This is a genomic window from Enterovibrio litoreus, assembly GCF_045679545.1.
Taxonomy (GTDB): Bacteria; Pseudomonadota; Gammaproteobacteria; order Enterobacterales; family Vibrionaceae; genus Enterovibrio.
The window spans coordinates 2,767,431-2,825,101 of the sequence record NZ_CP166194.1; the positions used below are offsets into that span (position 1 = coordinate 2,767,431).

At 47.4% G+C, this 57,671-nt stretch carries 49 protein-coding genes and 2 rRNA genes (2 of these 51 cut by a window edge); 27 read left to right on the top strand and 24 right to left on the bottom strand.

From position 1 onward, the window contains the following. The 4 genes from frr to rpsB form a co-directional block, all read right to left on the bottom strand. Nucleotides 1-202, bottom strand: the start of a protein-coding gene (frr, locus tag AB8599_RS12225; protein ID WP_407331191.1) for a ribosome recycling factor. The gene continues 356 nt to the left of window position 1, outside the view; only the first 202 of its 558 coding nucleotides appear in the window; its start codon is at nt 200-202; the stop codon falls past the left edge of the window. A 56-nt stretch (nt 203-258) separates the two neighbouring features. Continuing rightward, on the bottom strand, nt 259-987 hold the full coding sequence (pyrH, locus tag AB8599_RS12230) for a UMP kinase (RefSeq protein WP_407331192.1): 729 nt from the start codon (nt 985-987) through the stop codon (nt 259-261). A gap of 87 nt (nt 988-1,074) precedes the next feature. Further along, complete coding sequence (gene tsf, locus AB8599_RS12235) at nt 1,075-1,920, bottom strand: translation elongation factor Ts (RefSeq protein WP_407331193.1); 846 nt, start codon at nt 1,918-1,920, stop codon at nt 1,075-1,077. Nucleotides 1,921-2,050: 130 nt separating this feature from the next. Further along, nucleotides 2,051-2,779: a 30S ribosomal protein S2 gene (gene rpsB / locus AB8599_RS12240; protein ID WP_407331194.1), complete on the bottom strand. Its 729-nt coding sequence runs from the start codon at nt 2,777-2,779 to the stop codon at nt 2,051-2,053. 318 nt (nt 2,780-3,097) lie between these two features. Between rpsB and map the strand changes: the two genes are divergently transcribed. The 3 genes from map to AB8599_RS12255 all read left to right on the top strand — a co-directional run bounded on the left by map (nt 3,098) and on the right by AB8599_RS12255 (nt 7,122). Further along, a complete protein-coding gene (map, locus tag AB8599_RS12245) occupies nt 3,098-3,895 on the top strand; it encodes a type I methionyl aminopeptidase (RefSeq protein WP_407331195.1) in 798 nt (265 codons plus the stop codon). A gap of 60 nt (nt 3,896-3,955) precedes the next feature. Next, nucleotides 3,956-6,577 (top strand): bifunctional uridylyltransferase/uridylyl-removing protein GlnD, encoded by a 2,622-nt coding sequence (gene glnD / locus AB8599_RS12250; RefSeq protein WP_407331196.1) that lies wholly within the window; start codon nt 3,956-3,958, stop codon nt 6,575-6,577. 167 nt (nt 6,578-6,744) lie between these two features. Continuing rightward, a complete protein-coding gene (locus AB8599_RS12255; protein ID WP_407331197.1) occupies nt 6,745-7,122 on the top strand; it encodes a DUF3461 family protein in 378 nt (125 codons plus the stop codon). Nucleotides 7,123-7,212: 90 nt separating this feature from the next. Here the strand turns inward: AB8599_RS12255 and truC are convergent, their stop codons facing one another. After that, complete coding sequence (truC, locus tag AB8599_RS12260) at nt 7,213-7,944, bottom strand: tRNA pseudouridine(65) synthase TruC (RefSeq protein ID WP_407331198.1); 732 nt, start codon at nt 7,942-7,944, stop codon at nt 7,213-7,215. 6 nt (nt 7,945-7,950) lie between these two features. Beyond that, on the bottom strand, nt 7,951-8,277 hold the full coding sequence (locus AB8599_RS12265) for a YqcC family protein (RefSeq protein WP_407331199.1): 327 nt from the start codon (nt 8,275-8,277) through the stop codon (nt 7,951-7,953). 179 nt (nt 8,278-8,456) lie between these two features. Between AB8599_RS12265 and AB8599_RS12270 the strand changes: the two genes are divergently transcribed. From AB8599_RS12270 to AB8599_RS12285, 4 genes are all read left to right on the top strand, one after another. Next, nucleotides 8,457-9,500, top strand: coding sequence for a DUF3549 family protein (locus AB8599_RS12270; protein WP_407331200.1), 1,044 nt, complete (start codon nt 8,457-8,459; stop codon nt 9,498-9,500). Next, on the top strand, nt 9,497-9,805 hold the full coding sequence (locus AB8599_RS12275) for a DUF3301 domain-containing protein (protein ID WP_407331201.1): 309 nt from the start codon (nt 9,497-9,499) through the stop codon (nt 9,803-9,805). The genes AB8599_RS12270 and AB8599_RS12275 overlap by 4 nt, the downstream gene beginning before the upstream one ends. A 1,610-nt stretch (nt 9,806-11,415) precedes the next feature. Beyond that, entirely contained in the window at nt 11,416-11,649 is a 234-nt protein-coding gene (locus AB8599_RS12280) for a DUF2789 family protein (protein WP_407331202.1), read from the top strand. A 78-nt stretch (nt 11,650-11,727) separates the two neighbouring features. Beyond that, nucleotides 11,728-12,015: a hypothetical protein gene (locus AB8599_RS12285; RefSeq protein ID WP_407331203.1), complete on the top strand. Its 288-nt coding sequence runs from the start codon at nt 11,728-11,730 to the stop codon at nt 12,013-12,015. Nucleotides 12,016-12,019: 4 nt separating this feature from the next. Here the strand turns inward: AB8599_RS12285 and AB8599_RS12290 are convergent, their stop codons facing one another. Continuing rightward, nucleotides 12,020-12,793, bottom strand: coding sequence for a Zn-ribbon-containing protein (locus tag AB8599_RS12290; RefSeq protein ID WP_407331204.1), 774 nt, complete (start codon nt 12,791-12,793; stop codon nt 12,020-12,022). A gap of 5 nt (nt 12,794-12,798) precedes the next feature. Next, on the bottom strand, nt 12,799-13,344 hold the full coding sequence (gene syd / locus AB8599_RS12295; protein WP_407331205.1) for a SecY-interacting protein: 546 nt from the start codon (nt 13,342-13,344) through the stop codon (nt 12,799-12,801). A 62-nt stretch (nt 13,345-13,406) separates the two neighbouring features. On the opposite strand from syd, the gene queF reads away from it, so the two are divergent. The 5 genes from queF (at nt 13,407) to xni (ending at nt 20,776) form a co-directional block, all read left to right on the top strand. Next, on the top strand, nt 13,407-14,252 hold the full coding sequence (queF, locus tag AB8599_RS12300) for an NADPH-dependent 7-cyano-7-deazaguanine reductase QueF (protein ID WP_407331206.1): 846 nt from the start codon (nt 13,407-13,409) through the stop codon (nt 14,250-14,252). Between the two features lie 65 nt (nt 14,253-14,317). Continuing rightward, nucleotides 14,318-16,588 carry a GGDEF domain-containing protein gene (locus AB8599_RS12305; protein ID WP_407331207.1) on the top strand — a complete coding sequence of 757 codons (2,271 nt, stop codon included), beginning with the start codon at nt 14,318-14,320 and terminating at the stop codon, nt 16,586-16,588. Nucleotides 16,589-16,719: 131 nt separating this feature from the next. Continuing rightward, a complete protein-coding gene (locus AB8599_RS12310) occupies nt 16,720-18,291 on the top strand; it encodes a diguanylate cyclase (RefSeq protein ID WP_407331208.1) in 1,572 nt (523 codons plus the stop codon). Nucleotides 18,292-18,548: 257 nt separating this feature from the next. After that, nucleotides 18,549-19,919 (top strand): nucleotide 5'-monophosphate nucleosidase PpnN, encoded by a 1,371-nt coding sequence (gene ppnN, locus AB8599_RS12315; protein ID WP_407331209.1) that lies wholly within the window; start codon nt 18,549-18,551, stop codon nt 19,917-19,919. Between the two features lie 83 nt (nt 19,920-20,002). Continuing rightward, nucleotides 20,003-20,776: a flap endonuclease Xni gene (gene xni / locus AB8599_RS12320; RefSeq protein ID WP_407331210.1), complete on the top strand. Its 774-nt coding sequence runs from the start codon at nt 20,003-20,005 to the stop codon at nt 20,774-20,776. Between the two features lie 107 nt (nt 20,777-20,883). On the opposite strand, the gene rlmM is transcribed toward xni, so the two are convergent. The 4 genes from rlmM to AB8599_RS12340 form a co-directional block, all read right to left on the bottom strand. Next, the gene (gene rlmM, locus AB8599_RS12325) at nt 20,884-21,951 is read right to left on the bottom strand and encodes a 23S rRNA (cytidine(2498)-2'-O)-methyltransferase RlmM (RefSeq protein ID WP_407331211.1); all 1,068 of its coding nucleotides are present in this window, start codon (nt 21,949-21,951) and stop codon (nt 20,884-20,886) included. An 80-nt stretch (nt 21,952-22,031) separates the two neighbouring features. Beyond that, nucleotides 22,032-22,397, bottom strand: coding sequence for a DUF423 domain-containing protein (locus AB8599_RS12330; protein ID WP_407331212.1), 366 nt, complete (start codon nt 22,395-22,397; stop codon nt 22,032-22,034). Continuing rightward, nucleotides 22,394-23,011: an alpha/beta family hydrolase gene (locus AB8599_RS12335; RefSeq protein ID WP_407331213.1), complete on the bottom strand. Its 618-nt coding sequence runs from the start codon at nt 23,009-23,011 to the stop codon at nt 22,394-22,396. Before AB8599_RS12335 ends, AB8599_RS12330 begins: the two co-directional genes overlap by 4 nt. Next, nucleotides 23,008-23,913: a transcriptional regulator GcvA gene (locus tag AB8599_RS12340; protein WP_407331214.1), complete on the bottom strand. Its 906-nt coding sequence runs from the start codon at nt 23,911-23,913 to the stop codon at nt 23,008-23,010. The genes AB8599_RS12335 and AB8599_RS12340 overlap by 4 nt, the downstream gene beginning before the upstream one ends. A 409-nt stretch (nt 23,914-24,322) precedes the next feature. Here AB8599_RS12340 and AB8599_RS12345 point away from each other — a divergent pair, with 409 nt between their 5' ends. The 6 genes from AB8599_RS12345 to phaC all read left to right on the top strand — a co-directional run bounded on the left by AB8599_RS12345 (nt 24,323) and on the right by phaC (nt 30,829). After that, a complete protein-coding gene (locus AB8599_RS12345) occupies nt 24,323-25,546 on the top strand; it encodes an aminotransferase class V-fold PLP-dependent enzyme (RefSeq protein WP_407331215.1) in 1,224 nt (407 codons plus the stop codon). 15 nt (nt 25,547-25,561) lie between these two features. Further along, on the top strand, nt 25,562-25,984 hold the full coding sequence (csdE, locus tag AB8599_RS12350; RefSeq protein WP_407331216.1) for a cysteine desulfurase sulfur acceptor subunit CsdE: 423 nt from the start codon (nt 25,562-25,564) through the stop codon (nt 25,982-25,984). A gap of 551 nt (nt 25,985-26,535) precedes the next feature. Further along, nucleotides 26,536-27,276 (top strand): SDR family oxidoreductase, encoded by a 741-nt coding sequence (locus tag AB8599_RS12355; RefSeq protein WP_016959396.1) that lies wholly within the window; start codon nt 26,536-26,538, stop codon nt 27,274-27,276. 51 nt (nt 27,277-27,327) lie between these two features. Then, a complete protein-coding gene (locus tag AB8599_RS12360) occupies nt 27,328-28,539 on the top strand; it encodes an acetyl-CoA C-acetyltransferase (protein ID WP_407331217.1) in 1,212 nt (403 codons plus the stop codon). A gap of 55 nt (nt 28,540-28,594) precedes the next feature. Beyond that, nucleotides 28,595-28,942 carry a phasin family protein gene (locus tag AB8599_RS12365; protein WP_407331218.1) on the top strand — a complete coding sequence of 116 codons (348 nt, stop codon included), beginning with the start codon at nt 28,595-28,597 and terminating at the stop codon, nt 28,940-28,942. A 63-nt stretch (nt 28,943-29,005) separates the two neighbouring features. Next, nucleotides 29,006-30,829 carry a class I poly(R)-hydroxyalkanoic acid synthase gene (phaC, locus tag AB8599_RS12370; RefSeq protein WP_407331220.1) on the top strand — a complete coding sequence of 608 codons (1,824 nt, stop codon included), beginning with the start codon at nt 29,006-29,008 and terminating at the stop codon, nt 30,827-30,829. A gap of 90 nt (nt 30,830-30,919) precedes the next feature. Here the strand turns inward: phaC and tcdA are convergent, their stop codons facing one another. Together tcdA and AB8599_RS12380 are read right to left on the bottom strand one after the other, a co-directional pair. After that, entirely contained in the window at nt 30,920-31,741 is an 822-nt protein-coding gene (gene tcdA, locus AB8599_RS12375; RefSeq protein WP_407331221.1) for a tRNA cyclic N6-threonylcarbamoyladenosine(37) synthase TcdA, read from the bottom strand. A gap of 76 nt (nt 31,742-31,817) precedes the next feature. Further along, a complete protein-coding gene (locus AB8599_RS12380) occupies nt 31,818-32,735 on the bottom strand; it encodes a LysR family transcriptional regulator (protein WP_407331222.1) in 918 nt (305 codons plus the stop codon). Between the two features lie 137 nt (nt 32,736-32,872). On the opposite strand from AB8599_RS12380, the gene AB8599_RS12385 reads away from it, so the two are divergent. From AB8599_RS12385 to AB8599_RS12395, 3 genes are all read left to right on the top strand, one after another. Beyond that, nucleotides 32,873-34,192, top strand: coding sequence for an aspartate aminotransferase family protein (locus AB8599_RS12385; protein WP_407331223.1), 1,320 nt, complete (start codon nt 32,873-32,875; stop codon nt 34,190-34,192). 9 nt (nt 34,193-34,201) lie between these two features. Next, nucleotides 34,202-35,035 carry a 3-keto-5-aminohexanoate cleavage protein gene (locus AB8599_RS12390; RefSeq protein WP_407331224.1) on the top strand — a complete coding sequence of 278 codons (834 nt, stop codon included), beginning with the start codon at nt 34,202-34,204 and terminating at the stop codon, nt 35,033-35,035. Between the two features lie 124 nt (nt 35,036-35,159). Continuing rightward, the gene (locus AB8599_RS12395) at nt 35,160-36,128 is read left to right on the top strand and encodes a TAXI family TRAP transporter solute-binding subunit (RefSeq protein ID WP_407331225.1); all 969 of its coding nucleotides are present in this window, start codon (nt 35,160-35,162) and stop codon (nt 36,126-36,128) included. 81 nt (nt 36,129-36,209) lie between these two features. Here AB8599_RS12395 and mltA read toward each other — a convergent pair whose 3' ends face one another. Then, entirely contained in the window at nt 36,210-37,313 is a 1,104-nt protein-coding gene (gene mltA / locus AB8599_RS12400) for a murein transglycosylase A (RefSeq protein WP_407331226.1), read from the bottom strand. 227 nt (nt 37,314-37,540) lie between these two features. Between mltA and AB8599_RS12405 the strand changes: the two genes are divergently transcribed. Next, nucleotides 37,541-37,762: a hypothetical protein gene (locus AB8599_RS12405; protein WP_407331227.1), complete on the top strand. Its 222-nt coding sequence runs from the start codon at nt 37,541-37,543 to the stop codon at nt 37,760-37,762. 83 nt (nt 37,763-37,845) lie between these two features. Here the strand turns inward: AB8599_RS12405 and AB8599_RS12410 are convergent, their stop codons facing one another. Beyond that, nucleotides 37,846-38,193 (bottom strand): DUF2850 domain-containing protein, encoded by a 348-nt coding sequence (locus tag AB8599_RS12410; RefSeq protein WP_407331228.1) that lies wholly within the window; start codon nt 38,191-38,193, stop codon nt 37,846-37,848. A 176-nt stretch (nt 38,194-38,369) separates the two neighbouring features. Between AB8599_RS12410 and argA the strand changes: the two genes are divergently transcribed. Continuing rightward, a complete protein-coding gene (argA, locus tag AB8599_RS12415) occupies nt 38,370-39,728 on the top strand; it encodes an amino-acid N-acetyltransferase (protein ID WP_407331229.1) in 1,359 nt (452 codons plus the stop codon). On the opposite strand, the gene recD is transcribed toward argA, so the two are convergent. Continuing rightward, the gene (gene recD, locus AB8599_RS12420) at nt 39,694-41,691 is read right to left on the bottom strand and encodes an exodeoxyribonuclease V subunit alpha (RefSeq protein ID WP_407331231.1); all 1,998 of its coding nucleotides are present in this window, start codon (nt 41,689-41,691) and stop codon (nt 39,694-39,696) included. The two genes, argA and recD, sit on opposite strands and share 35 nt — an antisense overlap. After that, the gene (gene recB, locus AB8599_RS12425) at nt 41,678-45,238 is read right to left on the bottom strand and encodes an exodeoxyribonuclease V subunit beta (RefSeq protein WP_407331232.1); all 3,561 of its coding nucleotides are present in this window, start codon (nt 45,236-45,238) and stop codon (nt 41,678-41,680) included. The genes recD and recB overlap by 14 nt, the downstream gene beginning before the upstream one ends. Nucleotides 45,239-45,497: 259 nt before the next feature. On the opposite strand from recB, the gene AB8599_RS12430 reads away from it, so the two are divergent. Then, on the top strand, nt 45,498-47,111 hold the full coding sequence (locus tag AB8599_RS12430) for a methyl-accepting chemotaxis protein (RefSeq protein ID WP_407331233.1): 1,614 nt from the start codon (nt 45,498-45,500) through the stop codon (nt 47,109-47,111). Nucleotides 47,112-47,187: 76 nt separating this feature from the next. Here the strand turns inward: AB8599_RS12430 and recC are convergent, their stop codons facing one another. Further along, entirely contained in the window at nt 47,188-50,583 is a 3,396-nt protein-coding gene (gene recC, locus AB8599_RS12435; protein ID WP_407331234.1) for an exodeoxyribonuclease V subunit gamma, read from the bottom strand. Nucleotides 50,584-50,726: 143 nt separating this feature from the next. Next, nucleotides 50,727-51,695, bottom strand: a complete 969-nt coding sequence (locus AB8599_RS12440; protein ID WP_407331235.1) for a TDT family transporter — start codon at nt 51,693-51,695, stop codon at nt 50,727-50,729. A 96-nt stretch (nt 51,696-51,791) separates the two neighbouring features. Between AB8599_RS12440 and AB8599_RS12445 the strand changes: the two genes are divergently transcribed. Then, entirely contained in the window at nt 51,792-52,700 is a 909-nt protein-coding gene (locus AB8599_RS12445; RefSeq protein ID WP_407331236.1) for a LysR substrate-binding domain-containing protein, read from the top strand. 8 nt (nt 52,701-52,708) lie between these two features. Here AB8599_RS12445 and AB8599_RS12450 read toward each other — a convergent pair whose 3' ends face one another. Further along, nucleotides 52,709-53,395, bottom strand: coding sequence for a DNA-3-methyladenine glycosylase I (locus AB8599_RS12450; RefSeq protein ID WP_407333217.1), 687 nt, complete (start codon nt 53,393-53,395; stop codon nt 52,709-52,711). 81 nt (nt 53,396-53,476) lie between these two features. Between AB8599_RS12450 and AB8599_RS12455 the strand changes: the two genes are divergently transcribed. Together AB8599_RS12455 and dapD are read left to right on the top strand one after the other, a co-directional pair. Further along, nucleotides 53,477-53,773, top strand: a complete 297-nt coding sequence (locus AB8599_RS12455) for a YebG family protein (RefSeq protein ID WP_407331237.1) — start codon at nt 53,477-53,479, stop codon at nt 53,771-53,773. Between the two features lie 226 nt (nt 53,774-53,999). Next, nucleotides 54,000-55,031, top strand: a complete 1,032-nt coding sequence (dapD, locus tag AB8599_RS12460; RefSeq protein WP_407331238.1) for a 2,3,4,5-tetrahydropyridine-2,6-dicarboxylate N-succinyltransferase — start codon at nt 54,000-54,002, stop codon at nt 55,029-55,031. A gap of 78 nt (nt 55,032-55,109) precedes the next feature. Here dapD and AB8599_RS12465 read toward each other — a convergent pair whose 3' ends face one another. From AB8599_RS12465 to AB8599_RS12475, 3 genes are all read right to left on the bottom strand, one after another. Continuing rightward, nucleotides 55,110-55,478 carry a DUF2799 domain-containing protein gene (locus tag AB8599_RS12465; protein WP_407331239.1) on the bottom strand — a complete coding sequence of 123 codons (369 nt, stop codon included), beginning with the start codon at nt 55,476-55,478 and terminating at the stop codon, nt 55,110-55,112. 172 nt (nt 55,479-55,650) lie between these two features. Continuing rightward, nucleotides 55,651-55,766, bottom strand: a 5S ribosomal RNA gene (gene rrf, locus AB8599_RS12470). A gap of 122 nt (nt 55,767-55,888) precedes the next feature. Then, nucleotides 55,889-57,671 (bottom strand): 23S ribosomal RNA (locus AB8599_RS12475) (it continues 1,110 nt past the right edge of the window).

The following is a 57,671-nucleotide window of genomic DNA, read 5'->3' on the forward strand; positions in this document are numbered from 1 at the left end:
TAATTGCCAGTGTACGAGCGTCTTCCGCAACGATAGAAGCCAATTGCTTAAGCGGCGTCGCTGCACCGTAATAATCAACAGACAAACCATCAAGTAGTGCAGGATGCGCACGACCTGTACGGATTTTTGACAGAGTACTCTTCAGCGCTTCAACGCTTTTCTGCATGCGTTCTTTCGCATCTGCGTTAATTTCATTGATCACGAGATTATCCTTGAAGATTCTTTTTTCTAATTAGCGGATTATGCCACTAATTTTGATTAACCGTTATTAATTAGTGTGCCTTCTTGCTCACCCATCACAACTCGACGTAATGCACCTGGCTTGTTCATGTTGAATACACGAATTGGCATTTTGTGGTCACGCGCCAATGTAAAGGCAGCCAAGTCCATGACTTTCAATTCTTTTTCCAGAACATCTTGGTAATTCAGGTGACTGTAAAGCTCAGCATCCGGGTTCTTTGCAGGGTCATCAGTGAATACACCGTCGACTTTGGTCGCTTTAATCACGATGTCAGCTTCGATTTCAATACCACGCAGGCACGCAGCAGAATCCGTCGTGAAGAATGGGTTACCTGTACCTGCAGAGAAAATCACCACACGTCCATTACGCAGCTGGCTGATAGCTTCAGCCCAGTTGTAGCTGTCACACACACCGTTCAGTGGGATAGCAGACATCACCCGCGCGTTCACATAGGCACGGTGCAACGCATCACGCATCGCGAGACCATTCATTACGGTCGCCAGCATACCCATGTGGTCGCCCACAACCCGGTTCATACCCGCTTCGGCAAGGCCTGCACCACGGAATAGGTTACCACCACCGATAACCAAGCCAACTTGGACACCAAGTTCAACCAGTTCTTTGATTTCTTGCGCCATACGATCAAGTACAGCAGGATCGATACCGAACCCTTCTTTTCCTTGCAGCGCTTCGCCGCTCAATTTAAGCAAAATTCGTTGATAAGCTGGTTTTGGGTTTGTAGTCATTCTCACTACCTTTAGGCACTTGATTCTACGGATGGGATTGTAAAAAGACCGCAGAGTTCTGCGGTCTTTTGGGTTCTCTAGAAAGGATTAACCTTTCTGAGCAGCAGCAACTTCTTCTGCGAAGCTCATGCCGGCAGCTTTCTCGATACCTTCACCTACTTCTAGGCGAACAAAGCTAGAAACTGATGCGCCTTTCTCTTTCAAGAATTCGCCAACAGTTTTCTTTGGTTCCATGATGAATGGTTGACCAGTCAGAGAGACTTCGCCGGTGAATTTCTTCATGCGGCCAACAACCATTTTCTCAGCGATTTCTTGAGGCTTGCCTTCATTCATCGCGATTTCAACTTGGATTTGTTGTTCTTTCGCTACTACGTCAGCGGGTACGTCAGATGGGTTAACGTACTCTGGTTTAGAAGCAGCAACGTGCATCGCAACGTGCTTAAGCACTTCTGCATCGCCTTCACCAGCAACAACAACACCAATGCGCTCACCGTGACGGTAAGAAGCAATAGATGCGCCTTGAACGTATTGAACGCGACGGATAGAGATGTTCTCGCCGATCTTAGTCACGAGAGCGATACGTGCTTCTTCGAATTGCGCTTGCAGTTCTTCAACAGTCGCTTGAGACGCTAGAGCCGCTTCTGCAACTTCGTTTGCGAATGCAGTGAAGTTACCATCTTTAGCAACGAAGTCAGTTTGGCAGTTAACTTCTACCAGTACTGCTACACCATCAGCATCTTTGATGATGATAGAACCTTCAGCTGCGATGTTACCTGCTTTCTTAGCAGCTTTCGCAGCGCCACTTTTGCGCATATTTTCGATTGCTAATTCGATGTCAGCGTTTGCTTCAACAAGCGCCTTTTTACATTCCATCATACCTGCGCCAGTACGCTCACGCAGTTCTTTAACCAGGGCAGCGGTAACAGTTGCCATTGTTCAATCCTCGATTCGAAACTTTTGGGTAAAAATCAGGGGCCTTAAATGGGCCCCTGCTAACCTACTTAGCTTACAGTGCCGTTCATGACAGCCTGATGGCTAAGAACGCTCACAAGGAGCAATTGTCTTACTCAGCGACTTCAACTAGCTCGTCTTCAGCTTGAGCTACGATGTCCTGGCTACGGCCTTCAGTGTAAGACTGTGCTGCAGCGTTCAGGTACAGTTGAACTGCGCGGATTGCATCGTCGTTACCTGGGATAACGAAATCAACGCCATCTGGGTCAGAGTTGGTATCTACTACCGCATACACTGGGATACCCAGGTTGTTTGCTTCTTTAATAGCAATGTGCTCGTGATCAGCATCGATAACGAACAGTGCGTCTGGCAGACCAGCCATGTTCTTGATACCGCCCAGAGATTTTTCAAGTTTTTCCATCTCACGGGTACGCATCAGCGCTTCTTTTTTGGTCAGCTTCTCGAAAGTACCGTCAGTAGACTGAACTTCAAGTTCTTTCAGACGTTTGATTGACTGGCGAACTGTTTTCCAGTTAGTCAGCATACCGCCCAACCAACGGTTGTTCACGTAGTACTGATCACAGCTTTCTGCTGCTGCTTTGATAGATTCGCTAGCGGCACGCTTAGTACCAACGAAAAGTACTTTACCTTTACGCTCACCAACTTTAGTCAGTTCGCCAAGTACTTTGTTGAACATTGGTACAGTTTTTTCTAGGTTAATGATATGAACCTTGTTACGTGCACCAAAGATGAACGGCTTCATCTTAGGGTTCCAGTAACGGGTTTGGTGACCAAAGTGAACACCAGCTTTAAGCATGTCGCGCATTGAAACAGTAGCCATTATAATTCCTCTCGGGGTTAGGCCTCCACATATCCCATACAGCCGACCCGTAAAGGGCACCCCGGCGCATGTGTCGATATGTGTGTGAGTTAGGTTAATTGTCTTGTTGAAACCACCAGCATAGAACCTGAAACTCAGATTAACCATGAAGGCGTATTTCGGCGCGCTTTATACCATAAAAACGCACCCTTAATCCAGCATAAAAAAGCACCTCGTCGAACGAGTAAGGTTTCCACAACGCGATGCGATTGATAATATGTAGCGATAGCATTCCATTCCTCCCTTGTTTTTTTGAAGGGAGCTAACTGAGAGAAAGCAATGAGCGCCACTATAAAAACGGCTGAAGAAATCGTAAAAATGCGTGAGGCAGGTCGCCTTGCTGCTGACGTGCTAGAGATGATCGAACCGCATGTAAAAGCAGGCGTTACCACTGAAGAGTTGGATAATATCTGCCACAAATACATCACGGAAACGCAAAACGCGATCCCAGCGCCGCTCAACTATCATGGCTTTCCTAAGTCAATCTGTACGTCTATTAATCATGTGGTTTGCCATGGCATTCCAACAACAGCAGACGTGTTGAAGGACGGTGACATTATCAACATTGATATCACCGTTATCAAAGATGGCTATCACGGCGACACATCAAAAATGTTCTTGGTCGGTGACGTTTCGGCAGAAGACAAAGCGTTGTGCCACGTTGCTCAAGAAAGCCTTTATCAGGCGCTAAAGAAAGTGAAGCCAGGTGCTCGCATTGGTGATATTGGCACTGAAATTCAAAAATTCATTAAAAACCGCCCTAAGCGCTATTCTATTGTGAAAGACTACTGCGGCCATGGCATTGGTGCAGAGTTTCACGAAGAGCCTCAAGTGGTTCACTACAAAAACAATGACCGAACGGTGATTAAAGCAGGCATGTGCTTCACCATTGAGCCAATGATTAACGCCGGAAAGTTCAACACTGAATTGGACGACAATGATGGCTGGACGGTGTACACCGCTGATAAGAAGAAATCTGCACAGTGGGAACACACCATTTTGGTCACCGACAACGGGTGTGAGATCCTCACTCTGCGCAGTGATGAAAAACTGCCTCGCATTTTAAATAACGCATAAGCTTCAAAAATGTCGGCCTGAGTGCCGACTTTTTTATTTCAGCAAGATTCAAGGAAGACAATGAACGACGTTTTGTGCGCCCCATCAGAGCTGACAGCAGAGCAATTAACCCTCGCTGAACTTAGAAACCAGCTGGTGCTTTTTGGTGAAGGCCAAAAGACCATGTTTATAAGTCGCGTCTCCGTGAACGATTTGGTTTATCAGCGTTCGGATTATTTCGACGACCTGCTATCACGGCTTTGGCACCATTACGATTTTCATCATCATCCTAACCTTTCCCTGATTGCCGTTGGCGGTTACGGACGCAGAGAACTTCATCCGCTATCAGACATCGACTTACTTATCTTAAGCGAAGGTGCTCTTGATAAAGAATATCAACGACGCATCAGCGAATTTGTCACCTTACTGTGGGATCTTAAGCTTGAAGTCGGTCATGCTGTTAGAACACTCAAAGAGTGCATCGACGTCGGATTGGACGACTTAACCGTTGCGACCAACTTGCAAGAGGCTCGTCTGCTGTGTGGCAGTGAACGTATTTTTCACGAGCTAAAAAACCAAATACATTCTGAACAATTTTGGCCTAGTGCAAAGTTTTTTAATGCCAAAGTAAAAGAACAAAAAGAGCGGCATGCGCGTTATCACGATACGGCTTACAACCTAGAGCCTGACATCAAATCCAGCCCGGGAGGACTGCGAGACATTCACACCTTAAGTTGGATCGCTCGCCGTCACTTTGGTGCAACCAGCCTGCGTGAAATGAGCAAATACGGTTTCCTGACCGACGCGGAATTTCGTGAACTTGATGAATGCCAAACCATGCTTTGGCGTATTCGATTTGCCCTTCACCTTGAGCTTCGTCGTTACGACAACCGTCTCACATTCTCTCATCAACCCTCTGTTGCTGAAACCCTTGGCTATCAAGGTGAAGGTAATCGCGGCATTGAACTCATGATGAAGGATTTCTATCGCACGCTAGGAAGAGTGTCAGAGCTGAATAAAATGCTGATCCGCTTATTCGAGATCGCGATAGAAGACGAACCTAATAGCAAGAAAATAGAAATATTAAGCGATGACTTTCAGCGCCGTGGCCGCCAAATTGAAGCACGTAAGCCTGCTCTGTTTCAGGCGCGCCCTGAAACCATCATCGATATGTTCTTGCACATTGCCAATGACAAATCGATTGAATCCATTTCAGCGCCGACGCTTCGTCAACTGCGCACAGCCCGTCGACGCCTAAATCGCTTCTTGTGCGACATTCCAGAAGCCAAAGAGAAATTTATTGCCCTAACACGCCACCCTAATGCCTTGCACAAAGCATTCTCTTTGATGCACAAGCATGGCGTGCTGTCGGCCTACTTACCGCAGTGGAGTCAAATTGTCGGCCAGATGCAGTTTGACCTCTTTCACGCCTATACCGTGGACGAGCACACGGTTCGTTTGTTGAAGCATATCAATGGCTACAGCCAAGAAGAAAACCGCGACAAGCACCCTATTTGTTGCGATGTGTATCCACGCTTGGCAAAACCTGAACTTCTGTTGCTCGCCGCTATCTTCCACGATATTGGCAAAGGACGCGGTGGAGATCACTCTGTCATTGGTGCAGAAGAAGCCTATGCCTTCTGTATCGAACATGACTTTTCTCGCCCTGAAGCGAACTTAGTCAGCTGGCTAGTGGGGAATCACCTTCTGATGTCAGTAACGGCTCAACGCCGAGATATCTATGACCCCGAGGTCATTACAGGTTTTGCACAAAAAGTACGAGATGAGGAGCGACTCGATTACCTCATTTGCCTCACCGTGGCGGACATTAATGCCACCAACCCGGAGCTTTGGAATAGCTGGAAACGCACCCTGCTTGCTGAGCTTTATTATTCGACTCAAAAAGCGCTCCGTCGTGGACTCGAAAACCCGCCTGATATGCGGGATCGTATTCGTCATAATCAGCATCTCGCTGCGGCACAGCTGCGTAAACATGGTCACACGCCGCGAGAAATTGAACTGCTATGGCAACGATTCAAAGCCGACTATTTTCTTCGTCACACCCACAAGCAAATCGCATGGCATAGCGAGCACATATTAAATCACCACAACAACGAACCTTTGGTGCTGGTCAGCAAAAACGCCACACGTGGTGGCACAGAAATTTTTGTTTATAGCGAAGATAAGCCCAGCCTTTTTGCGCGTGTTGTCGCCGCGCTAGACAAAAAAAACCTCAGTGTTCATGATGCGCAAATCATGACAAGCAAAGACGGTTTTGCCCTCGATACCTTTATGGTGCTCGATGCCCACAACGACGCGATTCCGGGAGACCGTCATCAAAAGATTCGTGAAGGTGTTACGCAGGCATTAATGCAAGACGGTGCCATTACCATTCCCGTTCGTCGCGCGCCAAGAAAGCTCATGGCATTCAATGTGAAAACCCAAGTGACTTTCTTACCGACTCGCACAGGGCGACGCACCCTGCTTGAACTGGTTGCGCTAGACACTCCAGGGCTACTTGCCCGTGTTGGCGCCGTATTTGCCCGCCAAAAAGTGTCTTTACAAGCGGCGAAAATCACGACCATTGGCGAGCGTGCAGAAGACTTTTTTATTGTCACGGATGGTGAAAGACAAGCATTAAGTGAAGAGACACAACTGGCGCTAAGAGAGGCTTTATTTGATGCGTTGAGTGATGTGAACTAAGCGCAGATGAAACTGGATTTACTCTCAGATTCAGCATTTTAGGCGATCTCGACCACAAGTCTCAGACATTGATCATTTCTGCTATTGGGTGTAGCTAAAGGCTACTGCTAAAGTGAAGTGAATCGAACGAAAACATTCATGTTCAGTGTGTACGTAAAGAGGCAGTTATGTATCAGAATCTAAAGAACATCGGTATCGAAAACCCAGAGAACATCGAGCGTTATACGCTACGCCAAGAAGCGAATTCGGACACACTGAAAATCTATTTCCACAAAGCGAAAGGCGAGCTTTTTGCCAGAAGTGTCAAATTCAAATACCCTCGCCAACGCAAAAATGTGGTGGTAGACAGTGGCAGTGGCCGCTTCCGTGAAGTCACGGAAATCAACCGCAGCCTATCTTTGGTGGTTGACGAGCTAGATAAAATCGTCAGAAAAGAACAAGGCGAGCAAGACGTGAAGAAGAAAATCTTGCGAGACCTTCGCCACTTAGAGAAAGTTGTTGCCAGCAAAATTGCTGAGATAGAATCAGATTTAGAGAAGTTATAGATTCGAGATTCGAGATTCGAACAAAAATGTTAAATGAAAAAACCGCCATAACAAGGCGGTTTTTTGTTTCCGTCGATCGACTTTTCGCACTTAAAGATATTCGCGCAACCCTAGGCCTTCCAATACGCGACGCCAGACAGGATCGACCTGTGCGTCTATCAAAATAGCCTCTCCCGTCACCGGGTGTTCAAACTCCGTGCGCGATGCATGAAGCAACAGTTGATGACATTCAAACTCATCACGAAACAATCTATTGTGCCGACCGTCGCCATGATTTACGTCACCAACAATATGATGACTCAAATGATGCATGTGGCGACGAAGCTGATGCTTACGCCCCGTATGAGGCTTCATTTCCACCAAGGTATAGCGGCAGCTTTGGTAGCGTCCCATCGCAATCGGTAACTCAGCGTATGCTATGGGCTGATATTCAGTAATCGCCTCTTTCGCTTCTGGCTCTTTGGTCGTTTTTTTATCGGCGATTTTATCCAACTCTTCTTTGAGTGGATAATCCAGCGTTGCCCCTTCTTGTATCCATCCACGCACAATTGCATGGTACGTTTTTTTGATATCACGCCCTGCAAACTTTGGCATCATTTGCGCCGCCATCTCAGAAGATAAGGCGAACAAAAGCACGCCTGATGTCGGTCGATCTAAGCGATGCAATGGAAAGACATGCTGTCCAATCTGATCGCGAAGGGTCTGCATAACAAAGCGGGTTTCACCTTTGTCCAACCAAGAGCGGTGCACCAGCATGCCGGAAGGTTTATTGACGGCAATCAGCCATTCATCACGGTAGATAATTTCAAGTTCAATTTGCATAGATGATCACTGCGAAGAAGGCGCAAAAAGGGCATCGATATTGATGGACACGCGTGTAATTGCCTCGTGACCTTGTGCGCCTTTAAGCGCTTCCTCCACATATGGGGAGATAGAAAACGAAACAGGAAGTGGGTGCATATGCACAATCAAAAACTGCATTTTCGGGATGAAAACCCATTGCAACCATTCGGTACATGTCAGGGTATCAATCGCAAACGGTTCAGTGCTCGCCAACGCTTCAATAGACGGTGACCCTTCTTGCCAATGCCCATTGCGCTCAAGTTCTTGCTGCAACTGTGCGAGTAGCACCTCAACGTCTTGGTGTTTGCTCATAGAATTGCCCTCTTCTTTGGCAACATGGGTTGAAATTTCGATATGGCGCAAGCATATCATTATTCATCACGCGCAGTGAAAAGGCCTGTTACCATTCCCACCAACATTCCGGTGAGGGGGGAGTATAATAAACACCTTTCGCTCTCCGCCAACGACGGCCACATTATTTAGAAGTTATCATGGAAAATACGCTTTCTCTCAACGCCATTTTCAGTCAGGCGAACTGTGAATTTTTGACCTTTGACCTTAGCCGACGCGTTACTGAGATCAGTAACAAGGACTTCACTGCCATCGAAGAAAATCGCGTTGCCTACCCGTACCCTGCTCAGCAGCATGCACACATGGGCATTGCGTTTTGGCAACCCAATCAAGCACCTTGGATTTGGTTTTTGAAAATGCCACTTGATGAGCGAGGGCTTCTAAAACAGTCCGCACTGGGGAATTTCATCCAGTATGTGGCGCAAGCCATGGGCGCGAGTCTCGACAAAACACTGACCGAAGAAGAACAAGAAAAACTGGCAGCCAACCCTTACACCTTCAAGCCACAAGATGATAAGAAAGCCATGTTCCATGCTTTCTTGACGGATAAATTGAAACAACCTGCCAGTCAATATTATGACCATGCGCAGCATTATGCGTCAGGCGAGTTAGGTTGGGAGCAATGGCAAGGTATTGGCTTGCAAGGGCTTGCTGATCTTAGCGCGAGAATGGATCGCCATAACAACGCGACGCGCATTCGCAAAGCCATGCGTAACATGCCTGACACCCCAAAATACGCCCTGCTGGGTTGTTTGGAGCATTGCGATATTCCTGATGCGCTAGCACAGCAAATAGAAGCGTGTATTGACACCATGCTGGCTAACGACGATGTCGATCTCTTTCTACTTGCCGCCCACGTTCGTGCACTCGCGGGCGCATCACCAAAGACACTTACATCGCTGATTGATAGGCTGCTAACCATACCTGCACTTCGACACCGCGAAATGCTGATTGCTATCGCAGGTCGCTGCTGGCAATCGCTGTCTAATGATGCCTTGTTGGACGCGTTCCTCATTGCCGTCGCAGAGCAAAACGATCAGGCTTTCTTCCAGCAGATGGTGGCTGATCTCGTCATGATTCCTTCGCTTCGCCCTCAAGTGCTGGCTTTATTGCACGGCAGTGCCTCAGAGGAATTGATGAGCGCAGTTAAGCAATTGCAAGAACGTGTTAAGGCATCATCATGATCATGGATTTGTTCTGGATAATCGCCATCGCCGTTGTTGCCAGCTTGTTCTGGCAGCAACGCCGTCAAAGCGAGTTAGCAAAGCAATTTATTCAACGTCGCTGTCAGCAAATTAATGTGCAATTGCTCTCCATCGCGCGCGGCAACCATTCATTCGGTTGGCCCAAAGGCCCACTCAACATGCAGACTCGATATTATTTCGAATTTTCGGTTAACGGATTGGATTGCTATCAAGGCTATGCGGTAATGCGAGGAATGCGCTTGCAGGAAGTGTATATGCCTGCCTATCCGATGGTTGAAGAGTAGATTTAAGCGTTTCAAGAGAGCTTTGCAAATACACGTGACAAATCAAGCTTTAGACGTGAAAAATCAAGCTCTCGCTTTTTCGTTCTCGTGTCTCGCGACTGCTTTTACTCGCTATTCTTCTAAAAAAAGAACGGGCGCGACTTTCGTCGCGCCCTGAGGTCTTACTTGCAGCTATCCTGCTACGAATGTGCTCCCTGCATCATTCCATGATCAGTGGCTGAATCCTTCAGCTCTATCCTTATCTCTCCGTCCTGGAGGTGTCCTTCGGTCTTACCTTGACCCGTCGAGTCATCCTGTCTCGATTCTCGTCCTCATCCTGAGGGTGTCCTTGACTTCATCCTGAAGTAGATTCCTTAAGCCCCCATCCTGGGTTGTCCTAAGTGTCTTCCTGACCAGTAAATATCCTATCTACTGCTACGGTTCCATCCATGTCCCTAATGCCGCATTCCTTGCTAGTAACACAATCCTTGCGTTACCTGCTCATCCTGAGCTTACCAAGTCCGTGGTGTTAGTTCCTGTTCCGTGTGTCAGTATCCTTCCGACACAGCAAAGATTACGCGAACCTCGTTTCAAAACAACCAACCCCAAGGTGATTGAACTCACATTTTACAACAGACAAAACGATTTAAATCTTAACTCCATGTTTTTAAATGTTTTTAAATTTATTCTTTTCCTTATATCAACACTGAAAACGGTAGAATCCCACGCGTTTGTAAGAGATATCTCACAAGGCTGTGAGTGTTCACCACAGGATCAATATGCTGAGTTTTCAGGTGTGAAAGATGCAGATCAGTTTATCCGTCCGAGTTGTTACCATTTTGTAGTTAACTTGATGGTTTATCGTGGGTTTTAACCACAATAAATAGAGCGAGGCTTTTGAGAGGAAACGATAAATAGTATTGAGTGTGAAAATCACAACGAAGAAAGCGTATTGCCAAAAACAAGAACGGGCACGACTTTCGTCGTGCCCTGAGGTCTTACTTGCAGCTATCCTGCTACGAATGTGCTCCCTGCATCATTCCATGATCAGTGGCTGAATCCTTCAGCTCTATCCTTATCTCTCCGTCCTGGAGGTGTCCTTCGGTCTTACCTTGACCCGTCGAGTCATCCTGTGTCGATTCTCATCCTCATCCTGAGGGTGTCCTTAACTTCATCCTGAAGTGATTCCTTAAGCCCCCATCCTGGGTTGTCCTAAGTGTCTTCCTGACCAGTAAATATCCTATCTACTGCTACGGTTCCATCCATGTCCCTAATGCCGCATTCCTTGCTAGTAACACAATCCTTGCGTTACCTGCTCATCCTGAGCTTACCAAGTCCGTGGTGTTAGTTCCTGTTCCGTGTGTCAGTATCCTTTCGACACAGCAAAGATTACGCGAATCAATTTTACGCACAACCCATCAGTGGTCGATTGACCTCTCATTTCGAATCAATCATACGCGGATAGGTGTTAAATCATTGATTATTAATAACTTTAAATATTTGAATTAGAGATTCCCAATAAGAAAAAAAGGATTATCTTACTCTGTTGTAAGAGATCTCTCACAAGCGATAGGGACACATTGCCAAACCAGCTTCTATACTTTCTGGATACTTTGAGGAGAGGGTTACCAATGGAAGTCTTTGACCACAACTTAGCGCACCTTTTTCAGCAACTCGGCCTGCCTTCAGACGCCGCCGCAATTCGCACTTTTATTGACCAGCACTCATTGTCCAACGGAGAACATTTAGCCAATGCGGCTTTTTGGACAACCAGTCAACGTCAATTTTTAGAAGAGGCTAAATCGCAAGATGCCGATTGGGTAGAGCAAATCGATACACTCGATACGCTATTGCGTAAGGCATAAACTTCCTGTATTCCTCTTTCCCATTGCGCTGGCATATTTTTGAAGACCGGCAACGGATTGATGAAAAGGAAACGCACGATGAGCACTGATTTCACTCCCGCACTACAACAAGCCATTGAAGCGCTTAAACGCGAAGGCAAAGAACCTACTGTCGCTTCAATCAAAAGCCGATTAACCCAGTCCGTACCAATGCCGTTGATCATTAGCGCACTGCAGCGTTGGAAAAAGAACGGCAAACTACCGAAGGTAGAAATGGTTGAGAAAGAGTCGGACGCCGATGTAAAAATTGCCGCTTTGGAGGCGCAAGTAAAGGTGTTGACCCAACGACTAGATGCATTGGAACAACACCTCGCCAGCAAGAGCTAGCCTGCTATTGAAAGTCCCACGATAGGTTAGAGACAATTCGGCATGTATCGCACTTAAAATGAAAAACGTCATGGAGAGGATGTTCGAGCAACCAATCTCCTGCGCATTTTGGACATTTTCTGCCAAACTCAGAATCAGCGTCTTTCCCACCCACACGGTACTGATAATAATACGTCGGTACCTTGGTTAAATATTCAATGCGGCCGCGAATATCCCACCCTTTGCGAAACAACAAACTGTCGGCATCCTGAATTTCTGCCAGTGCGGCATACTCTGCTTTGAACGATCCTGCCATTTGGATTTCATCACATGCTTGCCACTCTGTTTGCCATTTAATTTCAGCCTTGTGGTCGCCATTGAACGTCGCAGGAATTCGGTATAACGGAATAGGCAACAATGTTTCACCACAACGCAGTGGCGAACAGGTATGCACATACGTGGTGTAGAGCACCTGCCATGATCGGTCTTCATTCTGTGCGCTTTCTTCAGAATTGATATCACGTCCCAGAACCTTGAGCTTAGGCGACAAGAGACTGGCATCAGATAGCTGACGAATTTTCAACGCCACTTGTGGACTGTGATATTTAGGATTAAGGCTGTCTTTTTCTGGGCACACTGCACGCACATGAAACACGCCATCCCCCATCACCATCGGGAATTCTCGCCCTAAAACTTGTCCGTTATAACGCAAGGCATCCATAAGCCCATTCACTGCGCGGTCAACAGCAGAAATGGTTGTGTCATCAAAACATTCGAAGGTCAGTTCAACCACGTACATTTTTGTTAAACCTCCGGCGTTAACATACCAAGGAAAGTAACCACATCCGGCGCAAGCACGCTGCGTTCCTTGGTTCCGATACGCTCTTTGATGACTTCACCGCTCACATTGCAAATAGAGACCAAGTCCAGTTCATCATCCGTTGAGGCAATAAACACGGTTGGATTTTGTTTCAAACGTTTTTGCATCAGAAGATGCCCAAGCATGTTTTCTTGTAGGCGAGGTAAATCCTCATCATTCCACACCTGAATAAGCTCAAGTGGTTGACCATTCAAGGTCGCAGACATATCGCCGCAATAAAGACCCGCATAGAAAGCTTTGATGTCTTCATGCAGATTAATCCCAATGCCGTCTTCCACATTGCTAAAGTCCGCTAACTCATCGCGTCTAACCGGTTGCCATATCACCATATTATCGGTTTCTTGAACCACACAAAGCGACATGAGCCCGTGATAGGCATCGCTCTGAGGTAGAGAGCCATGTTGCGTATTCCAAGCGTCGACAAAGCGCTCGCTGAACGACCAAAGCGCGTTAGTGACAGAGTGATTCATTAGCAAGATTCCTAAAGATTCAGTAAACTTTGCGCATTCTAATCGATCCGTGGCAAAACCGTATGAGCAAATATCAAGACGCAAAAGAACTTGCTGGCCTGACATTAGGACAGAAAACGGCCTACCAGGAGCACTACGCCCCTGAACTGCTGCAACCCGTGCCGCGAAGCCTTAATCGCGATGACCTCAATTTAGGGGATTCGCTGCCTTTCACCGGTTACGACATATGGACGCTTTACGAATTGTCTTGGCTCAATGCCAAAGGGCTACCTCAAGTGGCAATCGGCGAAGTGCGCCTTCCTGTCACCAGTCCGAATCTTATTGAATCAAAGTCTTTCAAACTTTATTTGAATAGCTTCAACCAAACTCGTTTTGAAAACTGGCAAAAAGTCGTGGATACACTGGCGAAAGATTTGTCGGCCTGTGCGGGTGAAGATGTGGATGTCACCATCTTGCCTCTTGAAGAATTTAGCAATACACCAGTTGTCGCATTTGGCGGTGAGAATATTGATGATCAAGATATTGAAATCACCGATTACGCCTTCGATGCAGGTCTTCTAGAAGGCTCAGCCGAAGGACCTATCGTTAGTGAAACGCTAAATAGCGATCTGTTAAAATCAAACTGTTTGATCACCAATCAACCAGATTGGGGTTCTGTGCGTATTGCATATAAAGGCCCTAAGATCGATCGTGAAAAGCTGTTGCGTTATATCGTGTCATTCCGTCGCCACAATGAGTTTCACGAACAATGTGTCGAGCGCATCTTTACCGATCTGATGACTTACTGTAAGCCTGAGTTGTTAACTGTGTATGCGCGTTACACCCGTCGTGGCGGTTTGGATATCAACCCATATCGTACTAACATGGGTAAAACACCAAGCGAAAACAACAGACTCGCTCGTCAATAACTTTGATGCAGGCTCAGGATCTCATCTCTGAGCCTGCTTCTTCACCATCATAGACTCAGCCAATCATGCGATTTTTGACAACCGCAATGCTTTTCTTTTCTTTGCTGATAAGCGCCACTGTCAGTGCAAAGCTCAATTCAACCCCCATCCTTACGGAAGCCGATGCTTTACTGCAAACTGCGCCAGATCAAGCGCTAAAGGTGACTGAGCGCTATCTCATGCAACGTCGATTGGCTGAAAGCACCAACCGCCCACACAGTAACAATGATGCAGATCGTTCTATTCGTACACCGCTGAATACCGTCCACGCGCACTTGATCGCCGCAAAGGCACATGGCGCACTTGGCCACAGAGAAGCCGCTTGGAAAGCCTTGGCAGAGGCTAAAGAGATCGCCCAAAACAATCAGTTAAAGTGGGCATTGTTAGAAGTGACACTGGCTGAATCTTCGCTGCAGTATTCTCTCAACGATAACCCTGACGCCGCACAAGCCCTTGTACAATCGCTACTTGCGGCGTTACCGACACTGGATAACTTGCAATCGAGCCGTATTGAGCGACTGAGATTTGAAGCCTTGTTGCTCAATGCCATGATTACCACTTCAGACGAAGATCAGCAGCAGAGCCTTGCCCAATTCGAGTCTGCACTCAAAGCACTCGGTGATACACCGGACATAAAACACAAAGTGCGTTACCAAATCGCACTGGGTAATTACTTCCTCAGCATCCATTCTTATGAACGCGCGTTATCTGAATTGCTCAGTGCCTACTGGCAAGCCAGCGAGAATGATTTCGCCGTACAGATTGCCAGTGCGAATATCTCGTTAACCAAGCTTTATCAGCAGCAAGGTGTGCTGGATAAAGCACTTCAACATGCAAACCAAGCCGCCGAATTTTATGAGCACTATGATTTGAAGCGAGGCTTATCCGAAACACAGACTTTATTAGCCAGCATTTACAGCCAACAAGGTCGCTATAACTTTGCCTTGGTGCACTACTTCAATGCGTTAGAGATTGAAACTTTGCTCTCTCGCATTGTGAGTATTGCAGACATTAACGTCGCAATCGCTGAAACGTATCTGAAGTTAAAACGCTACCCTCAAGCAGAAGAATACGTCAACAATGCGATTGAACTTGCTGAACAAGCCAACCTGACCGAAGAGCTTTCCCAAGCGCTCATCGTCAAAGGTGAGCAGGCATTTCTCACTCATCAAACCGATGTCGCCATTGACGCATTGAAAGAGGCGTTAAACCACGCGAAAGCGCTCAATCATCGCCCTTTGATGCTAGAAAGCCTGGCAAGCTTATCCAAAGCCTATGAGCAAAAAGGTGATTTTAATAATGCGCTGAACTTTCAACGCCATTACGACCAGCTTAACAAGCGCGATGAGAAAAAACGCCAGATTCAAGAAGTCGAATCATTCAAACAACGACAACGCGTTATTGAGCGTCAGCTTCAGTTTGATGACATGCAAAAAAAACACACCGAAGACACACAAACTATTGTCGAACAAAAGAAAGTAAACCTGTTTCTTTTAGGCAGTCTGAGCGTCCTGCTGCTCGTTTTAGTGCTAAGAAACCGAGCAGCAAGCTTACGGTTAAATCAATTGCAGGAACTTCGCAAAGAGCTGTATACCCATCCCCGAAGCGGCCTACGCAACTTACGAATGCTGAATGACAGATTGTCGAACTCGCTCGCCAAAAGTAGTGCGCATTTTGAGCAATGGTATCTGGGGGAAATGATCCATGAACCACTGAGTGACAAACTCAGCTTTGCCATGTTCGAAGTACCTTTTTTAAAAGTGGTGTACCTGCAGCATGGCTATCGCCAAGGTCTGGAGCTGGAGCGACAAATGGGGGACTACCTAAAATCGCACACCAACAAACCTGCTCGTCTTTATCATTTCTCTGACGCCATGTTCATTTACATCGAACCCAATGCAGAAACGCTTAACGCCCCGGAAAAGTTGGCCGCTAAAATTCAGAACTTGGTTGATGGATTCATCCAGAAAACTGGACTTATAGATGTGGATAATCGGTTACGTATTGGAATGGCTGACTACCCTTTCCTTCCTCGTGCATTTACGTCAATTAACGATAAAGAACTGATAGACATCCTACTGATGGCAACAAGCGCAGCCCGACAAGCCTGTAAAAACGAGCACTCTAGCCAATGGGTTCACATTAGCGCGATAGACTCTACACCTGCGGCTTGTTTTGCCAATAATAATGTCCGCCAAGCGTGCTTAGATGGCATAAAGACAGGGTTGCTCAAGGTCAAAACTTCGGCAAACGGCGGGATTAACTGGCAGACGGTTCACGAATCTGACAAAAACTAGATCCAATCTATTGATAAAACAAGCAATAAACCGTTATAGCTAGGCGTTGCGCGTGAGCGTTTATTGTTTATCAACCCCAAAATCAGTGTAAATACTCGCTGAACGGGGGTTTGGAGATATAGTCGTAGTTTATGTCCAACTTCTCGTCAGATGAAGAAGTCATCACACTGAAAGAAAAGTTGCAGCACTCTCAGCTGGTGTTCCGAGATTTAGCACTTAAATCTCGGCGAGAAGCGACGATCTTAAAAAGGCTAATTTCACGACTTATTGCTGCCTCTCAAGCACATGAAGACCCGCAACTTAACGAGCGGCTATCTCAGATAAGACGAGATATTGACAGTCAGGACGATGTTAGCAGACTGATCCCTCAGCTTGCATTGGTGGAGCGTATGGTCAACAGACATAAACAGACGACAGTAAAAGCCAAAGATGCGTTGGAGTGCCAATTTCAGCAAAGTGGCGAAACACTCAAATGCTTGCCTGGACTCCCTGCACAGTTAAAACGCGATTTGCGTAACCTGTTGGTTACCCCTTCTACGCATCATCAAGTTAACCCTAACGAAGGTAGCCATAATAAAATTGTGGCACTGCTGCAACTATACGAGCGCGCACTCAAGCTATTATCTTTGCCTTCTAATGGGTTATCGGCAAAAGATTTGCTAAACATCGATCGTATTCATCAACTGTGCACTGAACTACAACATCTCATCACCGAACTCGATTTTGACGGTGAAGTAGGCGATAAGCTGCTGGGTATTCGAAGTCGACTCCTTCTCACGCCAGACTCACAGACCCTGCTTGAATTGACGCTCGAATCTGTCCAGTTGATTCTCGATGGCACTCGAAATGAACGTAAAGCGTCACAAGTATTTTTATCACAGCTCAACGAAGATTTATCCGTTTTGCAGCGCCACAATGGCCGCTCAATTGATAGCTCCCAAGCCATTTCTAGCCAACGAAGCTCACTCAATGATGAACTCGCTTCATCAGTTGAAACGATCCAATCTCAGTTGATAGAAGCGGAGTCTCTCGAGGCGCTGCGTCCAACACTGTCTGAGGTATCGGTCAATCTCGCATCATTGGTAGCACGAAACAGAGAGCTGGAAGAACGCGAGCAGCAACTACTCGAACAGCTTCAACACAACGAGCAGAAACTGGATGCCTTATATCAGCAAACCATGGACTACCGCCGTCGACTCGGCGACCAAGAACGTAAACTGCTGTTAGACCCGCTCACCAAAGTTTATAACCGCGCGGCACTGGATGATCGCTTGGAACACGAGTACCGCTGCTGGATTCGCTACGAGACCCCTTTCTGCCTTGCTATGATTGATATCGACCACTTTAAGAGTGTCAATGACCAGTATGGGCATTTAGTGGGTGATAAAGTTCTTAAGGTCGTCGCACGTACGATTCATCAGTGTTTGCGTGATACCGACTTTATAGCGCGATTTGGCGGCGAAGAGTTTGTGGTATTGCTGCCCGATGCCGACGAAGAAACGCGAAAATCGCTACTAACCAATATCAGAGAAACCGTCGCCAAATTGCCTTTTAAGTTCAAAGACAACCGTTTAACCGTCACTGTTTCTATTGGCGCAAGTTTGTTTAAAGACAACGACAATACTGTCGAAGTGCTCGAACGTGCGGACAATGCGTTGTACAACGCCAAACACAATGGTCGAAACAAATTGGTGTGGGCATAAATCCAACCCAGCCAAAGAATTACACAAACCATTGATTTAAAACACTTAAAATTCTCATCTTGGCGTGTTACCCCCCTTCTTTCTTTCCGGTTTATACCCTTTTTTACCGTCAAACTGGCTAAACTAAATGTCTGCGTGTATGGTTAATTAACACACTGATTTTTATAGCATTGAAAACAATAATTCTTTGAATGAAATAGTGCCTATAGAAAGTCTTTTTATGTATTCAGTGTGTTTTCTTCGCACAGGAGGTGACTATGATCACTCATATCAGCCCAGTCGGGGCAATGGATCTACTTTCTCAACTTGAGGTCGACAGACTCAAAGACTCCGCGCAGAGCGATTTGTATCGCCTGTATCGCAATTGCTCGCTCGCCGTACTCAACTCTGGCAGTCACACAGACAGCTCAAAAGAATTACTTGAGCAATATAAGACATTCAACATCCGCGTGATGCGGCGTGAACGCGGTGTGAAACTGGAATTGGTCAATCCACCCGATCATGCTTTTGTTGATGGTAAAATCATCCGAGGCATTCAAGAACACATGTTCTCCGTACTGCGTGACATCATTCACCTCAACGTACAACTTGAACATGCGAAAATCTTCAACCTCACCAACTCAAACCACATTACCAATCTAATTTTCGATATTCTGCGTAACGCCAAAGCCCTAGTACCAGGAAAAGATCCTAATCTCGTCGTCTGTTGGGGCGGACACTCCATCAATCCGATTGAGTATCAATACACTCGAGAAGTTGGCCATGAACTTGGTTTACGTGAGCTAAACATTTGCACCGGTTGTGGACCGGGTGCAATGGAAGGGCCGATGAAAGGTGCCGCAATTGGCCATGCCAAACAGCGCATTAAAGGCAGTCGATTCTTAGGGTTAACCGAACCGTCGATTATTGCTGCTGAACCCCCTAACCCCATTGTCAACGAACTGGTCATCATGCCAGACATCGAAAAACGCCTTGAAGCATTCGTTCGTGTAGGGCATGCCATTGTCATCTTCCCTGGTGGGGCAGGTACAGCAGAAGAACTGCTCTACTTATTGGGTATCCTCATGCACCCAGACAATGCTGACCAGCCGATGCCAGTGGTACTGACAGGGCCGAAAGAGAGTGAAAACTACTTCCGCGTTATCGACGAGTTTATCCGCGATGTGATCGGTGAAGAAGCCACCAAGTACTATCAAATCGTGGTGGGAGACCCTGCTAAAGCTGCGCGTATCATCAAACAAGGTATGCCTGCGGTGAAAGAACACCGCAAATCAACGGGCGATGCTTACTCGTTTAACTGGTCACTCAAAATTGCGCCAGAATTCCAGCTTCCCTTTGAGCCAAACCATGAAAACATGGCGAATCTGGATCTGCACATGAACCAGCGCCCTGAACTGCTAGCCTCTGCATTGCGCCAAGCCTTCTCGGGTATTGTGGCGGGTAATGTAAAAGAAGAAGGTATTCGTGAAATTGAACGTAATGGGCCGTTTAAAATTAATGGTGATGCCGTCTTGATGAAGAAAATGGATAAGCTACTTCGTGGATTTGTTGAACAACAACGAATGAAATTGCCTGGCACTGCGTATGTGCCTTGTTATGAAATCGTGCAAGGCAATGGTAACGGATAGAAACGGTTAGCCTTTCATTTATCTCTCAAGCAATTAGAATGGCCCTATTGGGCCATTTTTTTTCATCTGCGGACACACCATTCATGTCTATTCATCTCGTCATCATTGATGCAATGAATCTTATCCGACGGGTTCACGCCGCCCAACCCGATCCGAACGATATCGACGGAACGGCGCTGGTCTGCTGCCGTGCACTGAAGAAAATCATCAAATCTTCTGAGCCAACACACATGGTTGCAGTCTTCGATCATGCAGAGCAAGACCGAGGCTGGCGTGCTGAACTGATCCCTGAATATAAACAAGGACGAAAACCCATGCCAGAGCCGCTTCACGACGGCCTAAACAAGATTCAGGATGCCTTATGGGACATGGGCATTGATTCGTTGCTCTCCTCAGGTGACGAAGCCGACGACATGATCGCCACACTGGCGGTGAAAGTCGCAAGCCGCCATGGACAAGTCACGATTGTCTCAACCGACAAAGGCTATTGTCAGTTATTGCAACCTACATTGCGTATTCGCGATTACTTTCAACAGCGTTGGTTAGACAGCCCTTTTATTGAAAAAGAGTTCACCGTATTGCCCCGTCAGCTTGTGGACTATTGGGGCTTAGTGGGCATTAGTTCGAGTGGCGTTTCTGGTGTACCGGGTATTGGGCCGAAAACAGCGGCAACCTTGCTTCAGCGATATGACACGTTAGATAATTTGTTTGCCGCAGATGACATTGAGCCCAAATGGCAGAAAAAGCTGGATGGCAATGAAGATTTGGCAACGCGCTGTAAACAAGTGGCAACGCTAAAGCTCGATATTACGCTTGGCTTTAACCTTCAAGATATTCGCTACACGCCAGACGCTTAGGTGGCTTTTCACAACACGACTTTTCTTCACGCTAAGTTCCTAACGCGTAGATAACAAAAACGGCAACCCATTGGCTGCCGTTTCGGTATGTGCTTTACAACGACGAATCAGTCTAGTCGACGAAGGTGCACCGTCACTTCTTCACGATCATGATAAAGATGCTTCGCTTGAATTTCGAATTTGACCCCATTTTGGATCAAAAATTTCTTCAAGTTATCGATGTCTTCTTTTACTTGCTCGTAGCGGCGGTTCATCGGCAGTTTCAGGTTAAAGATGGCCTCTTTCGCCCAACGTTCAATGATCCACTCACCCATCAATTGCGCGACGCGATAAGGCTTTTCAATCATGTCACAAACCAGCCATGTGACGTTTTTACGTGGCGGTTCGAACTTGAACCCATCCGCAGCATGGTATTTAACCTGACCGGTTTCCATCAGGCTTTCTGCCATTGCACCATTGTCTACGGCATGGACGAACATCGAACGCTTCACTAATTGATAAGTCCAACCACCCGGACACGCGCCCAAGTCCACCGCCCACATTCCTGGTGCAATTCGCTCATCCCAGTCATTACGAGGGATAAAGGCATGGAAAGCTTCTTCCAATTTCAGCGTTGAACGGCTTGGCGCATCAGCAGGGAATTTCAGACGATGAATACCCATGAAATGTGGCGAGTTATTGTTGCTCAGCGAGTAACCTACATAGCAACAACCTGGCGCAGTAAAGTAGACGTGCAGTACCGGTTGCTTGGGGTTTTCTTTCGCCAGCAAAACACCGCGTTTACGCAAAGCTTGACGAAGCGGAACCGTGAACTTACGGCAGAACTTAAGCAGGTCTTTACCTTGGTTAGTGTCTGGCGTTTCAACACGCAGATCACCGCATTTTGGTAACTCGCCGCCTAACGCCAAAATCGGTGAAATACGGTCACCCGGATCAAGATCAGCCAGTTGCTCAACAACAGCAAACATCTGACGCGCAAAAATAAGCGACTTCAAAGGAAGCGTTTGAAGCAGTTTATCTGCATCGCCTTGCTGATAGCATTCAAACAACACATAGCCTGCATTTTTCTCTACACGGGGGAAACCGTAGACGCCCGCAGCTGTCGCTTTGTCTTGAATCTCACCTGCACATTCTTTTTCAAAGCCTTGACGGCAATACAATAAAATCTGATTCACACGATGCCTTTAAATGCCGTGGGTAAAATAACGCGCAATTATACCTCAGAAAACGTGATTCAGCGCACCAAACTCACTTGTCACCATAACGACCATGCCGCTAGCCCCCAACCAATTAGAAAACTCATCCCACCAAGTGGCGTGACAGGCCACAACCATCGCCAATCTGTTAGTGCTAAGCCATACAAGCTTCCGCTAAAACAAAGAATGCCTAGCGCAATAAATCCACCAGCCACACTCAACAAACGCTGTGGCGTAACGTGTAACCAAAGCCCAAGCGCGATCAGTGCCAACGCATGCCAGAATTGATACTGAACCCCTTTTTCGATGATAGACAACGCATAGGGCGTCAACTGTGCTTTCAATCCATGCGCAGCAAAAGCGCCCAAGGCCACGGCTATTGCAGCAAAAATACAGCCTATTGCCGCAAGCTGATTCCCCTTCATTGGCAAATCTCCTGAATGAATGTGACGATATTGTCCGCCGCAAATTGTCGATTGCTCACTTCCGTGTGACCCGATACTTTCCGTGGCTTAAAGCTATGATCGCCATCAGGCACAAAAGTGAGTTTCACCGTGTTGGATAACGGATACGTTTCCAACTCACAGCGGTTACCAAAGGTGTCACGCTCGCCTTGCAGGATAAGCGTCGGCTTCGTCATTGACGCCAAATGCTCGCCTTTATCTTTTTCCGGTTTACCTGGCGGATGAAACGGGAAACCAAGGCAAACGATGCCTTCGACATCGAGTAATTCGAGATGACTCGCCATGCGTCCACCCATGGATTTGCCACCAATAATTATCTTCCCGACACCAAAGCGGCTGACGACGCCAGTAAAAGATTCCAACAACTTTGGCGCTCTGTCTGGTGGTCGTCGTTTTCCATCTTCGGCGCGTTTAACCATATAGGGGAAGTTGAACCGCACAACTCGTATGCCCTGTTCGGCAATTCGCATCGAAACATCGGTCATAAAGTCATGATTCATGTCTGCCCCTGCACCATGGGCAAAGATAAAGGTGACATCAGCCGTTTCTGGTCCATTGATTATCACGTTGCTCATGCTGATATATGCTCCTGTTCTGCGGCGGCTTTAGCGAGTACCCAATCACGAAAGGCCGTAATACGCCCCGAATCGGCATCCTTTTGCTGACTGACTAAATAAAAGGCATTTTTACTCATAAGAAAATGTTCAAACGGACACACCAATCGCCCTGATTCAAGCTCAGGCTGTGCTAGAACGTTATTACTCAATGCTATGCCTTGTCCAAGTGCAGCAGCCTGCAGCACCATCGCTGAGTGACTAAAGATAGGGCCATAGTTAACATTAATATCCGTAATCTGATAATGCTTGGCGTACGCTGTCCAATCTCGGCGAGAACGATCATGAAGTAACGTGTGATGCTTTAAATCTTCCAAGGTGTTCAACGGCTTTTCGCTATGAAACACAGCAGGGCTGCACACAGGCAAAAGAAACTCGGGATATAGCTCGTCACAACGCAAACCTGGCCAGTTTCCTCGCCCGTAATAGATGGCGACATCCACATCGTCCGTCAGCGAACCATCTTCCATATCTACCGCTTTAATACGTACGTCGATTTCCGGATGCGCCTGATTGAAATCAGACAAACGTGGCACTAACCATTGAATTGCAAAGCTTGGGGGCAAACTTATCGTCAACGCGCCTTTCGCCCCACGCTCCAACACCTTGTCTGTGGCATCGGCTAAAGAGACAAAAATATCTTTGATGTCGAGGAAGTAACTTTGCCCTTCCTCGGTGAGTAGCAAAGATCGATTACGACGTCGAAAAAGTTTCAAACCAAGAAACTCTTCCAATGCTTTTATTTGATGACTAACCGCGGCTTGGGTGACAAATAGCTCTTCAGCCGCACGGGTGAAACTTAAGTGTCTCGCTGCCGTTTCAAACACTCTCAGAGAATTAAGTGGGGGTAGACGTCTGGCCATTTATCGCCCTTAGTAAATAAGTTTTTCTAATGCGGAACATTATAAAATGTCCGTTGTTCAGTCACCAGAGAAAACCTATAGTTTGGAAGCACCATGAGATTAGCGTTCCCTATGTGCGTTTGATGTTGTGGTTGCGATGTTGTGTTTGCATATTTCGGCCTCTGCCGAGTCTCGGTAGTGATATCTACCTTTGAATACATACCGTATTTTTACCCCTTACTATCAAATAGTTTTTCGTCGCACCGAGCATTTCACTCGGTGCTTTTTTTTGCTCACAATCAAGCGATATCAATCAGCCAGCCTGATTAAGCCAGCAAAAAGCACCTTCAAATACTTTCCCTTGAGTTAACGGCATAGAAAAGCGATCATCCCCATCCGATACCGAATTTAGCAACGTGACACTCAGATAATGACAAATAGCCCCTTTAATATTGACGCCATACGCCGCGATTTTCCGTCGCTGGATCAGCACGTTCATGGTCAACCCTTGGTCTACCTTGATAGTGCCGCTACGTCACAAAAGCCGCTACCCGTTATCCAGTGCATCACAGATTATTATTCAGGTGCCAATGCAAACGTTCATCGCGGTTCTCATTCACTAACAGCGTCTGCCACGAACCGTTTTGAAGCAGCAAGACAAACGGTTGCCGATTTTATCGGCGCCTCTGTCAACGGTATTGTCTGGACGCGCGGTGCGACAGAAGCACTGAATCTCATTGCCCAAAGCTACGCACGACAAATGCTCAAAGAAGGCGATGAGATCCTGATCAGCGAAATGGAACATCACGCCAACATTGTTCCGTGGCAGATTGTTGCAGAACAAACTGGGGCAAAAATCGTTAAGTGGCCATTAGATCCAACACGCTGCCAACTTGACATGTCAGTGTTCGATTCGCTGCTCACTTCGCGCACAAAACTGGTCGCTGTCGCGCACATCAGTAATGTGACAGGCACACGCAACCCAGTTGAAACCGTTATTGAAAAGGCACATGCACTCGGGGCCGTGGTGGTGGTTGACGGCGCACAAGCTGTCGTTCATGAAAGCGTTAACGTCGAAAAAATGGATGCGGATTTCTATGTCTTCTCCGGCCACAAGTTATTTGCGCCTGCGGGTATTGGTGCGCTATATGGCAAGCCCGACATACTAGAGAAAATGCCTCCTTGGCATGGCGGAGGTAAGATGGTCGACAATGTGTCGTTTGAAGGAACGACATACACGACCTCCCCAGCGAAATTTGAAGCTGGAACACCAAACGTAGCGGGAGCGCTTGCATTAGCTGAAGCTATAAATTGGTTCAATAGCATCGATCGTAACGGAGCAGAGCAACACGTCGCATCACTTCAAGCTGAGTTGGTGGAAGGGATACGTAATATCGAAGATCTATCGATCATCGGTTTACAGCAAGGGGCAAGTGTAGTGGCATTTCACATTGATGGTGTTCACCACTCTGACATTGCCACTCTTCTTGATCAGCAAGGCATTGCCGTGCGCTCAGGACAGCACTGTGCCCACCCACTCATGGATGCGCTCGGCATTAATGGCTGTGTGAGGGTATCGATCGCCATCTACAATACGTCAGACGATATCAAGCGTTGCGTTTCTGCCATTCAAAAAGCCTGTGATTTACTTTAAAAAAGAACAACGATTATGACTACATTCCCAGCACACCCGTTTGGCACCACGCTAACACCCAATGGCATTGTCGAAAAAATGGTAAATTGCCGCAGTTGGGAAGACAAATATCGTCTTATCATTCAAATGGGTAAGCAACTCCCCAACTTAAATGACCAACTCAAAGAAGAGAGTGTTCATGTACCTGGTTGTGAAAGCAAGGTATGGCTAATTTGGAAGATTGAAAATAATACCTACCACTTTGCGGCAGATTCTGACGCACGCATTGTAAAAGGTTTGTTAGCAATAATAGTGGCTGCCACGGAAGGAAAAACTCGCCAAGAGTTGATAGCATTTAATTTTGAGCAGTACTTCGAAAAAATGAATTTATTGAGTCATCTTAGCCCATCTCGAAACAACGGAGTTCGGGCGATAATTAACCAAATTCAGCGAATATAACGCCTAAAAACCGCACAGTTTCTCTCATGAATTCACAATGTTACCTGACCACCTTACCGTACATTACACTTTTTAACGCTGAGACCTTGGTCAATAATTCCGACATTGCAGTTGCACATTCGAACTTTTATTCCTTTACTTGATTTGCTTATTTTTCACTCGTCCAATTACGCTATTGATAGATTGAAAAATAAAGTATCTCTCTCAAAAAAAATAAGCAATAAATCAAGATTAAAATCAAAAAGATCAACCACGAAACCTAAGGTTAACACCCCGTTAACTTTAGGTCGTTTATTGTGGATCAAGATCTTGTTTCTGTAATTATCCCCTTATTCCTTTTGCCTTACTCAAAAGATTGTATATCTTTGACTCCAATGGTCACAAAACCATCATAATAATAATTTAAAGTTCTACCGAAACTAGTTGAGTTTCCCTAGTTTCAACCCTTACGCGCTAATACTAAATAATTAACGGTGCCTGTATTTTTGGATGCCCAAATGCAGTTACAGGGGTCATGTTTCAATTGCTTGTTGTTAAGAATGGAGTCATCAATGAAGAAACTCGCGCTCATCACCGGTTCAAAAGGTGGTATCGGCTCAGCGATCACAGAGAAACTGGTAAGTCAGGGCTATCGTGTTATTGCTACCTACTTCACCGGAAATCTACAGTGTGCCGAACAATGGTTCGATGAGAAGAAGTTCACATCAGACCAAGTGCGCCTTTTCGAACTAGACGTTACTAACACAGAGGAATGTGCAGAACGTCTCCCTCTCCTACTTTCTGAAGAAGGCACTATCGACGTTGTTGTTAACAACGCGGGTATCACCCGAGATGGTCTTTTTAAGAAAATGGCAGCCGAAAACTGGCGTACAGTTATCGATACCAACCTGAACAGCCTGTTCAATGTTACTCAACCTCTTTTTGCCGCAATGTGTGAAAAAGGCGGTTGTCGCGTCGTCAACATCTCCTCTGTGAATGGACTGAAAGGTCAATTTGGTCAAACCAACTACTCAGCTGCAAAAGCAGGCATGATTGGTTTTACGAAAGCATTGGCAATGGAAGGTGCTCGATATGGCGTAACGGCAAACGTCGTGGCCCCTGGCTACACAGCAACCCCAATGGTAGAAGCGATGCGCGAAGAAGTGCTCGAATCTATCAAGAGTGAGATTCCGATGAAACGTCTGGCTCGTCCAGAAGAAATTGCGGAAGCAGTGGCGTATCTTGCTAGTGATGCAGGTGCCTATATCACTGGGGAAACGCTGTCAGTCAATGGCGGTTTGTACATGCACTAAAAGTTCGCGTACTGAATACTGGTACGTGCTCTAAAAAAGGAAAGAGTTAACATGGAAAAAGTGTATATCGTTGCCGCCAAACGTACCCCGATTGGCGCGTTCACAGGCTCACTCAAAGACACACCAGCTGGTCAACTTGCTGCCGCTGCGATTAAAGGCGCATTGGAAGCTGGCAATGTTGCGCCAGATGCTGTTAACGAAGTCATTCTTGGCAACGTTGTCAGTGCGGGCCAAGGTATGGGCATTGGTCGTCAGGCCGCCATTTTTGCGGGGCTACCTGAAACGGTTCCTGCTTACGCCATCAACATGGTGTGCGGAAGTGGCATGAAAGCCGTGATGGATGCTGTTGCTCACATCCGCTGTGGCGATGCAGACGTCGTTGTCGCTGCTGGTGTAGAAAACATGTCTCAAATCCCATTTGCTGCTTCGGGCGCTTTGCGTGGCGGCCAAAAAATGGGTGATATCAGTTTAAAGGACCTTCTCATCAACGATGGCCTGACTGATGTTTTCAACCAATTCCACATGGGTGTAACGGCAGAAAATGTTGCTGAACTTGTCGGCCTAAGCCGCGAGCAGCAAGATGCTTACGCCCAACAAAGCCAACAAAAAGCGGTTGCTGCGATTGAAGCGGGACGATTCAAAAATGAAATCGTGCCTGTTGAAGTGACGCAACGTCGACAAACTGTTTCTTTTGATACCGATGAATACCCTAAAGCAGACTGCACGCAAGAAGGCTTGGCGAAATTACGCCCAGCATTTAATCGCGAAGGCACTGTGACTGCAGGTAACGCGTCGGGTCTAAATGATGGCGCAAGCGCAATCATTGTTGCCTCAGAAGCAGCAGTTAAGCGCCTGGGATTAAAGCCATTGGCAGAAATCACCAGCTACGCACAAGTTGGGTTAGATCCTAAAATTATGGGCTTAGGCCCAGTGGGTGCTGTAACCGAAGCTCTGAGAAAAGCTGAGCTTTCGATTTCCGATATGGATCTGTTTGAACTCAACGAAGCCTTTGCCGCTCAGGCGCTGGGTGTTGTCCACCAATTGGCAGACACACACAACGTGAAACCTGAAGCGATTTTGGAAAAGGCGAACGTTAATGGTGGCGCAATTGCATTGGGTCACCCACTCGGCGCATCAGGTAACCGCGTCTTGGTTTCTCTGATTCACGAGTTGGAAAAACGCGAAGGCACATACGGTGTTGCTTCGCTCTGTATCGGTGGCGGTATGGGGACGGCAGTTGTCGTCAAACGTGCTGACAGCTAAGACGGTTTAGTGAAAAACCCCCTTGGATCTAATTAATACACTCAGGAGATACACCATGTACACAGATATGTTTAAAGCATTCTCAGAGCAAACTGAAAAAACGCTGGCACCTTACGTAAAGCTAAACAAACTGGTAGCAAAAAATGTTGAAACGCTGACTGAGCTTCAACTGAGCGCAGTGAAAACGTATAGCGAAATGGGTCTGGCACAAATCAAAGCAGCTAGCGGTGTTACTGACGTAACGTCTATGACTGCATTTGGCGGACAACAAATGGCTGCAATGACCAAGCTTTCTCAGCAAATGATGGATGACAGCAACAAACTGCAATCTATCGCGAAAGAGTTCAAAGATGATCTCGAGCAGCTAACCGCTGAAAATGTAAAAGCAGTTACTCCAGCTTAAATAAGGTCACCAACCCGCTCTCTTCATTGAGGGCGGGTTGTTTCCGATCAAGAGGGTTTACAAATGTATCAGAACTTCTTCTCGGACTACCTTGAAAAACTCCAAGAGAGCAACCAGCAATGGTGGAAGGATCTCGAGCAAGGCAAGGCAGCCACAAACACCCCCTTAAATAAAGCAATGCAAGAGCTGAGTATGGAAGATACCGCTAAGCTTCTTGAGGGCGCTTCAAGCCAACCTGCCGCGATGCTGCAAATTCAAATGCAGTGGTGGGGAAAACAAATGGAAATTTGGCAAAATGTTGCGCTGGCAGCCAACAAAGCCAATATTGTATCGCCAGAAAAAGACGACAAACGATTCCAAGATGAAGGCTGGCAAGATGAGATGTTTTATAATTTCATCAAACAATCGTATTTATTATTTGGCCGCACCTATTTAGAAACTATCAACGCTGTTGAAGGCTTGGACGAAAAAGCGAAAGAACGTTTAACGTTTTTCTCTCGCCAAGCGATTAACGCAATGTCTCCAAGTAACTTTGTGGGCACTAACCCAGAACTGCTCAAACTCACCTTAGAAAAGAATGGTGAGAACTTAGTGAAAGGTCTTCAGCAACTGCACGAAGATCTCGAATCTAGCTCTGATATCTTGAAAGTACGCATGACCAACAATAATGCCTTCCGCATTGGTGAGGATGTGGCAAACACACCAGGTGATGTCGTTTATAAAAATGAGCTGTTTGAGCTTATTCAATACCGTCCAATGACGGAAAAAGTGAATGCAACACCGCTGCTGATCGTGCCGCCATTTATCAACAAGTACTACATCCTGGATCTTCGTGAGAAGAACTCCATGATGCGCTGGCTGGTAGAACAAGGGCACACCGTATTTATGATGTCTTGGCGTAACCCTGGCATTGAGCAACGTGATGTTGAATTTGGTGATTATGTCACCGAAGGCGTCGTGAAAGCGGTTACCGCCATCGAAGACATCACCGGGCAATCTCAAATCAACGCGGCAGGTTACTGCATCGGCGGAACAGTGTTGGCATCAACCATTGCCTACTACGCCGCCAAACGTATGAAAGCACGCATCAAGTCAGCTTCTTTCTTCACTACCCTGCTCGATTTCGCGCAGCCAGGCGAAGTCGGTGCTTACATTAGTGAAAGTTTGGTGAGTGCCATTGAGCTGCAAAACACAGCTCGCGGATACATGGATGGTCGCTCACTGAGCGTGACCTTCAGCCTGCTTCGCGAAAATAGCCTGTACTGGAACTATTACGTCGACAATTACCTCAAGGGCAATAGCCCAGTCGACTTCGACCTCCTTTACTGGAACAGTGACAGCACCAATGTGGCCGCAACAACGCACAACTTTATGCTTCGCGAGCTCTATCTCAACAACCGTTTGGTTGAAGATAAAGGCGTGAAAGTCGGTGGCGTTTGGATTGATTTGAGTAAAATCAAAATCCCTACCTACTTCATTTCCGCTAAGGAAGATCATATTGCCCTGTGGCAAGGCACATATCGTGGCGCCCTGAATGTCAGTGGCAACAAAACCTTTGTACTCGGTGAGTCTGGCCACATTGCAGGGATTGTTAATCACCCTGCGAAAGAAAAGTATGGCTTTTGGGTTAACGATGAGCTCTGTGAGTCTGCTGATGAATGGTTTGAATCAGCAGCGCACAATAAAGGCTCTTGGTGGTTGCATTGGGATAAATGGCTAGAAGCTTACAGCCCGAAAGAGAAGATTGAACCTTACAAAGCTGGTTCTGATAACTTCCCTGTTCTGACTGTTGCACCTGGTGATTACGTGAAGCAGGTTCTACCTATTCAAGTCGACGCTGAGAAAGAAGCCATAAAGCCGGCCTCTAAAGCGAAAGCAGAAGTCTAAGTTCAATCTGTCACTCTGATCTCTAAATACAAAATCTAGATGCAAAAAAGGCCGCTATGCGGCCTTTTTCATACCCAAACTTTGTCTTGTTTAAATTTCATCCTGCTTCAGGTCTTTATTTGCCGTCAGTTTCGCGATGATGCGCGACACAGCAACAAACCCGAACGTCGCTGTCACCATGGTTGCCGCGCCAAACCCACTGGCACAGTCCATGCGCTTTGGTCCTTCTGCACTGGCTTTGGTTTCGCACACACTGCCGTCTGGCTGCGGGTATTTCAACTGCTCGGTTGAGAACACGCAATCAATACCGAATTTACGCCCTTTGGTCTTAGTGAAGTTATGGAAACGACGTAGATTATTACGCAGTTTTGCTGCTAATGGGTCTTGGACTGTTTTCGTCAGATCAGCCACTTGAATTTGGGTAGGATCAATTTGCCCGCCCGCGCCACCGACGGTAATAACTTTGATTTTATTGCGCTTACAATAAGCCAAAAGCGCCGTTTTCGGCTTGATGCTGTCAATGGCATCCAGCACATAATCAAAATCTTTAGTCATGTATTCCGGAATATTTTCTTCGGAAATAAAATCATCAATAAGATGAACCTGACAATCAGGGTTAATCGCGCTAACACGCTCTGCCATCACTTCAATTTTGCTCTGACCTATTGTTCCTGTCATCGCATGAATTTGACGATTCACATTAGTCACACAAATGTCGTCCATGTCGATCAACGTCAACGCACCAATGCCACTACGCGCCAAGGCTTCAACCGCCCATGAGCCAACACCACCAATCCCAATCACACAAACGTGTGCTTGTCTCATGATCTCAAGCTCGGTTACGCCATATAAACGGCGCGTGCCGCCAAAGCGTTGTTGGTAGCCTTCTGATGCTGGTGATGTTGTGGTCATACTAAATCGCTCGGTGTTTGGATGGTAACAATAGAGAGCGGTTTATACTTGTTTGGCGCCAAAATGTCCATGACCTCTAGCTCATCGATGCCAGAGGATCTGTCCCCTTCGAACGGATGATTTCTCGCCTAAACCAATCGATGACTTGTTTTACCGCTCCTAGTCTTCGCTTGTATCCGTGGCTAAACAAGAAATAGCCGTATGGGCTATCAAACCTTAACGACAATGGATTCGTTACCACACCCTGCTCTAAATAATCACGGGCCAAAAAATCAGGGATCAGGGCCATGCCTTGTTGATATCTGACCGCTTCTAAGGCCATATAAAAGTGTTCAAAACCCGTTCCATATATGGGCCCGCTGGGCGCGATATCATAATGATGCCAAAACTGATGCCAAATCTGTGGGCGAGTGATGTGACTAATAGACGGCACGGATAGCAACTCAGTGACCTCTGATATCATCTTGGGCACCTGCCGAGGATCGACCACCAACCTTAGCCTTTCCCGAATCAACAACTCTGCATCTTCATCTTGAGTTGAAAGCGGTAAACAATGAATAGCAATGTCACTTTGATATCGATTTTGCGCATCAGAGGTCACGCTAGCTTTGACAGCTAGCTCGATATTGGGATGCTTCGCGCGAAATTCTCCAAGTCTGGGGATGAGCCACATGCTCGCCAATGACGGCGGAACCGATATTTCGACATGACTTTTTGTCTCTGATGTCTGCATCACCGCAGACGTGGCATGCTGTAAATTCTCCAACGCTTCAACAACGGAAGGCAAATAACGACGACCCGCGTCTGTCAGCTCAACTCGACCACCGCCGCGTTCAAACAATGAGCACCCCATCAATTCTTCCAAATGGAGTATTTGCTTGCTGATGGCACTTTGCGTCAGATTGAGTAGCTTTGCCGCTTTGGAAAAGCTCAGGGTTTGGGCGACCACGGTAAATGTGCGCAAGGTTTTCATGGGCGGGATTGGCATGGTCATTTTCTTTGCCCTCAGACTTAACTATGAATTTTTAGCATACCCTCTGAAATTATATCGTTTGCTGAACAATTTCCAACCCGCTAATACTGGAGTGAGAAACTAACCCATTTCCTTTTCAATGCGGCGAAATAAGAACGATGACCCAGATACTGCAACGACACTGCCACTCAAACCTTCCTTTAGTATCAGGCGGAGAAGGCGTTTTCCTGCTTGATGCCAACGGTAAACAATATCTTGATGGCTGTGGCGGTGCGGCAGTTTCATGCCTGGGGCACAGCCACCAAGGCGTGTTAAATGCCATACAGCATCAACTTCATACCATTCCATATGCGCATACAGGCTTCTTTAGTTCTCAGGTTGCGGAAGAGTTAGCTGAGCGATTGGCTGACAAAGCTCCTGGCCCGTTAAACCATGTGTATCTGGTGAGTGGGGGGTCGGAAGCGGTAGAGTCAGCCCTCAAAATGGCGCGCCAGTACTTTATCGAAAAAGGCGAAATGTCTCGTACACGTTTTATAGCACGACGCCAAAGCTATCACGGCAATACGTTGGGTGCGCTGGGTGTCGGCGGAAACATGTGGCGCAAGGAGCCCTTTGCACCCTTGCTACAAAACGGCGAACTCATCGCGCCTTGTTACGCTTACCGTGATAAAAAAGAGGATGAAACTCATTTTGAATATGGCCAGCGAGTTGCCAACGAACTCGAAGAAAGATTATTAGCCGTTGGGCCAGAAACCATCATCGCATTTGTGGCTGAGCCGGTTGTCGGGGCGACAGCGGGCGCGTTGGTAGCAGAGAAAGGTTACTTCAAACGAATTCGAGAGATCTGCGACAAGTATGGCGTGCTTCTGATCCTTGATGAAGTCATGTGTGGGTGTGGTCGTACCGGCACCTATTATGCGTATGAACAGGAAGACATAATTCCAGACCTCGTGACCTTGGCAAAAGGCCTCGCTGCTGGTTATCAACCCATTGGCGCTGTGATGATCCACGATAAAATCTACGACGCAATCTCACAAGGCACAGGGTACTTTCAACACGGACATACCTTCATGGCTCACCCTTTAGCCTGCGCGGCCGCCTGCGCGACCTTAGATGCGCTAGAATCTGGGGTACTAAAAGAAGTGACCGAGAAGGGTCAGTACTTAGTCAAACAGTTACAGACAACATTCGGGTCGCATCCGTTTGTTGGTGATATCAGAGGGAGAGGCTTGTTCCTTGGGCTGGAACTCGTGCAAGACAAAAGTAATAAAACGCCTTTTGCCCCAGAGCGCCCACTCCACCAGCAGATGAAGAAAATGGCAATGGAAAACGGGTTGATGTGCTATCCCATGGCGGGCACATTGGATGGTATTCATGGGCACCACATTCTTTTAGCGCCACCTTTTATTATCTCTGAAAATGAAATGGACGAACTGGTACGCAGACTCAGTAACACCATGGACAACGTCTTCGCATAAGGACATCACGTGCAATTAGGAAGAACGATTATTGTTGCGCCAAATGGGGCGCGACGAGGCAAGGATGAACACACCCAACTCCCGCTCACCATAGATGAAATGAGCACCTGTTTGGCGCAATGCGCCGATGCTGGGGCGGCTATGGCACACATGCATGTGCGCGATGCCAAAGGTAAGCATTCGCTAGATATCGCTCTTAACCGTGAATGGTTAACGGAGATGCGAACACGCTTTGACTCCCGTCTAGTGATCCAACAAACCACCGAGGCCGTTGGGCTTTATCAACCCAATGAACAAATGGCATTAGTGAGAGGCACCGAACCTGAAGCGGTTTCCCTTGCCCTTCGCGAGCTTCGTCCAAATGCAAGCTATGAAAAAGCAGCCAGCCGTTTTTTTTTCGAACTCGCTGAACGACAAATCTATGTGCAATACATTTTGTATGATGCCGCAGATTTGTCTCTTTATTTTCAGATACTTAATGACAAGGTTTTGCCAAATAGTGGTCATCACCTACTATTGGTACTGGGTAAGTACAAAAAGAACATGTTGTCCACCCCCCGAGATTTGCTGGATTTTGATATTAAACGCTTATCTGATGCGGGTATTTCATGGGCGACATGTGCATTTGGGCACCATGAGCATCAATGCCTAAGTGCAGCCATGTCACTGGGTGGGGATGTTCGAGTGGGGTTTGAAAATAATCTAATGAATTTAATAGGACAGCATGCGGATAACAATGCAGAACTTGTCCAGCAAATTACGATTTTGTCTCAAAACATGGGTTTATATATCAACTCTGTGGAAGATCTAAGAAAAAATATCTTTCGTAGCTTTGAATCGTGAGGTATATCTCTTGCGATCTAAAAAGCAACTGTCAGATAATTCATTCTCACATAGAGATTACAGTTTTATAACAAGCGGACTCGCACCGCGTTAGTAATCACATCGTAGACAAGGAAAATAAAGCATGAAAGCGTTAAAACCAACACTGGCCGCAATGAGCTTTGCAGCTGCTTTAACCGCCGTGCCTGCACAGGCTAACCAGTTTGTAACTATTGGTACTGGTGGTGTCACTGGTGTGTACTACCCAACTGGTGGTGCAATTTGTCGTCTGGTTAACAAAACGAAAAAAGAGCACGGTATCCGTTGTTCGGTTGAATCAACAGGTGGCTCAATCTACAACATAAACACCATCCGTGCAGGCGAGCTGGACATGGGTATCGCCCAGTCAGATTGGCAGTACCACGCATACAATGGTACCAGCAAGTTTGAAGAGCAAGGTCCTTACAAAAACCTACGCGCGGTATTCTCTGTTCACCCAGAACCGTTCACTGTTGTTGCGCGCGCAGATTCAGGCATCAAAACGTTTGACGATCTGAAAGGCAAACGTGTAAACATCGGTAACCCAGGCTCAGGTCAACGCGGTACGATTGAAGTACTGATGACCGAAATGGGTTGGACAATGGATGACTTTAAACAAGTTTCCGAGTTGAAAGCTGCCGAGCAATCTAAAGCACTTTGTGATAACAAAATCGACGCGATGGTTTACACCGTAGGTCACCCAAGTGGTGCTATCCAAGAAGCAACCACCGCATGTGATAGCGTGATTGTGGAAGTAAACAATACAGCGGCTCAGAAACTGGTTAGCGATAACGATTACTACCGTTCAGCAACTATCCCTGGCGGCATGTACCGTGGTAACGATGCTGATACAGCAACCTTTGGTGTAGGTGCAACCTTCGTTTCTTCTAGTGAAGTACCAGAAGACGTTATCTACCAAGTAACCAAAGCAGTGTTTGAGAATTTTGACGATTTCCGTCGTCTGCACCCTGCTTTCGCCAACCTGAAGAAAGAAGAAATGGTTGCTGACGGTCTGTCTGCACCTCTGCACCCAGGTGCGGCTAAATACTATAAAGAAGCTGGCCTAATTAAGTAATATTGGTCTGCTGAACAATGGTTGAAACCAAAAGCGGGAGTCTAGTGACTCCCGCTTTTTTATGTTTGTTACGCAATAACCTTATGGCGTTTCAAGCAAAGCTGGTTTTGCAGAATCAGCCTCAGGCGGCAATGGCTTGGTCAGTTTCCAGACCCGACCAAAGTGCTTGTGATGCCCAGCTTTAATGCCCGCATCTTCGCCCGTACCATGATATAGATCGAGATGATTTTTCTTCACCGCCCCACCCGTATCCAGTGCCATCAGAAGTTTCAACACATGCTGACCATTCCAATTTCCTGCTTCATCAAGCTGAGGCACTTCGGCCAGCAATACACTTCCCATTTGCAAATATTCTCGGTCAGCAGCGACAGATGCGCCCGCTAGCAAAGGAATCCCCGCAGTACCAGAAACGGGGTCAGCCGCTCTTGGCAAGAAAAATACATACGAAGGGTTTTGATTCAGTAATTCAGTCACTCTTGCTTCATCGTTGGCTTCAACCCAATCTTTGATAGCTTTCAGCGACATCTTTTCTCGCGATACTTCCCCTCGCTCAATAAGCACTTTACCGATGCTGACATAGGGATGGCCATTTTTCCCACTGTAGGCAAAATACTCTAGTTGATCGGTATCGCCAAAATGGATAAAGCCACTGCCTTGCACTTCCATGATGAAATTATCAATCAGTGATGCACTGTAGCCTAGCTCAAGCCCCAAACCATCGAGAGCGCCATTGTAGATTTCTTCGCGCGTTGGACACTTCTCGCTGCACGCAGGCATAGCGTAAACAGGATAACGGAATAAGGCATCTGGCTGATGGCGCATTTCAATCACAGGCGAGAAGTAGCCCGTAAACATCACATTGCCGTAACCATCACCACCGCCCATTTGTTCAAGCTGAATACCATAATCAGCTAATGCCGTCGGTTCGCCACCTTCATTCAGCCACGTTTTAACACTGTCATAAAGCGGCTGGTTGGGTTTAGACAACGACGGAGAAAGGGATTCTACTTTTTCCAGTTGAGCGGGAAACAAGCTGTAATCTTTTGGCTTATCTGATGCAATCAACTCAATGGGATTAAGAACTTCATCAAAGCGTCCATCAATATATTGCTGCCCACGATCGGTAGGGCGAGCACATGCGGCCAAAAGTATAGAAATGCCAACAACACAGAGTGCGCGATTCACGGTTAATCCTGATAGGTAAAACAATAAAAAGAGGGTGACAGAAGCACGTATATTCTGCAAATGAAACCCTTAAAACCCTTACGTTTATTGATATATATAATGCGATCCATATCCAATGCTATTCATACTGAAACATTTTGTCACATTACTGTCATCAACATTGGTTTTAATCATTCGTAATGAAAATGTCTTAAAAACTAAACATTGGTTTCGTGAGGGAGTACGAGATGGATTTAAAAATAGGCCGAAAAACGCTATTGGATATTGATTCGATTGAGTATCAGTGGATTCGCACACTCGCCAGTGATGGCAGCAGCACAGAAATGATTAATACCAGTATTCGTCGCTGCCTTGGTGGAACGGATGATGTTGCGGATCGGATCCGACGCGTTGCTTTGGGGTTAACACCCGTCACTGACTTGCTGCGCGTGTTGCCTGCAACTTCTTGATATATTTTGAATCTAAAACACGCTATTTACCCAAACAATTTCTCCCTGAACAAGGATCTTGAGGTTGTTTGGGTATAGCATTGTCAGCGTACTTTTGCGAAAGGAGTACTGTAGTGATACGGCTTTTCTCTTTGTAATGTCTTGTCATCCTCCACCACATACAGATACGTATGGTTACCGACGGTGTAAATCAACTTACTGCCCGTGAACTCGAAATGGCTCGTTGCACGCGCTCCTTTCATATAGATCCCGTCTTTACGTACTTCAAATTTGTCCGCAGCATAAGGCGCCACACCTTGCTCAACCCACTCGCCATAAATCACGGTTTGATCAGCTTCAGCGAAAATAGGTACGTCATTAGCGACCAAAAAGCCGACAACTCCACCAATCAGGAGAACAAAGAGCGAGATAGATTGCCCAACAATACCCACAAATAAGATCTCACCAGCGAGAGGAAAAGGATTTGTTTATTAACCATTTTATTATAAAAACTCTCGAACTGCCGATAAAGACGGGCATCAATAGTTTGAAGGTATATCACTCCCCTTGCCAAACATGGAATATTTAGTCAATATTGCAGCATATAAAATCACAAAAATGGAGTAAGGTGTTGAAACTACGCAGTACAGCACTGGTAAAAGGATTTAGGCAGTCCGCGCCGTATGTCAATGCACACCACAATAAAACCATCGTCATTATGCTGGGCGGTGAAGCGATCGCGGATAGCAACTTTGGCAATATCGTCAATGATATTGCGCTTCTCAATAGTTTAGGCCTCCGCCTCGTGCTGGTTTATGGTGCGCGACCTCAAATTAGCCAACATTTAGAAAAGCAAGGGCTAGAAACCCCGTATCACAATGGCGTGAGAGTCACTGACTCTGCAGCACTTGAAGTGGTGAAACAAGCTGCAGGCCAATTGCAACTGGACATCACCGCACGCCTTTCGATGAGTCTAAACAACACCCCGATGGCCGGTGCACAGATCAATGTCGTCAGTGGCAACTTCGTCATTGCACAACCTTTGGGCGTTGATGAAGGTATTGATTATTGCCATAGCGGCCGGATCCGCCGGATCGACATTGAAGGCATCCACCGCCAACTCGATCAGAATGCGATCGTCTTACTGGGCCCCGTCGCCAGCTCTGTGACCGGAGAGTGCTTTAATCTCACTTCAGAGGAAATTGCCACTCAGCTCGCCATTCGCCTCAAAGCAGACAAGCTAATTGGCTTCTGTTCTCTGCAAGGGGTCATTGGCCCGAGTGGAAATGTTCTGTCTGAGCTTTTCCCGCATCAGGTTGAAGAAATTCTCCGTCAACGAGAGCAAGCCGGAGACATTCAATCTGGCACTGTTCGCTTCTTGCGCGGTGCGGTCGCTGCTTGTCGCTCTGGCGTGCCAAGAAGTCATCTTCTTAGCTACAAAGTCGATGGGTCGCTTATCCAAGAATTGTTTTCGATTGAAGGGATTGGCACACAGATTGTCACTGAAAGCGCGGAACAAATTCGTCAGGCGACCATTAATGACATTGGCGGTATTTTAGATCTCATTCGCCCCTTGGAAGAGCAAGGTATATTAGTACGTCGCTCACGAGAGCAACTTGAGCAAGAAATACCTCGCTTTACCGTGATTGAACGCGATGATCACATTATAGGTTGTGCGGCACTGTATCCATACCCTGAGTCTTTGAGTGCGGAAATGGCTTGTGTCGCCGTACAGCCCGAGTATCGAGATAGCGAGCGTGGCACTCGCTTATTGCAATACATCAAACAACAAGCCTTACAATATGGGTTAAAAACCATATTCGTGCTGACGACTCGCAGTATTCACTGGTTCCGTGAGCATGGTTTTTCCGAAGCCGATGTGAGTGCGCTGCCTGACGCCAAGCAGCAGCTTTACAACCTTCAGCGCCGCTCTAAGGTATTAACGCTTGACCTTAACCGGCACGTAATGCGTCTGCCAGCCCGCTAAAGCGTTGGGTTTTCCTCCTTACCGCTCGCGCCAAACTGGCGCGAGTTGCGTAAACATCTAACCTCGATTTAGCTCGAGTAACACCGGTATAAACCAGTTCACGCGTCATCACAGGTGTCGGCGTGGGTGGCAACACAAGTAGAGTATGACTAAACTCCGAACCTTGAGATTTGTGAATCGTCATCGCATACGCAGTCTGGTGTTCTGGCAATCGGCTTGGCAAGAACGCTTTCACTGTACCATCCGACATTTCAAATACCACGCGCAAGCCATCATCTTGCTTGACCACGATACCTATATCACCATTATAAATACCCAAACCATGGTCATTCTGAATCACCATAACCGGTCGGCCTGGATAGAAGGCTTCTTCTCCGGGAGCGATCAAGCGTTGCGCAGACAAGGCTTTCTCAACAGCATGGTTTAGACCTTTCACACCAAAAGGTCCATCCGCCAACGCACACAATAAGCGCACATCGGAAAACAAGCGCAGTATCTGGCGGTGATCTTCCCCCGCCAATAGCGCACTTAAGTATGCGCGATACCCTTCTACCGCTTGCGAGATCGCATGCCCGTAAACATCACCATCTAAATCATGCAGTGCGATATCCGCGAACCCCTGCATCAGCACCCTTTCTAATTGCTTTGGCTCACCAGCATTTATGGCGTTAGCGAGCTGACCGACCCCCGATCGCGCATGAAAGCGATAGCTTTTCTTCAGCAGACAAACACCATCAGACACAGCTGGGACATTCGCATACCCTTGCAACTCAAAGCCAGTAAGGGCTGATAATTGATTTGCACGCAATGGGCTGTACCCTGCATCCGCGCCATCACAGATATCACCCAATACTGCACCGGCTTCAACTGAGGAAAGTTGGTCACGATCGCCAAGCAAGATGACCCGAGCATGATCGGGTAATGCAGAGAGTAAGCGCGCCATCAGCGGCAAATCGACCATCGAAGCTTCATCGACCACTAGCACATCAAGGTGCAGTCGATTGCCCTCGTGATGACGAAACTCAACGCGATTCGGTATTGCCCCTAACAGACGGTGAATCGTTGATGCTTGTACGGGAATGCTTTCTCTAATACGCGCATCCACTGGCAGCGCAGCAACCGCTTTACCAATGGACTCGGTGAGTCGGTTTGCCGCTTTTCCGGTTGGTGCCACCAGCTTGATATCCAGCCTTGATGCTTTATCACTGCTGCTAACCAACGCGGCGAGCAATTTAGCCACCGTGGTTGTTTTACCTGTGCCAGGGCCACCAGAAATCACTGTGAAGCGATAACTTAATGCCACTGCCGCGGCGACTTTCTGCCAGTTTAGTCGAGTCGAATCTGGCACTGCCGCCAATATGGCATCATGGTTGGCACCCGATGAAATAAGCGCAATCAGAGCTTGGATATCAATGCTATTTGGATCAACGACATCGAAGAAATCCACCAGCTTTTGCGGCTGTTCAGCGTCAGGCCACTGTGCAAACTGTGCTTTCAAATAGCCAATATCTGGCACAAACAAATTATCAAGAAGCTGACGTGTCTCGCCAGGTAACTCAATCGTCTTAACGCGCTTGCTGATCTCCGCCACCACGCGTTGCTCTGCTAACCAGTACCGATGCAGATAAAGTCTAGAGCCATCGAGCACCAGCGGCGTAGGTATGTCGCCTTTGCCTACAACCGGACTTTTGGCGATGAATGTTAACGCATGCTCGGGGTCAAGCTGCGCGGCGACGCCTGCTGAATCCGCGGCCGGCAAGTCAAACAACCTTGTTGGATCGATAGCCGAAAGGTCGATGCACACATTGCCTTTGCCCAGCTCGAAACTGACCAAAGCCGCCCAGCCGACAAGTTGGGCATTGGTGTCATTGAGCTGATCAGCAATGAACAGCGCAAATTGACGATCGATCGCCCGAATAACACCACGCTTATAAAGCATCTGAAGCATCTCACTCATCGCCATCAGCGCGCTCTCCATCGGTAAAAAGCATGTCCAATCCGTCAATCAGAGAATAAGACGGTTTGGTGTAAAAAATGCCATGACGCGTATCGGCTTCAATGCCACGCACAAATAAGTAGTAAACGCCGCCAAAATGGTGTTCAAAGTCGTAATCAGGGATACGCTGACGTAAGAATCGATGTAATGCCAACGAATAAATCTGATACTGAAAGTCATACCTATGATCAACCATTGCCTGACTCAGTGCCGCTTCGGTGTAATCTCCGGGCGTATCACCCAGGTAATTCGATTTCCAATCGAGTACGTAATACCGTCCCTGCCAACAAAACACCAAGTCGATAAAACCCTTTAGCATGCCACTTGCCGTATCAAACCCAAGCTCAGAAGCCTCCGCAGAAAGCGGGTCATGGGCTTTAATCAGACGATTGACTTGACCACATTGAAGACGTTCAACGGGCATCACGAACTCCATTTCGGTCAATCGTGCTGGCGCGTCAATTTGCGACAATGTAAGCCCTTGCTCGCCCAGTGACTGCGAGACCACATCAGTCAATAAACGCTGTAAAACAGGCACCCAAGCTTCGTCGTAGTTTTCCAGCGCAAGCGCATGTCGGATCATCTCCGCGACTTCTTCGCTGTACATGTCTTCCCCGAAATCGACATTCTCAAACAAGGTATGCAAAAACGTACCGGGGCGAGCGCCTCGTGGGAATTGGAATATCGAGGCAAATTGTTCAATAGGATCCTGCACATCATTTTGCTCATCGGCAGCATCAATATCAAAAGCAGGCAGGTCGGGTAACGCAGAGCTATGTCCTTGTTTCACCAAACCGGAGTAACTGGTTAAGCGCCAGTCGCGTCTTATCGTCCCTTTGAATTTCCTTGCGGTAATGGCCTGACTGACCTCATCAAGTGACGCGAGCTTTCCACTGGCATCGTTTGGCGGCGAGGTAACGGTGAATTGAGGTTGGCCTTTGATTAGCGCGTCCACCGCAGTGTGAAGCGCATCAGCATCTCCCGCTTCGCCTTTTTGAATCAAATACCCCAACGCGGATTTGTGCAGCCCAGTATCTCCCGTTGATTTACGTCCATCTTTCAAAGGTGCGAGGCCAATGAAGCAACCATAAACAGCACGGGTTAACGCAACGTAAATCAAACGCAGATCCTCAGCAAGACGCTCTTTATCTGCTTGTTCGATCGCAGGCTCTGGGTTGGACAGTGCCAAGGTCGGCGTATTGTGATCGTCGTGGAAGAAGGGTCTGTCTGACGATCTGAAATTGCACGCGAATGGCAAATACACCAAATCGTATTCCAAGCCTTTAGATTTATGGATGGTGACGATTTGAACCAAATCACGTTCAGATTCCAAACGCACTTGTTGCTCTTCGCTGTTGCCATTGGGGTTGTCGATATGATCGGCAAGCCAACGGATCAGCGCATGGTGGCTATCTAGGGTTTGGCTTGCTTGCTGCAGAAGCTCACCAAGGTGCAATAAATCGGTCAGTGCACGCTCACCTTCATCTTCAAGCAACAAACGCTCCGCGATACTACGTCGCTGCATCACCTGACGTAACATGGGCAAAATGCCGCGTGAAAACCACACGGACTGATACGTGGAAAACTCAATAACGGCGCGCTCCCACGATTTTTCATCATGGTTCAAGGCATCGAGCTCTTCTGCGGTTAACGCAAATAAGCCACTGGCGAGCGCCGCGCGAAGTGCACGCTCATTGTCGGGTGATATCACCCCAGCCAGAAGCCGTTGCAGATCGGTCGCTAAGGCACTAGAAAACACACTGTTACGATTGGACAAATAGACTGAGGCAATGCCCTGTCTCGCGAGCGCTTTCTTCACTTTCGCCGCCTCGCTACCTGTCCTCACGAGAATCGCAATGTCACCGGCTTGGATGGCTTTTCGATTCTCACCTTTACAAAAATGCGCGCGTTCAGCATTGCCTGCGGTAAGTATCTCTCGAATACTGGTCGCGGTGGCAATGGCCATGGTGGATTCGTAATCATTCTTGCTGACCAATTCACGCTCATCCGGCAACCAAAAGGTTAGTGCGGCTTGCTGTGCGCCATCATATTGCCAATGCTTGCCTTCTGCGCCGGGAGCATGATCGACGGATGTGAACGGTATATCATCCTCGTAGATAAACGGCGCTTCTGCATAGGAGAAAACGCGGTTAACTGCGGCGACCATGTCGGCAGTTGAGCGCCAGTTAGTGCCAAGGTTGTAGTGTTCGATGATCTGCCGACGTGCATGGATATAAGTAAAAATATCAGCGCCTCGAAAGGCATAGATCGCCTGTTTCGGGTCGCCAATCATAAACAAACCACACTGTGGAGCATCAGCATAAATGTCACTGAAGATCTGGTACTGCTGGGGATCGGTGTCTTGAAATTCATCAATCATGGCGACAGGAAATAAGGTGCGGATCCGCTCTGCAAGCACACGCTCACTGTCTTGACTCAGTGCTTCTGACAACTGAGAGAGTAAATCATCAAACGATAACCAGCCAAAGCGGCGCTTTTCCTGCGCGAGAAGAATTCGTACTTCTCGAATAGCATGAGCTGTTAGCGCATCTTTGAGTGTCGGCGGAGAGGCTAGTAAGGCATCAATCGCATCAAAAACAGAGTGCGTTGGCACCTCCCCTTTCTTGGTTTTTTCGCTCAAGGTAGACGCTGAAAAACGCGGAAGATTAGCAGGCAGATCGTAATCAGTGGTCGATGCTTGCGCCCAGATACCCACCTCTTCTAACCAATTAGGCAGCGATCGTTTGCTGTAGCTGCGTTTATCAACGCCTGATGACGAAATTAACGCTTCCAAGTCAGGCGCAGCGGCGCACCACTTCGATTTCACATCGCTAATTCGCCCAAGATTTTCTTTGTGTAATTGCTCCAGATCGTCCGGCATATCTGGCGCTTGAATACTCACTAATGGCCCAGACAGATACACACCAACATCACTTAGTAATGAAAGCGGCGACGCCCAATAGCTTCGTACTACCCCCGCCAACGATTTTGGCAGCGGGTAAAACTGTCGGCGCCAGAAGTCGGAAACGGCTCGCTCTCGCAGTGCGGATTCATCAGTAATGAATTCGTTGCTGAACAAACTGCCGGATTCAAACGCGTTTTGCGTCAGCATTCGCTGACAAAAGCCATGAATTGTATATATCGCGGCTTCATCCATCTGGCGCTCGGCTTGCAGCAGTAACTGCTCAGCGTGTTTGTGATCGCTCACCTCATCAAGCAATGGCTGAATCACGGGGTCGCCACTTTCACCTCGGCTGAACGCTAATCTCGCTTCGTGAATACGAGCGCGTATGCGATCTCTTAGTTCCTGCGTTGCGGCTTCTGTGAACGTCACCACCAGAATTTTGTCGACCGTTAGCGGCACTTCATGTGCCGATAACTCATTGCCATGCCCTAACAATAAGCGCAGATATAAGCCCGCGATGGTAAAAGTTTTACCCGTCCCCGCAGAGGCTTCGATCAATCGCTGACCTGAAAGCGGAAAAGTCATGGGATGAAGAGGTTGGGTTGCCATGCAGTGTCGACTCACTTGAGAGGAATGGCTGGATTTTATCAAGTCTGGGACGGAAAGTAATTGAAATGCCAATGCAGAGTTTATTGACAGTTCACGCTTTAAAACTTAGACATCAAACGCGAAGAAAAATATGTATGCGATTAGATTCACAATATTACTTGTTTCAGCGTATGAATAGCTATTGATACACCATTCAAATTAGGCGAATCTTCTTGTTTCAAAGTTGTTACAGCACACTAAAAAGCTGAGTATCTCTAGTATGAAATTTGTTGCGAACCTTTCCGTAAAACATAAGTTACTACTTATTGTCTGTATTTCAGTGATTAGCATCACTCTACTCACCGCATTTCAAGTTCGAAATCTGCATCAAGATTTACTCCAAGAGAGAAAAAATAATCTGAAGCAGACCATTGATATCGCTTGGCAAATCATCGACAACAATTATCAAGAAGATCCTTCTGAAAACGGGTTAAGCCGCGCCATGGCAGAGCTACAGCCTTTGCAATTTGGTGCTGATGGCTATTATTTCGTTGTTGATAATAATGGCACCATGTTAGCTGGCGCTAAAAGCTGGATTGGACGTGATTTCAATACCTTCCGCGACAGCAACCGTTCTGCCGTGCTACACGATATGCGACAAGCAGCACAACCTGCAGATGGCGGATTTAGCAGCTATTGGTTCGCCAAACCTGGCAGCAATACCGCGATTGAAAAAGTCAGCGCTGTTAAACGCCATGCACCATGGGGCTTGCTGATTGGCACAGGCATCTATATCGATGACCTCGAAGCACTTGTTTGGAGGGAAGCCAGTAAGTCGGCTTTGCTCGCTTTGTCCTTTACCGTAGTGTTGATTGTTCTAGCTACGTTGCTTTCTCGAATGCTGGTAAATGCAATCCGTGATATTCAGCGTGCGCTAAGCAATGTCGCCAAAGGCGATCTCACTGCAAGAGCTGAAGTGAATGGTGGTGATGAATTAGGTGAGATGGCCCAAAATCTAAACGGTGCCTGCCAGCAGATTCAAACCCTGCTCTCGAACGTAGAGACCACACTTCAACAGCTTGATTGCGACAGCAAAACGATGGCGCAACTGGCGACTCGCTCAACTGACGGAATCCGAAATCAAAGTCAGGAGTTGGATTTGGTTGCAAGCGCCATGGAAGAGATGTCTTCTGCTATCAAAGAGGTAGAGGCCAGTACATTGACGGCACAAGACAGTACGCGTCATTCACGAGTTCTTGTTGGTGAAGCTGAGAAAGCACTCACTGTCTCTCTCAACAAGTTCGAAGAGGTTAACCGCGATGTGATTGATGCAGAGCGTAACATTCGCGAGCTTGCCGCATCGAGCGACCAAATCAGCGATGTAGTCACAGTGATCAACGACATTTCAGAGCAAACCAATTTGCTGGCTTTGAATGCCGCAATTGAAGCAGCCCGAGCAGGCAGCGCTGGTCGAGGGTTTGCGGTGGTTGCGGATGAAGTGAGAAAACTCGCCCACTCGACGAAAGAATCAACCACTCAAATCAACGCGATCATTGAGAAACTGCAAGAACGCGCTCAAATAGCAGCAAAGATCATGAGCATTGGTACCGATAAGACGGCGCAGAGTTTGGAGCAAGCGCGTCAAGCACAGTCGCAATTAGTGTCACTGTCTGACCTTATCAACGATCTGGAACAGCTAAACACTGCCGTTGCCACTTCTACCTCGCAACAAGCCAGTGCGTCACTGGAAGTTGCGCGTAGCGTAGTGAGTGTTAGCGATATTTCACATACCAATCGCGAGGCCAGCGAGGAAACCTTAACACTTAGCGGTAAGGTCAAATCACTGAGTGATACTGGCAGAGGCCAACTCGCGAAGTTCAATATCACAGCCTAACTTGCCTTCGGCTAAATCTACCTACGTACAGAACAGGCCACTGTGGTGCTTGAAGAGAAGACTAACTACCCTGAAGTTAGTCTTCTTTTTTTTCTGCGTTCAGCGCTGGTAACAGAACTTTTTGCGCCCACATCAACACGTCATCCAACAACGAATCACTGGCCTGAGGCCATACGCGCATGACATAGGCATTATCGCCCTCACCTGTTGTCATATAGCCACTGTCAAATGCGGCGCGCATCTTAACCTTGGCTTTCTCTCGTGCCATGTCATCGTCTGACCATTGGCCATTTTTATCGATACAAGCTAATAGCCCTGCTAACGCAGTATTTGGCAAATAGGCGATTGGCTGTTCGGTGCCGAAGTAATACTGCTCCAAATAGAAACCGAGGTAATCAATGGCCTCTTTTGCTGCAATGGGTGTGAATATGACCTCATCGTCCACGCCGATAAAATACGTTTCGCTCATATCCCCCGCAGCACATTGGCAAAGATGATCTATCCATGCTGCCAATCTGTCTCGCGCGCGAATTTTGCCGCTTCGGAACAAAACACGTCCGACGCGATAGCGCTCATCTAGCCAGCCTTGCAATAAAACGGTTCCACGCGATGTGGGTATCGACAGATTGATTTCAAGCGGTTGGCGGCGTTCTAAAAAATACGGTTTCAGCCTTTCATACATGGCGAGAATGCCCGCTTGCTCACTTTCAAGTGCCAACTCACCAAAGTGACTCAGTGGCAACGCACCACTGGCTTTTTGTCGTTGAAAGAAATAATGGCGTGATTCTTCACTGTCACCATATTCAATGATGTGGGAGAGCAAGGCATCGCGCAGTTGATAACGCTGCAAATTGTCCAGTGCAAAGGGTTCGACATCTTCCATTGCACCATCCGGCGCTTCAAAAAAGACTTTCAAACGGCGATTGAAAAAGTACTGAACAGGCAAGCGCCAAAAACGCTGCAACTCGGCCAATTCAACGATATCAGAGTCTGTCTCTTTGTCCGTGGTAAGCGCCTTTTCGCCAAGAAATGGGGCTGCCAATTCCCCTTCCCCTTTTGCGGCAGGAAGCCATTCGGCGGCATAGCTTGGTCTTTGGGCGTCAAACGCTAAGCGACTAAAAGGCACCAACGGATTATGGTGAACCAAATTGCTGATGAGTCTTTTTCCTGATTCATGCTCAGGGAGCTCGTTATCACCGTTTAAACAATATCCTTGGCGGCAATATTCGAGCAATTCGCTGATCAGCACTGATGGCACTTTCTCGGAGTTATCCTGAACAGAGCGACCAACGTAGCTAATATATAAACGCTGCTGCGCGGATTGAAGTGCTTCAAGAAACAGGTAGCGGTCATCATCACGACGAGAGCGATCCCCTGCTCGCGTGCGACCCGCCATGAGATCAAACCCAACAGGCGCGATGGTTCGCGGGTAATCACCATCGTTCATACCAAGAAGGCAAACGACATTGAAAGGAATAGAACGCATTGGCATCAAGGTACAAAAGTTGACCTGCCCCGCCAAAAAACGCTGGCTTACACGTTCGCCGCCCAATTTTTCCTTGAGGTAATCACGCACGATAGCCAGCGATAAGCTCTCGATAAAGCCAGCATCATCAATCTGAGTCAGCCAATTATCAAGTTGGTCACGGATCAATCGACCTGCCAGTTCTTCATCAGTATCAAGCGCAAACATATCGTCAAATAAAGCGGTCAATGTTTGCACCCAATTATGCCCCGATTGGGTTTGCGTCAGGGCTGCTTGTGCCGCATTCAATACACGGAAGAACTCACCCAGTTTGCCTGCAACATCCGCTTCCAAGCCCTGCACTTCATCATAGGCCAGAACGTCGTTATATAAGCCTTTTTCACTTGGCATCGCATAGCCCAGAAGCATGCGGTTGAGTCCAAACTGCCACGTGTTTTGATGCTGATTGGGCAGCGAAAAATGAGCGGCTGTGTTGTCATCCAATCCCCAGCGGATACCGGCTTCTTCAACCCAGAACTTCACCTTTTCAAACTGTCGGTTATCAAACCCAAAACGGCGGAGTACGGACGGCACTTCAAGAATTTCCAATAGCTCTGCCGCGCTGCAACGACTATCCGGCAAGCTCAGCAATCGCAAGAAAGTGGTTAAGATTGGGCTTTCTTGATCAGCACTGCGATCCGAGATAGAAAAAGGAATGTAACGCTCTCCGGGAGCATTACCAAACACGGACTGAATGGCTGGGCTGTAGGCGTTAATATCCGCCACCATGACCACAATATCGCGAGGCGTGAGTGAGGGATCAGACTCCAACATATCCAGCAAGCGATCGTGCAAGACTTCCACTTCTCGCATCGGGCTGTGGCAGACTTCTATCGAGACTGAGCGATCATCTGGAGAAATCGCTTGTTTGCTCTCACTGCTTGAGGTTTCTAGAACATTGCCCGGCTCAATCAAATCGAGAATATCAGCTTGGATCTGCTGCAATAAGCTGTGGCACGGAATATCAACAAACCCCTGATCCACTTCGTGACATTGCAGTTCCGAAATCAACAATAAGTTATCTCGACCGAGCTTACCCATTGATGCTAAAAGACTGTTCCCCACTTCAGCGGTGTCATCGTCGCCACCCAACGCCAATGAAAATTGTGCCGGTTCATCACCCACATTTGTGCGACTAATACGATTTTCCATCGCTGCAGCGCGCTTCGCCAAATAGCGCTTGTCGCGGATATCGCCCCAGTAATAGCGACATGGGTTGGTAAACATGTAATGCACATCAACATGCTTGCCTAGCGCTTTTAACGCATCCAGATAACGGGGTGGAAGAGCAGAAATACCGAAGACGAAAACGCGCTCAATTCCCGCTAACCCTTCGGGTTTAGAAGATTGTGATGACAGCGTATCAATAAATTCTTCGTAAAGGTTGGCTCGGTGAAACGGCGATTGCCCTTGCTGCAACGTATAGTCATATAGCGCTCGCCAAAGCTGGGGTTGCCAACTTTTCTCTTGTTCAAGTTCGGGCACCGCATTTTCGTTCTCCCAAGCTTTGATCCACTCGGGGCGATACACCAAATACTGATCATAAATATCGGCGATTTTTCCGGCGAGTTGGTAAAGCTTCTGCTGATCGGTATCGTCGTCGAGGTAACGTTTGAGCTCTGCAAAATCCGGATGGTCTAACATCGAAGGCAGCACTTTCATCAGCTTCCACGTCATCGCTTCTTTGTTGAAAAAACTGCGCTGCGGGACACCATCCAAAATGTGGGTAAACATCTGCCAGATGAAAGTAGCAGGCAAAGGAAACTCGACGTTTGCGACAATACCCTGCTCTTTAGCCATCTCCAATTTCAGCCACTGCGCCATACCAGGGCTTTGCACTAGAATGATTTCTTTCTGGAAAGGATTATCCAACGGTTTTTGTTGAACAATGGCAACCAGCAAGCTTTTGAGCAGATCTAGTTGGTTAGAGTGATAGACAGTAAACACAGTGCAGAACTCTTGAGAACTCGAATGGAGAGATTGTGGCGGAATGCTCTCAATAGTGCAATTTCAGGCTGCTAAGCCTGAGCGGAAAGTAAGAAAAAAGCCTGCAAATATGCAGGCTTAGATATTGATAACGGATTATTGTTTTATGCTGTAACTGGTTGCTTCCACTGCAGGGAAATAAATCGACGGTAGTGCAAGGAAACATAGCCGACAACCACGGTTGCCACGACCAACTCGATAAATGCGATCACTGATATTTGATTCACGTACTCTGGTGCTACTCCGATCGATTGCATCCATGTCGCTGTTTTATAAAGCGCTGTAGCGCCAATGACCATTGGGAAGGTAAACGCTGCAAAACCTGGTGAAAATGGTAATCGCATCAAATAAGCAAATGACACATAGATAACCGCTGTCATCAGCAATGCAATACCGAGCAATACTGCAACAATCACAGGCGAAGGTGATTGGCTGACAGTCAGGTAACCCGCTAACGACAGGCTAGCCGGCGCAGCCATTATTGCGATAGTGGGCTTTGCACCATCTGGCACTTCACCACAGAAAATCAAACGGTAGATCATCATCGGCAACAAAATGGCGTAAGACAACAAACCAAAGAACAAAATGGCATCGGCGACTGGGCGCAAAGCGGGGTTGCCAGAGAAGGCGACATCCGCCACAACAAGACCGACCGGAGGAACAAACCAGCTCGGTACCATATGACTCAATGAAAAGCTCTTTGCTCGGTGGTACACAAACGAACAAAGAAACGTAAGATGCAAACCAACTGCAACTAACCACAGGGTATCACCTGTCAAAGGTGACCATTTCCCCAGTGCGCTCGAGACAATCATCACACCCATAGCAAAAGTGGGTACAACACTGCCAATCACAGGATGCTGCAAATCGGCCCAAAGATTTTTCGGGCTCAAGACAAACTTAAACGCGATGAGCAACAGCATAGTGCCACCAATGATCGCACCTACATTTTGCGCCACTCCATCAAAGTTACCTGCGTTTTCCCAGCTCCAACCAAGGCTTGCTATTGCCAAAGCCAAACCAGCCATCGGAGTAGGAAGAAGATTTAAATGTCTACGCATCGGCTTTATCACGTCTTTAGAAGAAAAACATATAAATTATGATAGAACGACATTGTGTTTTAATATATCTGAATATATTTAAACCCACTTTCAATTAGGCTTAACTTTATGTCTGTTTCTTTACGCCAGTTACAAGTGTTTGTTGCCGTGGCACAGGAAAAGACCATTACTGCGGCGTCGTCTTTACTATATCTGTCTAAACCTGCTGTCAGCATGGCTATTTCTGAGCTTGAAAAGCAAATTGGGCACAATCTCTTTGAGCGGGTAAATAACCGTTTACTGATCAACGATCATGGACGACGCTTGTTGCCGCTCGCCGATGAATTGCTCACACGGAGCGATGAAATTTTAAAGGTATTGGATGCTGCTGGCGAACTAAGTGGGCATTTGCGAATTGGTGCAAGTGATACCATTGGCAATCAGCTAGTGCCCTTTCTTTTGCGAGATTTTCGCAACCAAAGCAATCATATCGATCAGGAACTGATGATTTCGAATAGTCAGGCGATCATCGATAGGTTGATGGCGTTTGAATTAGACGTTGGATTAATTGAAGGACAAGGGGAAAATAAGCACTTACTTGGCAACACAGAGCTCATTATGGATCCGTGGTTGTCCGACGAAATGTGCGTAGCATGTGCCGTTGACCATCCCTTGGCCAACGTAGAAAACCTCACCATGTTTGATTTAGAGAACCACCATTGGGTGCTACGTGAAATTGGCTCAGGGACACGCGAACACTTTCTTTCTCGCATGGCGCCCCGTCTAGAGCATTGGACTGTCGCTTTCGAACTAAGAACCACTGAAGCGATTATCAATTGTGCTGCTGCTGGGCTAGGGCTTGCATACCTATCTAAACTCGCAGCGAGGCACGCAGTTTCTAACAATCGTCTACATTTGCTAGAGGCCCCTCTGGATCTCAGACGACAGTATTGGATCGCTCGTCACAAAGACAAACACTTGTCGCCGCTGCTCAAGCGGTTTATCAGCTTCGGCGCAAACTGGCAGATTTCAGACTAGACACCGCACTAATTGCTGTTGTCACCAACACTGAAGGCAATAATTTGGCTAATTTGACAAAGTGGCCGACCGCTTTCCTCTTGCCATGCATTAAATGCACTCTGCGTTGCTTGAAGCGATTTACGTGTGTCACGCCCGCCATCAATAATGTTCTGTGCACGCAGGTACGCTTCGACATCACCAGATAGAATAAAAGTATCTTTCCCCATCAATCTCAGTGCATAGGGCCCAGTGTTTCCCCCTAAACGACTACCATGCTTTTTGAGATATGCCCACAACCCAATGATATCGGTACTTGGCCAATCGGAAATAAATTGGGAGAAGCTACCGTGCTGTCGACTGACGCTTTGGATCATCTGCGCATTGTGCGGAATGGTCATCACCTTACCAAGATGCCGAATAATCGCGGGATCAGTTGCTTTCTTCTCCCACATTTCTGGCGGTATTAAACACATTTTCTCAATATCAAATCCCCAGAATACGTCCTCAAAGCCAGCCCATTTATTTCTTACTACCTGCCAGTTCATACCAGATTGGAAAATCTTTTGGCTAAATGTAGCCAACCAGCGATCTTCCGTTATCTTCGCTAGCTCGTCGGCTGACTTGGGATGAGACAAACGCTGCTCAAGGGCACTATTGCTCCCTTTTCTTGTCGCTGCGCGATAATAGATCTCTGAGAATTTTTCTAATGCCATCACACTAATCACGGTTAAACTAGACACTTATATTTACTCTACTGTATAAACAGACAGTAGACAATTAATGAGGGGTTAACCGTGGCCGTTATCGTCAAATATGTGGTCGAGCGCAATGGAGAAGAGAAGATGACTTTTACCTCTAAAGCGGAAGCTGATGCGTACGACAAGATGCTCGACATGGCTGATGAGCTGTTCGAAATTTTAGGTAAAAGCGGCGTTGCCGCAGATGAAGCACAACGCGAAGAGCTATCTCTTTTCCTTGCACAAAACCGCGAGGATGTTTTGTGCGCTCTGGGGGCTAAGCGTAAGCCAACACCAAAGCCCGCAAAGAAGAAAGCTGAAGCAACACAAGAAGACGACGCCGAAGCTGCATAGTCCATAAAAGCGCTCCGAATGACGGGGCGTTTTTTATTTTGCTCTCATACCTATTTCGCTCTGTTTGTCGTGAAATATCGCCTAAGTGCATTTATCTGAAGGATTCTAATTCTTCCCCCTTCAATCTTGCCGCCCTTCACTTTAAGATGTCCCCCAAGTAATCATAACTATGACCGTTCTCTGCTTGATGCAGCGTTCTTTAAAGAGACAAGGAGACCTCCTCATCATGGCAAGTTTTGCTCTAGCACTTGGCACCGCGACGAAAAACAAAGATGGAAAAATCATTGAAGCATTTTTCCCAACCCCAATCCTTAATCCATCTGACGCTTTGGTATCTGCGCTGGCTAAGATCGTCTCTTACACAGAAGGCAATGGCGCTTTTGACGTACAAGCAAGTGGTTGTGAAGCTATCGCTGCAGCATTTACAGCGGCTGACGAACAAGCCTCTGCAGCATTTGCTAGCAAAGCAGCATCATCTAATCAACCATTGGTCTTGGTGATCCTCGCTTCAGATGAGAAACCAAGCAGCGTGTCAGAAGGCTTCCTGAAGCTTCAGTTGATTTCTCAGCGCCTTGCTAAGCCGCACAGCATTGTACTTGATGGCATTTTCGGTTTGTTACACAACATTGCTTGGACCAACCAAGGCCCGATCGATCTACCTGAACTGGCTGAGCGTCAAATCGAAGCGCGTTTGGCAGGTAAAACCTTAACTGTCGATTGTGTTGATAAATTCCCGAAAATGGTGGACTACATTGTCCCTGCTGGTGTTCGTATTGCTGATACTTCACGTGTTCGCTTAGGTGCACACGTGGGCGAAGGCACAACGGTGATGCATGAAGGTTTCATTAACTTCAATGCGGGTACTGAGGGTGTGAGCATGGTTGAAGGCCGCATTTCTGCAGGTGTTATGGTCGGTAATGGCAGTGATATTGGTGGTGGTGCATCTATCATGGGTACGCTGAGTGGCGGTGGCCAATTGGTTATCTCAATTGGTGAAAACAGCCTACTCGGCGCAAACGCTGGTCTTGGTTTCCCACTTGGTGATCGCTGCACTATCGAGTCAGGCCTGTATGTGACGGCTGGAACGAAAGTAACAATGCTAGATGCGAATGGCGCTGAAGTCGAAACAGTGAAAGCACGAGATCTAGCAGGAAAATCAGATTTGTTATTCCGCCGCAACTCTGTAACTGGCAAGATCGAATGTCTTACCAATAAGTCTGCGGTAGAGTTGAATGCAGATCTTCACGCGAATAACTAAACATATCTCATATTGATGGATACGCATTCTAAGGCTGGCATTCTTGTCAGCCTTTTCTTTGCTCCATGCAGAGCTTAGTTAAAAGGGAAAACGATCCATTTGAGATGACCCTCGCCCGATATTCCAATTTTGTGTGAATACCCAGCCATCATTACGGTCATCACAAAAGCCATCATATCGCTCCCCCATAAAGCCCATTTTGAAGGCTCGTGATGGGTCACAAAAAGCACCTTTGTATTCTTCATATGACAATGCATATAACTCTTTCGCGTCAGAGTCAGTAGCACCAAGCTTGGAAAGCGATTCTTCTGATCGTTGAGGCAACTGCAAAGATACATCACGGTCGGCAAGCCCTGACCAGTCCTGATTTTCAGCATACTCAAGCGTAGAAGTGCTGACACATCCACTCAAAAACATAATGGCAATAAGTACTATCAGTTTTTTCATAACCACTCCCACCTTCGCAAAAATGGTAATGTAACACACCTTCATGAACATTTGCTGAACAGCTATGCGGATACTGACACCGATGAAACGCAAAAAGGCCATCCTTTCGGATGGCCTTTTCGTTTACTTTTTGTCTTCAGCTTTATCTTAAAAAGATGAAAACGAATTTGAAGCCTGGCGATGTCCTACTCTCACATGGGGAGACCCCACACTACCATCGGCGCTATTACGTTTCACTACTGAGTTCGGCATGGGATCAGGTGGGTCCATAATGCTATGGTCGCCAAGCAAATTTTGTTGTATTCCCCGCTTGCGCGAAAAACAAAAATCTGAAGAAAATCTGACTAGCCTATCTCTCAATACACATTCAATGTTCTTATCTGAGTCCGCTAAAACCCCTTGGGTGTTGTATGGTTAAGCCTCACGGGCAATTAGTATCAGTTAGCTCAACGCCTCGCAGCGCTTACACACCTGACCTATCTACGTCGTAGTCTCCAACAACCCTTTAGGACACTTATAGTGTCAGGGATGACTCATCTCGAGGCTTGCTTCGCGCTTAGATGCTTTCAGCGCTTATCAATTCCGAACTTAGCTACCGGGCAATGCCACTGGCGTGACAACCCGAACACCAGAGGTTCGTCCACTCCGGTCCTCTCGTACTAGGAGCAGCCCCTCTCAATCATCCAACGCCCACGGCAGATAGGGACCGAACTGTCTCACGACGTTCTAAACCCAGCTCGCGTACCACTTTAAATGGCGAACAGCCATACCCTTGGGACCGACTTCAGCCCCAGGATGTGATGAGCCGACATCGAGGTGCCAAACACCGCCGTCGATATGAACTCTTGGGCGGTATCAGCCTGTTATCCCCGGAGTACCTTTTATCCGTTGAGCGATGGCCCTTCCATTCAGAACCACCGGATCACTATGACCTACTTTCGTACCTGCTCGAATTGTCATTCTCGCAGTCAAGCGGGCTTATGCCATTGCACTAACCTCACGATGTCCGACCGTGATTAGCCCACCTTCGTGCTCCTCCGTTACTCTTTGGGAGGAGACCGCCCCAGTCAAACTACCCACCAGGCACTGTCCGCAACCCCGATTAGGGGCCAACGTTAGAACATCAAGCATACAAGGGTGGTATTTCAAGATTGCCTCCACACATACTGGCGTACGTGCTTCTAAGGCTCCCACCTATCCTACACATGTAGGGTCAATGTTCAGTGCCAAGCTGTAGTAAAGGTTCACGGGGTCTTTCCGTCTAGCCGCGGGTACACAGCATCTTCACTGCGATTTCAATTTCACTGAGTCTCGGGTGGAGACAGCGTGGCCATCATTACGCCATTCGTGCAGGTCGGAACTTACCCGACAAGGAATTTCGCTACCTTAGGACCGTTATAGTTACGGCCGCCGTTTACCGGGGCTTCGATCAAGAGCTTCTCCGAAGATAACCCCATCAATTAACCTTCCGGCACCGGGCAGGCGTCACACCGTATACGTCATCTTTCGATTTTGCACAGTGCTATGTTTTTAATAAACAGTTGCAGCCACCTGGTATCTGCGACTGCCTCTAGCTCCATCCGCAAGGGACTTCACCGGAGGCAGCGTACCTTCTCCCGAAGTTACGGTACCATTTTGCCTAGTTCCTTCACCCGAGTTCTCTCAAGCGCCTTGGTATTCTCTACCCGACCACCTGTGTCGGTTTGGGGTACGATTGCTTATAACCTGAAGCTTAGAGGCTTTTCCCGGAAGCATGGCATCAATGACTTCATCACCGTAGTGACTCGACATCGTGTCTCAGTGTTAACAGCGTCCCGGATTTACCTAAGACACCCACCTACGCACTTGAACTTGGACAACCGTCGCCAAGCTCACCTAGCCTTCTCCGTCCCCCCATCGCAGTTATAAGCAGTACGGGAATATTAACCCGTTTCCCATCGACTACGCCTTTCGGCCTCGCCTTAGGGGTCGACTTACCCTGCCCCGATTAACGTTGGACAGGAACCCTTGGTCTTCCGGCGAGGAGGTTTTTCACCCCCTTTATCGTTACTCATGTCAGCATTCGCACTTCTGATACCTCCAGCAAACCTTACAGTTCACCTTCAACGGCTTACAGAACGCTCCCCTACCCAACAACTCCGAAGAGTTGATGCCGCAGCTTCGGTGTATCGCTTAGCCCCGTTACATCTTCCG

Excerpts from the sequence above, each read along its gene's own strand:
- AB8599_RS12445 (WP_407331236.1), top strand. The coding sequence starts at position 51,792 with ATGTCTGTTTCTTTACGCCAGTTACAAGTGTTTGTTGCCGTGGCACAG.
- rpsB (WP_407331194.1), bottom strand. The coding sequence starts at position 2,779 with ATGGCTACTGTTTCAATGCGCGACATGCTTAAAGCTGGTGTTCACTTT.
- phaC (WP_407331220.1), top strand. The coding sequence starts at position 29,006 with ATGTATCAGAACTTCTTCTCGGACTACCTTGAAAAACTCCAAGAGAGC.
- AB8599_RS12285 (WP_407331203.1), top strand. The coding sequence starts at position 11,728 with ATGAGCACTGATTTCACTCCCGCACTACAACAAGCCATTGAAGCGCTT.
- glnD (WP_407331196.1), top strand. The coding sequence starts at position 3,956 with ATGAACGACGTTTTGTGCGCCCCATCAGAGCTGACAGCAGAGCAATTA.
- truC (WP_407331198.1), bottom strand. The coding sequence starts at position 7,944 with ATGCAAATTGAACTTGAAATTATCTACCGTGATGAATGGCTGATTGCC.
- AB8599_RS12270 (WP_407331200.1), top strand. The coding sequence starts at position 8,457 with ATGGAAAATACGCTTTCTCTCAACGCCATTTTCAGTCAGGCGAACTGT.
- AB8599_RS12465 (WP_407331239.1), bottom strand. The coding sequence starts at position 55,478 with ATGAAAAAACTGATAGTACTTATTGCCATTATGTTTTTGAGTGGATGT.
- AB8599_RS12290 (WP_407331204.1), bottom strand. The coding sequence starts at position 12,793 with ATGTACGTGGTTGAACTGACCTTCGAATGTTTTGATGACACAACCATT.
- AB8599_RS12275 (WP_407331201.1), top strand. The coding sequence starts at position 9,497 with ATGATCATGGATTTGTTCTGGATAATCGCCATCGCCGTTGTTGCCAGC.
- AB8599_RS12345 (WP_407331215.1), top strand. The coding sequence starts at position 24,323 with ATGACAAATAGCCCCTTTAATATTGACGCCATACGCCGCGATTTTCCG.
- AB8599_RS12395 (WP_407331225.1), top strand. The coding sequence starts at position 35,160 with ATGAAAGCGTTAAAACCAACACTGGCCGCAATGAGCTTTGCAGCTGCT.
- queF (WP_407331206.1), top strand. The coding sequence starts at position 13,407 with ATGAGCAAATATCAAGACGCAAAAGAACTTGCTGGCCTGACATTAGGA.
- map (WP_407331195.1), top strand. The coding sequence starts at position 3,098 with ATGAGCGCCACTATAAAAACGGCTGAAGAAATCGTAAAAATGCGTGAG.
- csdE (WP_407331216.1), top strand. The coding sequence starts at position 25,562 with ATGACTACATTCCCAGCACACCCGTTTGGCACCACGCTAACACCCAAT.
- AB8599_RS12310 (WP_407331208.1), top strand. The coding sequence starts at position 16,720 with ATGTCCAACTTCTCGTCAGATGAAGAAGTCATCACACTGAAAGAAAAG.
- AB8599_RS12255 (WP_407331197.1), top strand. The coding sequence starts at position 6,745 with ATGTATCAGAATCTAAAGAACATCGGTATCGAAAACCCAGAGAACATC.
- recD (WP_407331231.1), bottom strand. The coding sequence starts at position 41,691 with ATGGCGATGAGTGAGATGCTTCAGATGCTTTATAAGCGTGGTGTTATT.
- xni (WP_407331210.1), top strand. The coding sequence starts at position 20,003 with ATGTCTATTCATCTCGTCATCATTGATGCAATGAATCTTATCCGACGG.
- tsf (WP_407331193.1), bottom strand. The coding sequence starts at position 1,920 with ATGGCAACTGTTACCGCTGCCCTGGTTAAAGAACTGCGTGAGCGTACT.
- dapD (WP_407331238.1), top strand. The coding sequence starts at position 54,000 with ATGGCAAGTTTTGCTCTAGCACTTGGCACCGCGACGAAAAACAAAGAT.
- tcdA (WP_407331221.1), bottom strand. The coding sequence starts at position 31,741 with ATGACCACAACATCACCAGCATCAGAAGGCTACCAACAACGCTTTGGC.
- AB8599_RS12265 (WP_407331199.1), bottom strand. The coding sequence starts at position 8,277 with ATGAGCAAACACCAAGACGTTGAGGTGCTACTCGCACAGTTGCAGCAA.
- AB8599_RS12355 (WP_016959396.1), top strand. The coding sequence starts at position 26,536 with ATGAAGAAACTCGCGCTCATCACCGGTTCAAAAGGTGGTATCGGCTCA.
- ppnN (WP_407331209.1), top strand. The coding sequence starts at position 18,549 with ATGATCACTCATATCAGCCCAGTCGGGGCAATGGATCTACTTTCTCAA.
- AB8599_RS12305 (WP_407331207.1), top strand. The coding sequence starts at position 14,318 with ATGCGATTTTTGACAACCGCAATGCTTTTCTTTTCTTTGCTGATAAGC.
- AB8599_RS12280 (WP_407331202.1), top strand. The coding sequence starts at position 11,416 with ATGGAAGTCTTTGACCACAACTTAGCGCACCTTTTTCAGCAACTCGGC.
- AB8599_RS12360 (WP_407331217.1), top strand. The coding sequence starts at position 27,328 with ATGGAAAAAGTGTATATCGTTGCCGCCAAACGTACCCCGATTGGCGCG.
- recB (WP_407331232.1), bottom strand. The coding sequence starts at position 45,238 with ATGGCAACCCAACCTCTTCATCCCATGACTTTTCCGCTTTCAGGTCAG.
- AB8599_RS12405 (WP_407331227.1), top strand. The coding sequence starts at position 37,541 with ATGGATTTAAAAATAGGCCGAAAAACGCTATTGGATATTGATTCGATT.
- syd (WP_407331205.1), bottom strand. The coding sequence starts at position 13,344 with ATGAATCACTCTGTCACTAACGCGCTTTGGTCGTTCAGCGAGCGCTTT.
- AB8599_RS12380 (WP_407331222.1), bottom strand. The coding sequence starts at position 32,735 with ATGACCATGCCAATCCCGCCCATGAAAACCTTGCGCACATTTACCGTG.
- AB8599_RS12330 (WP_407331212.1), bottom strand. The coding sequence starts at position 22,397 with ATGAAGGGGAATCAGCTTGCGGCAATAGGCTGTATTTTTGCTGCAATA.
- AB8599_RS12365 (WP_407331218.1), top strand. The coding sequence starts at position 28,595 with ATGTACACAGATATGTTTAAAGCATTCTCAGAGCAAACTGAAAAAACG.
- AB8599_RS12450 (WP_407333217.1), bottom strand. The coding sequence starts at position 53,395 with ATGGCATTAGAAAAATTCTCAGAGATCTATTATCGCGCAGCGACAAGA.
- AB8599_RS12335 (WP_407331213.1), bottom strand. The coding sequence starts at position 23,011 with ATGAGCAACGTGATAATCAATGGACCAGAAACGGCTGATGTCACCTTT.
- AB8599_RS12430 (WP_407331233.1), top strand. The coding sequence starts at position 45,498 with ATGAAATTTGTTGCGAACCTTTCCGTAAAACATAAGTTACTACTTATT.
- pyrH (WP_407331192.1), bottom strand. The coding sequence starts at position 987 with ATGACTACAAACCCAAAACCAGCTTATCAACGAATTTTGCTTAAATTG.
- AB8599_RS12340 (WP_407331214.1), bottom strand. The coding sequence starts at position 23,913 with ATGGCCAGACGTCTACCCCCACTTAATTCTCTGAGAGTGTTTGAAACG.
- AB8599_RS12385 (WP_407331223.1), top strand. The coding sequence starts at position 32,873 with ATGACCCAGATACTGCAACGACACTGCCACTCAAACCTTCCTTTAGTA.